At 67.1% G+C, this 42,244-nt stretch carries 38 protein-coding genes and 1 pseudogene; 17 read left to right on the top strand and 22 right to left on the bottom strand.

The window, feature by feature from the left end:
* Positions 1 to 298 precede the first annotated feature (298 nt).
* The 5 genes from ugpC to PV773_RS23275 form a co-directional block, all read right to left on the bottom strand.
* Positions 299 to 1,408, bottom strand: a complete 1,110-nt coding sequence (gene ugpC / locus PV773_RS23295; protein WP_347968649.1) for a sn-glycerol-3-phosphate ABC transporter ATP-binding protein UgpC — start codon at positions 1,406 to 1,408, stop codon at positions 299 to 301.
* A gap of 30 nt (positions 1,409 to 1,438) precedes the next feature.
* Positions 1,439 to 3,103 (bottom strand): alpha-glucosidase, encoded by a 1,665-nt coding sequence (locus PV773_RS23290; RefSeq protein WP_347968648.1) that lies wholly within the window; start codon positions 3,101 to 3,103, stop codon positions 1,439 to 1,441.
* A 5-nt stretch (positions 3,104 to 3,108) separates the two neighbouring features.
* The gene (locus PV773_RS23285) at positions 3,109 to 4,263 is read right to left on the bottom strand and encodes a carbohydrate ABC transporter permease (protein ID WP_347968647.1); all 1,155 of its coding nucleotides are present in this window, start codon (positions 4,261 to 4,263) and stop codon (positions 3,109 to 3,111) included.
* A gap of 1 nt (position 4,264) precedes the next feature.
* Positions 4,265 to 5,281 carry a sugar ABC transporter permease gene (locus PV773_RS23280; protein WP_347968646.1) on the bottom strand — a complete coding sequence of 339 codons (1,017 nt, stop codon included), beginning with the start codon at positions 5,279 to 5,281 and terminating at the stop codon, positions 4,265 to 4,267.
* Positions 5,282 to 5,461: 180 nt separating this feature from the next.
* Positions 5,462 to 6,817, bottom strand: a complete 1,356-nt coding sequence (locus PV773_RS23275; RefSeq protein WP_347968645.1) for an ABC transporter substrate-binding protein — start codon at positions 6,815 to 6,817, stop codon at positions 5,462 to 5,464.
* A gap of 353 nt (positions 6,818 to 7,170) precedes the next feature.
* On the opposite strand from PV773_RS23275, the gene PV773_RS23270 reads away from it, so the two are divergent.
* On the top strand, positions 7,171 to 8,199 hold the full coding sequence (locus tag PV773_RS23270) for a substrate-binding domain-containing protein (protein WP_347968644.1): 1,029 nt from the start codon (positions 7,171 to 7,173) through the stop codon (positions 8,197 to 8,199).
* 273 nt (positions 8,200 to 8,472) lie between these two features.
* Here PV773_RS23270 and PV773_RS23265 read toward each other — a convergent pair whose 3' ends face one another.
* From PV773_RS23265 to PV773_RS23255, 3 genes are read right to left on the bottom strand one after another with little or no spacing between them, the layout of a single operon-like run.
* Positions 8,473 to 9,987, bottom strand: coding sequence for a S8 family serine peptidase (locus PV773_RS23265; RefSeq protein WP_347968643.1), 1,515 nt, complete (start codon positions 9,985 to 9,987; stop codon positions 8,473 to 8,475).
* Positions 9,984 to 10,646, bottom strand: a complete 663-nt coding sequence (locus PV773_RS23260; RefSeq protein ID WP_347968642.1) for an anti-sigma factor — start codon at positions 10,644 to 10,646, stop codon at positions 9,984 to 9,986. The genes PV773_RS23265 and PV773_RS23260 overlap by 4 nt, the downstream gene beginning before the upstream one ends.
* Positions 10,643 to 11,215, bottom strand: a complete 573-nt coding sequence (locus PV773_RS23255) for a sigma-70 family RNA polymerase sigma factor (RefSeq protein WP_347968641.1) — start codon at positions 11,213 to 11,215, stop codon at positions 10,643 to 10,645. The genes PV773_RS23260 and PV773_RS23255 overlap by 4 nt, the downstream gene beginning before the upstream one ends.
* Positions 11,216 to 11,525: 310 nt before the next feature.
* Here PV773_RS23255 and PV773_RS23250 point away from each other — a divergent pair.
* The 3 genes and pseudogenes from PV773_RS23250 to PV773_RS23240 all read left to right on the top strand — a co-directional run.
* Positions 11,526 to 11,870 (top strand): annotated as a pseudogene (locus tag PV773_RS23250) (iron-containing redox enzyme family protein); the annotation flags it as partial.
* Positions 11,871 to 11,947: 77 nt separating this feature from the next.
* The gene (locus tag PV773_RS23245; RefSeq protein ID WP_347968640.1) at positions 11,948 to 12,250 is read left to right on the top strand and encodes a hypothetical protein; all 303 of its coding nucleotides are present in this window, start codon (positions 11,948 to 11,950) and stop codon (positions 12,248 to 12,250) included.
* 139 nt (positions 12,251 to 12,389) lie between these two features.
* Positions 12,390 to 13,031: a GntR family transcriptional regulator gene (locus PV773_RS23240; protein ID WP_347968639.1), complete on the top strand. Its 642-nt coding sequence runs from the start codon at positions 12,390 to 12,392 to the stop codon at positions 13,029 to 13,031.
* A 24-nt stretch (positions 13,032 to 13,055) separates the two neighbouring features.
* Here the strand turns inward: PV773_RS23240 and PV773_RS23235 are convergent, their stop codons facing one another.
* Entirely contained in the window at positions 13,056 to 13,655 is a 600-nt protein-coding gene (locus PV773_RS23235; RefSeq protein WP_347968638.1) for a hypothetical protein, read from the bottom strand.
* A gap of 156 nt (positions 13,656 to 13,811) precedes the next feature.
* Between PV773_RS23235 and PV773_RS23230 the strand changes: the two genes are divergently transcribed.
* Positions 13,812 to 14,372, top strand: a complete 561-nt coding sequence (locus tag PV773_RS23230; RefSeq protein ID WP_347968637.1) for a threonine transporter — start codon at positions 13,812 to 13,814, stop codon at positions 14,370 to 14,372.
* 127 nt (positions 14,373 to 14,499) lie between these two features.
* On the opposite strand, the gene PV773_RS23225 is transcribed toward PV773_RS23230, so the two are convergent.
* Both PV773_RS23225 and PV773_RS23220 read right to left on the bottom strand, forming a co-directional pair.
* Positions 14,500 to 14,838 (bottom strand): hypothetical protein, encoded by a 339-nt coding sequence (locus PV773_RS23225; protein WP_347968652.1) that lies wholly within the window; start codon positions 14,836 to 14,838, stop codon positions 14,500 to 14,502.
* 124 nt (positions 14,839 to 14,962) lie between these two features.
* On the bottom strand, positions 14,963 to 15,598 hold the full coding sequence (locus PV773_RS23220; protein ID WP_347968651.1) for an HAD family phosphatase: 636 nt from the start codon (positions 15,596 to 15,598) through the stop codon (positions 14,963 to 14,965).
* A 195-nt stretch (positions 15,599 to 15,793) separates the two neighbouring features.
* Here PV773_RS23220 and PV773_RS23215 point away from each other — a divergent pair, with 195 nt between their 5' ends.
* Positions 15,794 to 16,753 carry a sugar-binding transcriptional regulator gene (locus tag PV773_RS23215; protein WP_347968636.1) on the top strand — a complete coding sequence of 320 codons (960 nt, stop codon included), beginning with the start codon at positions 15,794 to 15,796 and terminating at the stop codon, positions 16,751 to 16,753.
* Here PV773_RS23215 and PV773_RS23210 read toward each other — a convergent pair.
* Complete coding sequence (locus tag PV773_RS23210; RefSeq protein ID WP_347968635.1) at positions 16,750 to 16,932, bottom strand: hypothetical protein; 183 nt, start codon at positions 16,930 to 16,932, stop codon at positions 16,750 to 16,752. The two genes, PV773_RS23215 and PV773_RS23210, sit on opposite strands and share 4 nt — an antisense overlap.
* A 118-nt stretch (positions 16,933 to 17,050) precedes the next feature.
* On the opposite strand from PV773_RS23210, the gene PV773_RS23205 reads away from it, so the two are divergent.
* The 9 genes from PV773_RS23205 to PV773_RS23165 all read left to right on the top strand — a co-directional run bounded on the left by PV773_RS23205 (position 17,051) and on the right by PV773_RS23165 (position 28,332).
* A complete protein-coding gene (locus tag PV773_RS23205) occupies positions 17,051 to 17,950 on the top strand; it encodes a LysR substrate-binding domain-containing protein (RefSeq protein ID WP_347968634.1) in 900 nt (299 codons plus the stop codon).
* Between the two features lie 168 nt (positions 17,951 to 18,118).
* Positions 18,119 to 19,429 (top strand): sugar ABC transporter substrate-binding protein, encoded by a 1,311-nt coding sequence (locus PV773_RS23200; RefSeq protein ID WP_347968633.1) that lies wholly within the window; start codon positions 18,119 to 18,121, stop codon positions 19,427 to 19,429.
* A gap of 79 nt (positions 19,430 to 19,508) precedes the next feature.
* A complete protein-coding gene (locus PV773_RS23195; protein WP_340041609.1) occupies positions 19,509 to 20,381 on the top strand; it encodes a sugar ABC transporter permease in 873 nt (290 codons plus the stop codon).
* Positions 20,382 to 20,629: 248 nt separating this feature from the next.
* Positions 20,630 to 21,454, top strand: coding sequence for a carbohydrate ABC transporter permease (locus PV773_RS23190; RefSeq protein ID WP_347968632.1), 825 nt, complete (start codon positions 20,630 to 20,632; stop codon positions 21,452 to 21,454).
* Between the two features lie 21 nt (positions 21,455 to 21,475).
* The gene (locus tag PV773_RS23185; RefSeq protein ID WP_340041607.1) at positions 21,476 to 22,474 is read left to right on the top strand and encodes an ABC transporter ATP-binding protein; all 999 of its coding nucleotides are present in this window, start codon (positions 21,476 to 21,478) and stop codon (positions 22,472 to 22,474) included.
* Positions 22,471 to 23,247 carry an L-iditol 2-dehydrogenase gene (locus PV773_RS23180; RefSeq protein ID WP_347968631.1) on the top strand — a complete coding sequence of 259 codons (777 nt, stop codon included), beginning with the start codon at positions 22,471 to 22,473 and terminating at the stop codon, positions 23,245 to 23,247. The genes PV773_RS23185 and PV773_RS23180 overlap by 4 nt, the downstream gene beginning before the upstream one ends.
* Positions 23,248 to 23,553: 306 nt before the next feature.
* Positions 23,554 to 25,032, top strand: a complete 1,479-nt coding sequence (locus PV773_RS23175) for a mannitol dehydrogenase family protein (RefSeq protein ID WP_347968630.1) — start codon at positions 23,554 to 23,556, stop codon at positions 25,030 to 25,032.
* A 159-nt stretch (positions 25,033 to 25,191) separates the two neighbouring features.
* Entirely contained in the window at positions 25,192 to 26,763 is a 1,572-nt protein-coding gene (locus tag PV773_RS23170) for an FGGY-family carbohydrate kinase (RefSeq protein ID WP_347968629.1), read from the top strand.
* Positions 26,764 to 26,928: 165 nt separating this feature from the next.
* On the top strand, positions 26,929 to 28,332 hold the full coding sequence (locus PV773_RS23165; protein ID WP_347968628.1) for an MATE family efflux transporter: 1,404 nt from the start codon (positions 26,929 to 26,931) through the stop codon (positions 28,330 to 28,332).
* Positions 28,333 to 28,365: 33 nt separating this feature from the next.
* Here the strand turns inward: PV773_RS23165 and PV773_RS23160 are convergent, their stop codons facing one another.
* The 8 genes from PV773_RS23160 to speB form a co-directional block, all read right to left on the bottom strand.
* Positions 28,366 to 29,166 (bottom strand): ABC transporter permease, encoded by an 801-nt coding sequence (locus PV773_RS23160; RefSeq protein ID WP_340041601.1) that lies wholly within the window; start codon positions 29,164 to 29,166, stop codon positions 28,366 to 28,368.
* Complete coding sequence (locus PV773_RS23155) at positions 29,163 to 30,017, bottom strand: ABC transporter permease (RefSeq protein WP_347968627.1); 855 nt, start codon at positions 30,015 to 30,017, stop codon at positions 29,163 to 29,165. Before PV773_RS23155 ends, PV773_RS23160 begins: the two co-directional genes overlap by 4 nt.
* The gene (locus tag PV773_RS23150) at positions 30,014 to 31,051 is read right to left on the bottom strand and encodes an ABC transporter ATP-binding protein (protein WP_347968626.1); all 1,038 of its coding nucleotides are present in this window, start codon (positions 31,049 to 31,051) and stop codon (positions 30,014 to 30,016) included. Before PV773_RS23150 ends, PV773_RS23155 begins: the two co-directional genes overlap by 4 nt.
* 197 nt (positions 31,052 to 31,248) lie before the next feature.
* Entirely contained in the window at positions 31,249 to 32,328 is a 1,080-nt protein-coding gene (locus PV773_RS23145) for an ABC transporter substrate-binding protein (protein ID WP_347968650.1), read from the bottom strand.
* A gap of 83 nt (positions 32,329 to 32,411) precedes the next feature.
* A complete protein-coding gene (locus tag PV773_RS23140; protein ID WP_347968625.1) occupies positions 32,412 to 33,059 on the bottom strand; it encodes an amino acid ABC transporter permease in 648 nt (215 codons plus the stop codon).
* A complete protein-coding gene (locus PV773_RS23135; RefSeq protein WP_347968624.1) occupies positions 33,056 to 33,724 on the bottom strand; it encodes an amino acid ABC transporter permease in 669 nt (222 codons plus the stop codon). Before PV773_RS23135 ends, PV773_RS23140 begins: the two co-directional genes overlap by 4 nt.
* Positions 33,725 to 33,727: 3 nt before the next feature.
* Entirely contained in the window at positions 33,728 to 34,531 is an 804-nt protein-coding gene (locus PV773_RS23130) for a transporter substrate-binding domain-containing protein (RefSeq protein WP_347968623.1), read from the bottom strand.
* 97 nt (positions 34,532 to 34,628) lie between these two features.
* Positions 34,629 to 35,690, bottom strand: a complete 1,062-nt coding sequence (speB, locus tag PV773_RS23125; protein WP_347968622.1) for an agmatinase — start codon at positions 35,688 to 35,690, stop codon at positions 34,629 to 34,631.
* A 205-nt stretch (positions 35,691 to 35,895) separates the two neighbouring features.
* Here speB and gcvA point away from each other — a divergent pair, with 205 nt between their 5' ends.
* Positions 35,896 to 36,858, top strand: coding sequence for a transcriptional regulator GcvA (gcvA, locus tag PV773_RS23120; protein ID WP_347968621.1), 963 nt, complete (start codon positions 35,896 to 35,898; stop codon positions 36,856 to 36,858).
* Between the two features lie 7 nt (positions 36,859 to 36,865).
* Here the strand turns inward: gcvA and PV773_RS23115 are convergent, their stop codons facing one another.
* Together PV773_RS23115 and PV773_RS23110 are read right to left on the bottom strand one after the other, a co-directional pair.
* On the bottom strand, positions 36,866 to 38,599 hold the full coding sequence (locus PV773_RS23115; RefSeq protein WP_347968620.1) for a hydantoinase B/oxoprolinase family protein: 1,734 nt from the start codon (positions 38,597 to 38,599) through the stop codon (positions 36,866 to 36,868).
* Between the two features lie 220 nt (positions 38,600 to 38,819).
* Positions 38,820 to 40,892 (bottom strand): hydantoinase/oxoprolinase family protein, encoded by a 2,073-nt coding sequence (locus PV773_RS23110; RefSeq protein WP_347968619.1) that lies wholly within the window; start codon positions 40,890 to 40,892, stop codon positions 38,820 to 38,822.
* A gap of 206 nt (positions 40,893 to 41,098) precedes the next feature.
* On the opposite strand from PV773_RS23110, the gene PV773_RS23105 reads away from it, so the two are divergent.
* Positions 41,099 to 41,926, top strand: a complete 828-nt coding sequence (locus PV773_RS23105; protein WP_347968618.1) for a ferredoxin--NADP reductase — start codon at positions 41,099 to 41,101, stop codon at positions 41,924 to 41,926.
* The last annotated feature ends 318 nt before the right edge of the window (positions 41,927 to 42,244 follow it).

Raw genomic sequence — 42,244 nt, 5'->3', positions numbered from 1 at the left:
CCCCTTGTGGGGAGGGGTCAGGGGTGGGGGTCGCTTCACATGCGATTGGCCGGCCAGGCGTGGTCGCCGAAAGGGCCAAAGGAATGGCGCGCTGGAGAGAAAAAAATCTCCCGGCGTGGAAAAGATGTCCACGCGCGAACAGAGATCACGGCATGGATCCCAGGTCTCCGCGACGGCGCTGGCGCGCCTACTCTGCCCTGGGATGACGAACGCAAGAGGCAGCGCCTCATCCCTTGCCCGTTCTGTCCTGCCGGACATCTCCTCCCTGCGGGGGATCGCCGCTGCCGTCGTTGAAAACCTACGCCGCGACCGCGGTGCGGCGGCGGTCGTAGGAGCGGCCGTCGGCGTCGAAGATGTGCAGGTCGTCAGGGCTGGCGGCAAGCCGGATGACGGTGCCGCGCTTGATCTCGACATTGCCTGGCAGCTTGGCGGTCAACGGCTGGTCGCCGCGGCCGATGTCGACATAGACGAGCTGCACCTCGCCGAGCTGCTCGATGTAGTCGACCATGCCCTCGAACAGGAAGTCGTCCGACGTGGCGACAAAGAGATCCTCGGGGCGGACGCCGAAGCTGACGGCCTTGCCCTGGGCATCCGCCGGCGTCGCGATCGGCACCGGCGTCTTGCGGCCGGCGACGTGGGAAACCAGGCTCGTCTCGCCGGCGCGGTCGATGGTGGCCGGCAGGATGTTCATGGCCGGCGAGCCGATGAACTGGGCGACGAAGAGGTTGCCCGGGTGCTTGTAGAGCTCCATCGGCGTGCCGACCTGCTCGATGCGGCCATCCTTGAGCACGACGATGCGGTCGGCCAGCGTCATCGCCTCGACCTGGTCGTGGGTGACGTAGATCATCGTGGTCTGGGGCATCGATTCCTTGAGCTTGGCGATCTCGATGCGGGTGGCGACGCGAAGGGCGGCGTCGAGGTTGGACAGCGGTTCGTCGAACAGGAAGACCCTGGGATTGCGCACGATGGCGCGGCCGATGGCGACGCGCTGGCGCTGGCCGCCCGACATCGCCTTGGGCAGGCGGTCGAGATATTTGGTCAGCTGCAGGATCTCGGCCGCGGCACGTACCCGCTTGTCGATCTCGGCCTTGCTTTCCTTGGCGATCTTCATGCCGAAGGCCATGTTGTCGTAGACCGTCATGTGCGGATAGAGCGCGTAGGACTGGAACACCATGGCGATGCCGCGCTTGGACGGGGGCACGTCGTTGACCCGCTCGCCGGCAATGTGGAGTTCGCCCGAGGTGATCTCCTCGAGGCCGGCGATGGAGCGCAGCAAAGTCGACTTGCCGCAGCCCGAGGGGCCGACGAAGACGATGAACTCGCCCGACTTGATGTCGAGGTCGATGCCATGAAGGATGTTCAGGTTGCCGTAGGACTTCGTGACGTCCCTGAGCGTTAGATCGGCCATGGTTTCCTCCCAGAATCTATCTTGAGCCGGTCAGGCGAAGCGCCCGAACCAGGCGCCGTAGCCACCGAGCCGGACCGTGCCGGCGTCCGTCTTGCCGTCGAACCCGTGCCCCGGCAGTGCCTGCAGACCGCGGCCGCCGAGATCGACGGTCGCCGGCGCGCTGCCGAGGTTGAAGGCGCAGACGATCTCCTCGTTGCCCTCGCGGCGGCTGAAGGCGACGGCATCGCCCTCGACGTCGAAGAAGCGGATGTCGCCCTTGGCGAGCGCCGGATGCGAACGGCGGAAGGCGAGGAAGCGGCGGTAGTGTTCGAGCAGCGAGGCGGGATCGCCGGCCTGCGTGTCGACGGCCTTGGCGACGTGCTCCTGCGGCACAGGCAGCCAGGGCCTGGCTTTGGAGAAGCCGCCATTGGCGGCATCCTTGTTCCAGACCATCGGTGTGCGGCAGCCATCGCGGCCCTTGAATTCCGGCCAGAAGCGGATGCCGTAGGGATCCTGCAGGTCCTCGAAGGCGAGGTTGGCCTCGGTCAGGCCGAGCTCCTCGCCCTGGTAGATGCAGACCGAGCCGCGCAGCGACATCAGAAGTGCGGAGACGACCTTGAGATATGCGGTGCGGTCGGCCTCGCCCATGCCCCAGCGCGAGGCGTGGCGGACGACGTCGTGATTGGAGAAGGCCCAGCACGACCAGCCGTCGCTGGCGACGCGGCCGAAATCCTCCAGCACGGTGCGGACCTTGGCGGCGCTGATCTTCTCAGGCGCCAGGAAGTCGAAGGCGTAGCACATCTGCACCTTGTCGCCGCCGCCGGTGTAGGAGGCGACGACCTCGAGGCCGCGCTGGGAATCGCCGACCTCGCCGACGGCTGCCGCCGCCGGATACTCGTCGAGCACGGCGCGGAAGCGGGCGAGGAAGTCGAGGTTTTCCGGCCGGCTCTTGTCGTAGATGTGGTCCTGGAAATTGTAGGGATTCACCGCCGGCGCGGTCTGGTCGTTGCGCTGTTCCGGCGGCAGCGGCGGATTGTCCTCCAAGCCGGCGGAGTGGAAGTAGAAGTTGATGGTGTCGAGGCGGAAGCCGTCGACGCCGCGGTCGAGCCAGAAGCGGGTGACGTCGAGCAGCGCGTCCTGGACGTCGCGGTTGTGGAAGTTGAGGTCCGGCTGCTCGGCGAGGAAGTTGTGCAGGTAATACTGCATGCGCCTGGTGTCCCACTGCCAGGCCGAGCCGCCGAAGATCGACAGCCAGTTGTTGGGCGGGCTGCCGTCGGGCCTGGCGTCGGCCCAGACGTACCAGTCGGCCTTGGCGTTGTCGCGGCTCGAGCGGCTTTCCTTGAACCAGGGGTGCAGGTCGGAGGTGTGCGAGATGACGCCGTCGATCATCACCTTGAGGCCGAGGCGGTGCGCCTCGGCGATCATGGCGTCGAAGTCGGCGAGCGTGCCGAACATCGGGTCGATGTCGAGATAGTCCGAGATGTCGTAGCCGAAATCCTTCATCGGCGACTTGAAGAAGGGCGATATCCAGACCGCGTCGGCGCCGAGTGCCGCGATGTGCGGCAGGCGGGAGATGATGCCCTTGAGGTCGCCGATGCCGTCGCCGTTCGAGTCCTGGAAGCTGCGGGGGTAGATCTGGTAGATCACCGCCCCCCGCCACCAGTCGCGATCCACTGCGGGAACGGGATTTTCGATTTTGCGCACGGCGGACTGCATTGGAGCTAGCCTCCCTTGACCGAGCCCGCGAGCAGGCCGCGGACGAAATAGCGTTGGAGCGAGAAGAACACGACCAGCGGCACGATGATGGTGACGAAGGCCGAGGTGGTGAGGATTTCCCAGTCGCCGCCGCGCGAGCCGAGCAAGTTGTTGAGCTTGGCGGTGAGCACGATCTGGTCGGCGTCGGCGCGCAGGAACACCATCGCCACGAGCAGGTCGTTCCAGACCCAGAGGAACTGGAAGATGGCGAAGGAGGCGAGCACCGGGAAGGACAGCGGCAGCACGATCTTGACGAAGATCTCGAAGTCGCTGGCGCCGTCGATGCGGGCCGATTCCATGATCTCGCGCGGCAGGCCGGCGATGTAGGCCCTGAGCAGGTAGATGGCGAAGGGCAGGCCGAAGCCGGTATGCGCCAGCCAGATGCCGAGATAGGTCTTGGCCGGCACGCCGAAGAACAGGCCGACGCCGTTGTAGAGCTTGAGCAGCGGGATCAGCGACATCTGCAGCGGCACGACGAGCAGGCCGATGATGACGGCAATCAAGAGCGCGCGGCCGGGAAAGCGCATCCAGGCGAGCGCATAGGCGGCGAAGGCGGCGATCAGGATCGGGATGATGGTGGACGGGATCGTCACCGTCAGGGAATTGATGAAGGAGCGGCCGATGCCTTCCGAGAACAGCACCGACTGGTAGTTCTCGGTGGTGAAGCGCGGCGGCATCGACGCCGAATAGTAGACGCGCTGGCCGCGGCTGCCCTCGAAGGCCCTGGGCGAGGACATGACGTAAGCGCCGTCCTCGCCGACCTGCAGCGTCACCCCCTCGCCGAGATCGGCCGTCTCGCCGGCCGCGTACTGGGTCGGCTGCTGGGCGCGCGTGCCGAAGGCGGTCAGGGTGCGGGCGTCGCCGGCGCCGAACAGATTGCCCATGATCAGGAACCTGCCGTCCTTCTCGACCTGCTTGTCGGCGGCGTCGGTGCGCCCCGCCTGGGTCTCGGAGGAGGTGGACAGCGCCGTCCACCAGCCGGAGACGACGAGCTGGTCCTTGTCGCGCAAGGAACTCACCAGGATTCCGAGCGTCGGGATGGTCCAGATCGCGACGAAGACGAACACGGCGATGTGGACGCCGAAGCGGCCCAGGAAGGACTTTCCGCTTGGACTGGACATGTCAGTGCCCTCCCCCGCCTTCGCGATTGGCCTGGCGGATGTTCCAGACCATGATCGGCACGACGGCCAGCATGATGATGACGGCGATCGTGGCGCCGCGGCCGAAGTCGCCGCCGCCGCGGAACATCCAGTCGAACATCAGGTTGGCGAGCACCTGGCTGTTCCACTGGCCGTTGGTCATGGTGAGCACGATGTCGAAGACCTTGAGGACGAGGATGGTGATGGTGGTCCAGACAACGGCGATCGTGCCCCAGATCTGCGGCACCATGATCTTCCAGAAGATCTGGAACGGGTTGGCGCCATCGATGACGGCGGCCTCGATGGTCTCTTCGGGGATGCCGCGCAGGGCCGAGGACAGGATGACCATAGCGAAGCCGGTCTGGATCCAGATCAGGATGACCATCAGGAAGAAGTTGTTCCAGAAGGGCGTCGAGATCCACACCTGCGGGGCGCCGCCGAAATATTGCACGACGGCGTTGAGGATACCGATCTGCGTCTGCCCCTCGGCGCGGTATTCGTAGACGAACTTCCAGATGACGCTGGCGCCGACGAACGAGATGGCGAGCGGCATGAACACCAGGCTTTTGGCGATGTTGCCCCACCAGATCTTGTCGGTGAGGACTGCGATGATCAGGCCGAGGAAGGTGCAGGCCGCCGGCACGACGATCAGCCAGAGCAGGTTGTTGAAGATCGAGTTGCGGAACTCGCGGTCGCCGAAGGCCCAGCTGTAGTTGGCGAGGCCGACCACGTTCTGGCCGGTGCGGTCCATGAAAGACAGCCGCAGCGTGTCGATCACCGGATAGATGAGGTAGACGGTGACGATGAGCAGCGCCGGGCCGACGAAGAGCCACGGACGGATCATGCCCTGGCGGCGGAGATTGTCGACCGCCGCCGTGCCGGACACGCCGCGCGAGGGGAAGACGACGTCGAGGAGCTTGTTGGCGCCCCAGAAATAGGCGACGCAGCCGCCGACGCCGACGATGACCGTGAAGATGGCCGAAAGTATCTGTGCCGTCATGGGATCAGTCCCTTTTCAACGGGCTGGTTCGTGCGCGGGATACGTCAGAAGGACCGAGCCCCTCCTCCGGCCGCTACGTGGCCTCCTCTCCCCATCGGGGGAGAGGGTGTCCCTGAGCTTGCCGAAGGGGCGAAAGCGGAGGGCGGATGAGCGGGTACTGCTCCAAGCCCGCCGGCGCCCTTACTTGATCGCGTCCCAGCTCTTCTGGATGTCGGCGGCGACGTCGGCCGGAGCCTTGCCGCCGACGAGATCGATCATGCCGGTCCAGAAGGCGCCGGCGCCGATCTTGCCGGGCATCAGGTCGGAGCCGTCGAAGCGGAAGGTCGAGGCGTTGACCAGGATCTCGCCCTGCTTCTTCAGCGCGTCGTTGGCATAGGCCTCCTTGTTGGCCGTCTTGAGCGGGGTGAGGAAGCCCGACTGCGCCATCCAGACCTCATGGGCGAGCGGCATCTTCAGGAAGTCGATGAAGGCGCGCGCGGCCTTGGAGTCCTTGGCGATGGTGAACAGCGTACCGCCGCCGAGCACCGGATTGCCGAGCTCGGGCTTGGCGGCCATCGGCGGCAGGTAGAAGAAGTCGGCGTCCTCGCCGAGCTTGGTGCCTTCGGGGAAGAAGGACGAGATGAACGACGCCTGGCGGTGCAGGTAGCACTTGGGCGGAACGGCGAAGAGGCCCTTGGGGCTGTCGCGGAAGTCGGTCGCGGCGACCGCCGCCTTGCCGCCGTCGACATATTTGTCGTTGGTGGCGATCTTGGCGAAGATGTCGAGGGCGTTGACCACGGCCGGATCGTTGAACGGGATCTCGTTTCGGGTCCACTTGTCGTAGACGTCCGGCGCCTGCGTGCGCAGCATGATGTCCTCGACCCAGTCGGTGGCCGGCCAGCCGGTGGCGCCGCCGGAGCCGAGGCCGATGCACCACGGCACGCCGCCGTCGGCGACGATCTTGTCGGTCAGGGCCTGCAAGTCCTCCCAGGTCTTGGGAACCTCATAGCCGGCTTCCTCGAAATTCTCCGGCACGTACCAGACCAGCGACTTCAGGTCGGCCTTGAAGGGGAAGCCGTAGAAGCCCGGCTTGCCGTCCTTGTCCTTGTAGGTGCCGAGATCGACCCAGGACTGGCCGGCGCCGTAATTCTCCTTGACGAAATTGGCGGTGCCCTCGTCGAGCGGGGTGAGCAGGCCCTTGGAGGCGAGATCCTGGATCAGGCCGGGCTGCGGCAGGATGGCGATGTTGGGCGGGCTGCCGGCCTGCGTGTCGATGACGATCTGCTGTTCGTAGTTCTCGGACGAGGAATATTTGATCTCGGCGCCCGTGGCCTCGCTGAAGTAGACGAGCACCGAGCGGGCCAGCGCCTCGTCCTCGCCGCGCCACGGCCCGAAGATGGTCAGCGTCTCGCCCTTGAGATCGACCTTCTTGAGTTCGTCGAAATTGGTCCAGGTGAAGCGGGCGTCCTCGCCCGGCTTGAATTTCAGCTCCGCCGACGCGGGCGCCGTGTAGGCAAAGGCCGCCAGCGCCACCCCCAGCATCAGGGTCTTCTTCATGGTCTTCCTCCCAGTGAATAGAAAACTCCGGACGGAACCTCCATTCCGCCCGCCGACACCGCCTCGAACAATGCTCCAGTATCGCGCCGCCTGCAACTCGCTGACGTTAGGGCATCTCAAAGCGCTTTGGCTTCTTTCATCACGCCATCGAAATGACCGCGAGTCAAGAGCTGCGCGCAATTAATCGATTTAAATTCGGCCGGCATGTGCGCCGCAGCACGGTTTTTTGGCATTGCAGCAGCAAATTTTGCTTCAAAGCGGCTTTCGACGCGCCTATCGTGACCGCATGCAGCCAGCATCCGCCCGACAAGGCGAGCGGCACGATTTAAAGCGCTTTGGAATTCGAGGCCACGGTGAACCTCAAACAGCTGTCGAAAATGCTCGAACTTTCGCAGACGACGGTGAGCCGTGCCCTGAACGGCTATCCCGAGGTCAGCGAGGAGACGCGCCGGCGGGTGATGGACGCCGCCAAGCGCCACGGCTACCGGCCGAATCCGAGTGCGCGGCGGCTGGCGACCGGCAAGGCCGGCATGATCGGCTACGTGCTGCCGACGGGCGCCGCCGTCGACATCGATCCGCATTTCGTCGAGTTCCTGTCGGGGCTGGGCGACTATGCGCGCGGCCACGAGCTCGACCTGGTGCTGAGCCCGGCCGACGCCGCCGAGGAGGAGACGACCTACCGGCGGGTGGTGGCGAACAAGCAGGTGGATGCGCTTTACATCTCCGCCCCGCGCCGCGCCGACCGGCGCATCGCGCTCGTCCACCAGCTCGGCATCCCCTTCATCGTGCACGGCCGCAGCGAGGGGCTCGACTTCGACTACCCCTTCATCGACATCGACAACGAGGGCGCCTTCCACGACGCCACCCGGCTCTTCGTCCAGCTCGGCCACAGGCGCGTCGGCCTGATCAACGGCGACGACACCCAGACCTTCGCCATCTTCCGCGAACGCGGGGTGAGCCGTGCCCTCGCCAGCAGCGGGCTCGCGCTCGAGCCGCGGCACGTCCGCTCGGCGGTGATGACCGAGGAGAACGGCTACCGTGCCGCGCGCAGCCTGCTGGAGACCGCCGACGCCCCGACCGCGATCGTCTGCTCGAGCCTGCACATGTCGCTGGGCGTGGTGCGGGCAGTGCGCGACCTCAATCTTTCGATCCCCGGCGACGTGTCGCTGATCAGCCACGACGACGTCTTTCCGTGGCTGAAGCCGGAGAATTTTCCGGTGCCGCTGTCGACCACGCGCTCGTCCATCCGCGCGGCCGGCGCGCGTGTCGCCGAGCGGCTGGCGGCGCGGATCTCGGGTCTGGAGGACGGGGCGCGCGGCGAGGTCTGGCCGGTGGACCTGGTGGTGCGCGGGTCGATCGCGGGGGCGCGGCAGGTCGTTTGAGTTCGAAAGGGAAGTACCCCCACCCCTAACCCCTCCCCACAAGGGGGAGGGGGATTCCGACGACGGCCGCCAGGCTTTACGAAGCGGCATGACACCAGCCCCTACTTGTCGGCAGTTGCGGGCTCAGGCGCTTGCGGTCCCCTCCCCCTTGTGGGGAGGGGTTAGGGGTGGGGGTAGGTCATCGATTGGACCGACGAGTGCCTTCAGGAGCCTCGCGCTGCCCCTCATCCCCCTGCCGGGACCTTCTCCCCGTGAACGGGGAGAAGGAAGCCGTCACTCCTTCGCCGCCTGCGCCGCCTTGGTGTTGATGAGCCCGAAGCCGAAGTCGGTGTCGCGGCCCTTGTCGCCGAGGTCGGTGGCGGTGTCGGCGAGCGCCTTCTCGACCCAGGCGGCCGAGCGTTCGGGCTCGCGATGCAGGAGGTTGGCGATGGCGCCGCTGACGACGGCTGCCGCGAAGGACGTGCCGGTGACGAGATCGGTGCCGCCGCCGACGGGCGCGAGCACATCAACGCCGGGGGCGGAGACATAGACATAGGGACCGCGGTTGGCCTGCTTCATCAGCCCGTCCTTGGCGTCGGTGGCGGTGACGGCGATGACGCCATCGTAGGCGGCCGGATAGCCGTAGGGCGCGCCTGGGCCATTGTTGCCGGCGGCGGCGACCAGGATCAGGCCGCGGGCGCGCGCGGCGAGGCAAGCCTGTTCGAGCAGCGCGTTCTTCGGCCCGACGAAGCTCATGTTGACGATGCGCACGTCCTGCTCGGCCGCCCAGTCCAGCGCGTTGAGGATGGTCTCCATGTTGGACTTGCCGCCCTCGAAGGCGCGCGCGTGGAAGACCTTCGAACCCGGCGCCATGCCCTTGAAGCTGCCCGTGCCGGCAATCAGCCCGGCGACCGAGGTGGCATGGTCGCGGGCGGTGACCTTGACGCCGGGCATGGCATCGAAGCTTGCGGCGATCACCCCCTCGAGCGCTGGATGGGTGTCGTCGATCGCCGTGTCGATGACGGCGACACCGACGTTCTCGCCATTGGCCTCGGCCTCGTCGAGCGAGATGCGCTGGAAGGCAAAGCCCGGGGACGCCGCCGCCTGCTGCAGGTCGTAGATGTGGTTGGGCTCGCGCGAAGTCGTACGGCCGTCGCCGGCGAGCTGGGCGAGCACGACGCCGACGGGGCGGCCGTCGGGAATGCCGAAGCGCACGAGGCTGGTGCCGAGCAGGACCGACTGGCGCTGCGACCGGATCTCGAGGCCGAAATCGGCGGCGACCGCCTGCGCCACCGCCGGGCCGCCGTCGATAGTCGCCAGCACCTCGTCGGGCACGAACGCGCCGGAGACGGCGCGCGGCGGCGCGGCCAGCACGCTGGTCGCCAGGCTGCCGGGCGGGGTGCCGCCGGGCGATGCCTGCGGGGTGGCGGAGGCGACGGCCGGGGCGCCGCCGCCTGAGGGATCGGCAGGCGCGGCGGGGTCGCGCTGCGGATTGGGCGTGGGCAAGGGCACGGCGGACTGGCCGCCCGAGGGCACGCCGGGGAAATCGCCGGGATTCGGGAACAGGTCGACCAGGAGTTCGGGCAGGCTGACGGCGCCGGGCAAGCGGCCGCCCTCCGGCGCGGGGCCGCCCGGGGCCGGCCGGGCGCCGGGCTTCAAACAGTCGCCGCCGGTGGCGGCGGTGGCGCGGCTGAGGCAGTCGAGCTGCTCGGGCGTCAGGTTCGGGTCGTTGGTCTGGGCACGCGCGGGGGCGGCGGCGAGCAGGCTCGCCGCCAGCAGGAACCGCAGAACGTGCGCGCCCGGGCTCATTCGGCCGGCTTCCTCCCGATCGTTACCGTATCGGCAAAGGACGCCGAGGAAATCGCCGCCACGACGCGGTCGAAGTCGGCTGCCTTGTCGGCGGCGATCGCGACGCGGAAGACGCCGCTCGCCGTCGGCCCGCCGATGATCGAGGCGCCGTTGTCGCCGAGAAGGGCGGCGATGTCGGACATCCTGGCATCCGGCTTGAAGGTGACCAGCACGAAGGGCTGCTTCGCGGTCTCCTCGCCGGTACCGGCGACCTCGACGTCGTTGCCCGTGCCCGGCCGCTCGATCGCGCCCTGCACCACGACGAAGGCGAGCAGGGCAGCGGCCGCCGCCCAGGCGACGCCGACCGGCAGGCCCATGAAGCCCTGCCAGGCACGCGACAGCAGCGACTGCGCGCGCGGTTCGCGCACCGGCCCGGCCTCGGCTTCGAGCAGCTTCGAGAAGCGGCTCAGCGCATCGGCCGGCGGCCGGATCGCCTCGTTGGCGGCGAGCGCCCCGGAAAACTCGGCCTCGGCGGCCTCGAGTGCCGCGGGCGCCGCCGGATCGGTGGCGAGCCAGTCCTCGACGGTGGCGAGCTCGGCGCCTTCCAGCGTGCCGTTCAGATAGAAGGGCAGCAGCGTCTCGATCTCGTCGCGGCGGGTCATCTTTTCGGCAGCGCTCATGGCCACCCCCTGTCGTATCCGGCGGCCTTCAAGGCCTCGCCCAGCTTCTTGCGGGCGTAGAACATCCGCGTCTTCACGGTGGCGACGGGAATGTCGAGGATGTCGCCGATCTCGGTCACCGATTTGCCATGGTAATAGGCGAGGTCGACGACGGTGCGATGCTCCTCGGCGAGCGCATCGACGCAGCGGCGCAGCGCCGCCCCCTTGTCCTGTTTCATCGCCGCGACCTCGGGCGTGTCCGCGTCGTCGGGCACGGCCGCCGCATCGTCGTCGTCGAGCCAGTCCTCCTTGCGCTTGCGCAGCTGGGACAGCGCCTTGAAGCGCGCTATGCCGAGCAGCCAGGTCGACACCTCCGACCGGCCCTCGAACTGCGGCGCCTGGCGCCACAGCTCCAGAAACACCTCGTTTGCAACATCATCCGCCACGGCTTCGGACCCCGTCTGGCGCGCCACGAAACGGTAGACCCGTGCGTGGTGACGCGTGAACAGGAGCCGCAAAGCGGCGCGGTCGCCGTTTGCGACCCGGCCGACGAGCTCGCGATCTGACAATGGATCGGATGCGATGTTCATGGCCGGAGCAACCGCCGGGCTCCTGTCTGCATAGTCGCTGGTCGCCGCAAAAAGGTTCACCGGTTTGTTTCGGACACCACCAAGCTAACCGAACTGACGCAACGTTGCCAGTGGATCGGGCAACCCTGGCGCGCATGGACGCGGCGACGGGAGGAGGACTTGCACCTTGGTCAATTTGGTATATAGTATTCCAAAATTACCGTGCCTTAGGAGCATCCGCATGACCGTCGCCATGAACCCCGACGAATTCCGCACCGCGCTCGAAAATGCCATCAGGAGAAAGAGCGCCAACTAGTCGCCCTTCAGCGTCGGCTGGGCCAGCGGCAAGCTGAGCCGCGAGCACCTCGCCCGCTGGGCGGAGAACCATTACCACTATGTCGGACCGTTCGCGGATTACCTCGGCTACATCTACGCGCGCATGCCGGAGGGCTACACCGAGGCCAAGGATTTCCTGCTCGCCAACATGTATGAGGAGGAGATCGGCGGCGACCGCCACACCGATCTTCTGATCCGCTTCGGCGAAGCCTGCGGCACGACGGCCGACAGGATGCGCGACCCCGACAACATGTCGCCGACGACGCGGGCATTGCAGAGCTGGTGCTACGCGGTAGCCATGCGCGAAGACCCGATCGTCGCGGTCGCCGGCCTCGTCGTCGGCCTCGAATCCCAGCTGCCGTCGATCTACCGCAAGCAGACGCCGACGCTACGCGACAGGTCAGCCTCTACTGGGGCATGCGGACGGAGAAGGACCTCTATTTGCACGACGAGATCCGGTCCTGGGGCGACCGTCTCTGCGACTTCCACTATGTGCCGGTGCTGTCGCGTCCCGGGCCGGACTGGACCGGCCGGCAGGGCTACGTGCAGGAGGCGGCGGCCGAGGACATCGGCGACTTCTCCGATCACGCCATCTACATGTGCGGCTCGCCCGCCATGATCGCCAGCGCCAAGAAGCTGTTCGTCGAGCGCGGCGCCAACCCCGGCTTCATCTATGCCGACGCCTTCAACTTCCAGCACATGCTGGCGCCGGCGGAATAGGAGATCGCGGCATGATCGGCCGGGACCGGGCAAAGCGCCGCAGCGGATTGGATATTGTAATCAATCCTTGCCCGGCTGTATCATCCTCCAGTAGGAGCTGCTTCCGCAGGTTGAATCGCACCGCTACCAGGAAGTGCACATGACCGCCATTTTGGGTGAAATCCACGCCCCGCTGACCAAGCTGATCACCAACGCGCTGCGCGAGCGCATCGTCAGCGGCGAGATCGCCGTCGGCGAGAGGCTGGTCGAGGGCCGCCTGTCCGAGGAGATGGGCGTGTCGCGCATGCCCGTGCGCGAGGCGCTGCGCGAGCTCGCCGCCGAAGGCATCGTCACCATCGAGCCGCGCCGCGGCGCCTCGGTCACCGTGTTCAGCGAAGAGCAGAAGCGCGAACTGGTGGAGGTGCGGGCGACGCTCGAGGCGCTGAACGCCAAGCTCGCCGCCAAGCGCCACGATCCACAGCAGATCGCGGCGCTGCAGAAGATCCTCGACGACGGCGCCAAGCTCGCCGACACCGACGACCCGGTGATGATCTCGCGCCGGAACACCGAGTTGCACGAGGCGCTGGCGACGGTCGCCGCCAATTCGGTGCTGCAGGACATGGTGCGCTCGCTGCGCGACCGCACGGTGATGCTGTTCGCCCCGATCAGCAGGCGCCGCGGCCGCCAGACCTGGGAAGAGCACGCCGGCATCCTGCGCGCCGTGATCGCCGGCGACAGCGAACTCGCCGCGCTATTGGCGGCGCGGCACGTGTACAATGCCGCGGAGATGCCGCAGGAGTAGCGAGGGGACATAGTCCGGCCCGAGTCAGGCTGCCGGAAGCGTTCGTTTCAGCATGACTTCATCGAGCAACTGACGAAGGTACGGCGCCACCGTCTCTCCGTCCTCCCTGAGTTGTTGAGCATACGATCGCATTGCCTCAGGCACGACCTCCGCGAGCTTTTGGTCCACAAGGCCCTCCCCAAGGCCCACTCGCACCGTGCGCTGACCCTGCTGCCTGAGAATCAGGCTGGCGATCACTCTGCTATTCTTCCTCCGCTGGTAGCGAAGAGTAGCTGACATCTCGGCCCGATCAAATACTGCCCGGAAAGGCCGAGCCAGCACACAGCCCTGGACTTCGATCTGACTTCCGTTGGCTACAAGGGACGTGTTCGACTGACCAAGTGCCATCGCAAATGCAGGCGCAGCGATAGCCAGGGTTACTAGAGCCAAGATCGAATAGGTGGCGAGTCGATCAACTCCCTGCGGAAATGTCGGAGCGATCTTTTCTTCTGGATCAATCGGCGGCGACCGACGGAACGCGATGATCACGATGAAAGTCAGAAGCAGCGCCATGAGGATGAATGTCCCGATGCTGCGAATGCCGCAGCCATATGTTGAGAAGACTATCTCGACGCTGTTGCTCAATTGTCGACACTACCATTGAACATTCGAAACCGGCTGCCAACATTCTTGGTCTTGCATGCAATGTCCAGACATGGCGAAGTCCTGCTTGACCTGCATCAAGGCCGGCCGCCGCCCATCGGCATAGATGGCAGGCGAGATCCACGGAACCACGCCCCGATGTCCTTCCTGCCCTTCGTCGCCGCGTCGCTTGCCGTCCTGCTGACCCCGGGGCCGACGAACACGATCCTGGCTGCGTCTGGCGCGGCGATGGGATTGCGCAACGCGCTTCACCTGCCGCTCGCCGAGGCGCTCGGCTACGCCGTCGCGGTGAGCCTCTTCCTGGCGCTGCAGGACCAGGTTCGGGACGTGCCGGCAGCGCTCGCCGTGATGAAGGCCGTCGCTGCGGCCTGGCTGCTCGTTTCGGCCGTCAGGCTGTGGTCGCAGCCGGTGGTGCCGGGCATCGACGCCCGTCAGGGCGCATTCTGGCGCGTGCTTGCGACGACGATGCTGAACCCGAAGGCGATGCTGGTCGGCACCATCGTCATCCCGAGCCTGATGGCGGAAAGCCCGGCCGGAGGGGTGGCCGGTTTCGTCCTGCTCTCGACGCTGGCCGGTATCGGCTGGACGGCGCTGGGCGCGGCACTGCCGGTTTCCCTTCGCCAGTATTCCTACAGGGCGGCGGCGCTGATCGTCGGCTCCTTCTCGGTCGCGGCCGCAATCAGTGCGATCCATGCCTGACGCCCGGCGATCGGTCCGCAACGGCTAGAGCGGCGGGCATTCCGACGAATGCAGCTCCGCCGCCCGAGCTGATTTTCCCAGCCGCATTCGTGCGACGCCAGACGATTCCGTCCGGCTGCAAAATGCCCTACCCGCCCACGATCCACCTGTAGGCCAATCCCGCCAGGGCGATGTCCTGGAGGCCTACCCCGACGGACTTGTAGATGGTGATCTCGTCCTCGCCGGTGCGGCCACGCGCCTTGCCGGCGAGGATCTCGCCGAGTTCGACGATCTTGGATCGAGGCAGGGCCGCGGGGTCGGCGAGCACGAGGTCGCCGGCTTCGCGCAGGCTCTGCTCGCACCATTCGACGGCGACGAGCGAGGCACGGGCGATCGCGCGATCGTCGAGCTCGCGCGTGTTGGGCAGGCTGGAGCCGACGGCAGCGATGAAGCAGCCGGGTGTCGCCCACCTTCCCCTGACAGGAATTTGCCGATGCTCAACCCCGTGCCAGCCGCCTCGCCAGCACCGCCGCCGCTGCTCAGCGTGCAGTGCCTCGACGTGACCTACGAAACCGGGGCGCAGGGGTTCTGCACGGAGGGAAAGCCCAGGGTCAGTTCAGCCCGAGGAAGGCGCGCACGTCGCCCGCACTGCGCGCAACCAGGGCGCCGTCGGGGCCGTCGACCGGATCCTGCGGCCAGAAGATGGTACGCATGCCGGCGGCCACGCCGGCGCTCGCCCCGGTGAAGCTGTCTTCCATCACCACCGTGTCGGCAGGATCGATGCCGGTCAGCCAGGCGGCACGCAGATAGGGCTCGGGGTCGGGCTTGCCGCAACGCACGTCGTTGCGGCTGATGGTGCGCATCGCCGGTTCGTGCAGGCCGACGGCCCTGAGATTGGCGTCGACCACCATGCGGTCGGAATTGGACACGATGGCCTGCACGGCCCCGCGCGCCTTGAGGTCGCCGAAGATCTCCATCGCGCCCTCGCGCGGCAAGAGGCCGGGGGCGTGGCTCATGTAGTGGTCGTATTTGCGGGCGATCCATTCGTCGAACTCGAGCGCCAGCCCGAACTGGTCGCGCAGCACCTCGTAGACCGGCCGCGCCGCCTGGCCGACGACGCGGGCATGCAGGTCGACCGGCGGCTCGATGCCGACGCTGCGGAGGGCGGCAATGAGCGACCGCTCGTGCAGCGGCTCGCTGTCGATCAGCGTGCCGTCCATGTCCCAGTACACTGCCTTCGGAATCATCGGACGTGCCCCTTTCGTCTGGTTCATAGAGGCTTCGGAGGTCGACTTGAACCGGCCAATCGTCGAGGGCGGTCAGGCCAGTCGCACCATAACACAGCAAGTGCGCAATGAACAAATGACGCATCAATCGGGCAATTGCGCAATGGCCAAAAGCCTGCGAAACTGGCGAAGCAGGTCGATTGAGAGGCATAAAGCATGAGCGCCCGGCAGGAAAGCGCCAATCCCAGGCTCGACGACGCCGCCCGCGCCGGCTGGCTCTATTACGTCGCCGGCAACACCCAGGACCAGATCGCCACCAAGCTCGGCGTCTCGCGCCAGACGGCGCAGCGGCTGGTGTCGCTGGCCATGTCGGAAGGGCTGATCAAGGTGCGGGTCGACCACCCGATCGCCAGCTGCCTCGACCTCGCCGAACGGCTGCGGTCGCGCTTCGCCCTGGACCTGGTCGAGGTGACGCCGAGCGATCCGGATTCGTCGTCGACGACGATCGGCATCGCCCAGGCGGCGGCGGCCGAGATCGAGAAGTGGCTGCGCTCGGCCGAGCCCATCGTCATGGCGATCGGCACAGGCCGCACGCTGAAGGCGGCGATCGAACAACTGCCGCCGATGGAATGCCCGCAGCACAAGGTGGTTTCGCTGACGGGCAACATCTCGCCGGACGGCTCGGCCGCCTTCTACAACGTCATCTTCACCATGGCCGATACGATCAAGGCGCGCAGCTTCCCGATGCCGCTGCCGGCGATCGCCTCGTCGGCCGAGGAGCGCCGCATGCTGCACGGCCAACCGCTGATCCAGCCGACGCTGGCGCTGGCCGCACAGGCCAACGTCACTTTCGTCGGCGTCGGCGACATGGGCCCGAAGGCGCCGCTCTACGAGGACGGCTTCATCACCGAAACGGAACTGAGGGCGCTGCAGAAGGCAGGCGCCGTGGGCGAGATCGTCGGCTGGGCCTTCGATCGCGACGGCCGGCTGATCGAGGGAATCACCAACGACAGGGTCGCTTCCGCTCCCCTGCCGTCACGCGAAAGGTCGCTGGTGGTGGCGCTGGCGATGGGCGAGCGCAAGCTGCCGGGCATCCTCGCCGCCGTCACGCGCCGGCTGGTCAACGGCCTCATCACCGACGAGCGCACCGCAGCCGGACTGCTCGCGGCGGGCTAGAGGCGCCGGCCGCAGGGGTCGTTGCCGTCGAGCACGCCGATGTCGCGCTTGAGATGATCCGACAGGTCGCGCGGATCGAGGATGCGCCGGGAGCGGGTGCGCCAGCCGAACGCCAGACTAAGCCTTTCGGTCCATGATGCCGGCTGGCAATGGTTGAGCCTTGCCTGTGCTGCGCTCATGATCGTGAACCTCCGTCGATGCTTAAGCCTGCTGATGGGTTTACCAGACATTTGGTTCATGAAAGCCTTGAATTCCAATCGAATATCGACCTGGACCCATTAAGCGAGCTTATGCATCATGGCCCTGCAACTGCCGCCATTGACCGCGATCAGGGTGTTCGAGGCGGCGGCCCGGCATGCGAGCTTCACCAAGGCGGCGGCGGAACTGGGCATGACCCAGGCGGCGGTGAGCTACCAGATCAAGCTGCTCGAGGAGCGGGTCGGCGCGCCGCTCTTCCTGCGCCGCCCGCGCCAGGTCGCCCTGACGGAGGTGGGCCGCCGGCTTGCGCCGGCCGCGAGCGAGGCCTTCGCGATCCTCGGCGAGGCCTATGCGGCGGCGCGGGGCGGTTCGGCGGGAACCCTGTGCGTGTCGACCGTGCTGACCTTCGCCTCGAACTGGCTGGCCCGCCACATCGGCTCGTTCCAGATGCGCCATCCCGGGATCGCGGTGAGGCTCGACACGTCGAGCCGGATGGTCGACTTCGCGCGCGAGGACGTCGACGTCGGCATCCGCTCGGGCGACGGCACGTGGCCTGGGCTGGTGGCGCACCGGCTGTTCCGCGCCCAGTACACGCCGATGCTCAGCCCGAAGCTGGCCGAAAGCATCGGCGGGGTGAAGGAGCCGGCCGACCTTCTCAAGCTGAACATCCTCGATCCGGGCGACATCTGGTGGAAGCGATGGTTCGCGCTCGCCGGCCTGCCGGCCGATAGCCTCGCGGGGCGGCCCGACACCAGCATGGGCTCCCAGGCCTATGAGGCAAGCGCCGCGATGGCCGGCCAGGGCGTCGCCATCCTGACCCGCGCCTTCTTCACCAGCGAACTCGCCGAGGGCCGGCTTATCCAGCCCTTCGACCTGATCGGCGACGACGGCCAGGGCTACTGGCTGGTCTATCCCGAAGCCCGCCGCAACGCACCCAACATCCGAGCCTTCCGCGACTGGATCCTCGCCGAGATCGCGCGGCCCGGCTCGATCGGATAGGCGGCGCGCCCCTCCACCCCTTCCGTTTTCACGTCCTGCCCCACCGTCGCCGGCGGCGCCGCGCGATGCGGCGTGGCCGCGCAGATTCACGCTTGACATAAATCATGCCGAGTGAATAATTGCTCACAACCAAGGCAAATGCTCACCTTGGTCCATGGGAGGATTTCGATGAGACTGACCACGCTCTTTTTGGGCCTGTGCGGTGCGAGCGCGCTTGCGTTCGCCGCGCATGCCGAGACCATCACGATCGCCACGGTGAACAACGGCGACATGATCCGGATGCAGAAGCTGACGGACGACTTCAAGGCCAAGAACCCCGACATCGACCTGCAATGGGTGACGCTGGAAGAGAACGTCCTGCGCGAGCGCGTCACCACCGACATCGCCACCAAGGGCGGGCAGTACGACGTGCTCACCATCGGCACCTACGAGGTTCCGATCTGGGCCAAGCAGCAATGGCTGCTGCCGCTCGACAACCTCGGCGCCGACTACGACGTCGACGACATCATCCCGGCAATCAGGGGCGGCCTGTCGGCCGACGGCAAGCTCTATGCCGCGCCCTTCTACGGCGAAAGCTCCTTCGTCATGTACCGCAAGGACCTGATGGAGAAGGCCGGGCTCACCATGCCCGACGCGCCGACCTGGGAATTCATTGCGGACGCGGCGCGCAAGATGACCGACCGCGCCAACGACATCAACGGCATCTGCCTGCGCGGCAAGGCCGGCTGGGGCGAGAACATGGCCTTCCTGACGGCCACCTCGAACTCGTTCGGCGCGCGATGGTTCGACGAGAAGTGGCAGCCGCAGTTCGACCAGCCGGAATGGAAGTCGACGCTCGACTTCTACGTCAAGCTGATGAACGACGCCGGCCCGCAGGGCGCCTCGTCCAACGGCTTCAACGAGAACCTGGCGCTGTTCCAGCAGGGCAAGTGCGGCATGTGGATCGACGCCACCGTCGCCGCCTCCTTCGTCTCCGACCCGAAGAACTCGACCGTCGCCGACAAGGTCGGCTATGCGCTGGCGCCCGACACCGGCCTGGGCAAGCGCGGCAACTGGCTGTGGGCCTGGTCGCTCGGCATCCCCGCCGGCACGCAGAAGGCGGAAGCGGCGCAGAAGTTCGTCGCCTGGGCGACCAGCAAGGGCTATCTCGACCTCGTCGCAGCGAAGGAGGGCTGGGCCAACGTGCCGCCCGGCACGCGCACCTCGCTCTACGGCAATCCCGAGTACCAGAAGGCGGCGCCCTTCGCCAAGATGACGCTGGATTCGATCAACTCGGCCGACCCGACCAAGCCCACCGTCAAGCCGGTGCCCTATGTCGGCGTGCAGTTCGTGGCCATTCCCGAGTTCCAGGGCCTGGGCACGACGGTCGGCCAGCTGTTCTCGGCAGCACTTGCCGGCCAGATGTCGGTCGACGACGCGCTGGCCCAGGCACAGCAGGTCTCGGTGCGCGAGATGACCCGCGCCGGCTACATAAAATAGAACCTCCCGGAGCCTCGGCCGCCCGTTTCCCAGTCGGGCGGCCGCCTTTTCCGACCGGTTCGACCGAAGGGGTGCTCGCATGGCTACTCGACAAACCCGGACGCTGGCACGCCTGATGATGGCGCCGTCGGTCATCCTGCTGTTCGTGTGGATGATCGTGCCGCTGGTGATGACGCTGTGGTTCTCCTTCCAGAACTACAACCTGCTCAATCCCGCCAATGTCAGCTTCGCCGGCCTGTTCAACTACACGTACTTCTACACCGACCCGGCATTCTTCCAGTCGATCTGGAACACGCTCGTCATCGTCGGCGGCGTGCTCATCATCACCGTCGTCGGCGGCACCGCGCTGGCGATGCTGCTCGACCAGCCGATGTTCGGCCAGGGCATCGTCCGCATCCTGGTGATCTCGCCCTTCTTCGTCATGCCGCCGGTGGCGGCGCTCGTGTGGAAGAACATGATCATGCACCCGGGCTACGGGGTACTGGCCGACATCAACAAGTTCTTCGGGCTGAGGCCGGTCGACTGGTTCGCGCAATATCCGCTGCTGTCGATCGTCATCATCGTCGCCTGGCAATGGCTGCCGTTCGCAACGCTGATCCTGCTCACCGCGCTGCAGTCGCTCGACGAGGAGCAGAAGGAGGCGGCCGAGATGGACGGCGCCAACTTCGCCAACCGGTTCTGGTACCTGACGCTGCCGCACCTGGCCCGCGCCATCACCGTCGTCATCCTGATCCAGACCATCTTCCTGCTTGGCGTCTATGCGGAGATCCTGGTCACCACCAATGGCGGCCCGGGCTACGCCTCGACCAACCTCGCCTTCCTGATCTACCGCACGGCGCTGCTGGGCTACGACGTGGGCGGGGCATCGGCGGGCGGCGTGATCGCCGTCATCCTCGCCAACATCGTCGCCATCTTCCTGATGCGCGCCGTCGGCAAGAATCTCGACAAGTAGGAGGGGGCGATGAGACCCGTTTCGCCGAAGCCCGGCGTCGTCCTTACCCCCACCCCCGACCCCTCCCCACAAGGGGGAGGGGGAATTGGCGGCGCGGCCATCCAGCATCGGTCTTCGATGGTCTTGGTCACAGCCGCGGCGAGTTCGTCTCCCTCCCCCTCGTGGGGAAGGGTCAGGGGTGGGGGTCTCCATCCTCGTCGTGGGCGTATCCATCCTCGCCATTCGTTCCGAGCCAGGGAGGTCTAGTCATGGCACGCGCAATCTCCACCAGGCGCAAGATCGGCTTCACCATCGCGGCGTGGGCGGTCGCCTTCGTGATCTTCTTCCCGATCCTCTACACCGTGCTCACCAGCTTCAAGACCGAGGCCGAGGCCATCGCCGGCATCAGCCTGGTGCCGTCCGGAACCTTCGAGAACTACGTCGAGGTGCAGTCGCAGCGCGACTACTTCAAGCCGTTCATGAATTCGGTGGTGATCTCGGTCGGCTCGACGCTGATCGCGCTGCTCATCGCCATCCCGTCGGCATGGTCGATGGCGTTCTCGCCGACCAAGCGCACCAAGGACGTGCTGATGTGGATGCTGTCGACCAAGATGATGCCGGCGGTCGGCGTGCTGGTGCCGATGTACCTCTTGTTCCGCGACACCGGCCTGCTCGACACGCGGCTCGGCCTGACGATCATCCTGACGCTGATCAACCTGCCGATCGTCATCTGGATGCTCTACACCTATTTCCGCGAGATCCCCGGCGAGATCCTCGAGGCGGCGCGGATGGACGGCGCCACGCTGTTCAACGAGATCGTCTACGTGCTGACGCCGATGGCGGTGCCCGGCATCGCCTCGACCTTGCTGCTCAACATCATCCTGGCCTGGAACGAGGCGTTCTGGTCGATCCGGCTCTCGGCGGCGAACGCAGCACCGCTGACCGCTTTGATCGCGTCGTTCTCGAGCCCGCAGGGGCTGTTCTGGGCGAAGCTTTCGGCGGCCTCGACGCTGGCGATCGCGCCGATCCTCATCATGGGCTGGTTCTCGCAGCGCCAGCTCGTCCGCGGCCTGACCTTCGGCGCCGTCAAATAGAAAAGTCCCCGGGAGGAAACGATGGGCAACATAGTTCTCGACAAGGTGTCGAAGTCGTTCGGAACGACGACGATCATCCCCAAGATCGACCTGGAGATCGAGGACGGCGAGTTCGTCGTCTTCGTCGGCCCCTCCGGCTGCGGCAAGTCCACGCTGCTGCGCCTGATCGCCGGGCTCGAGGATACGTCCGCCGGCAGCATCAGCATCGACGGCCGCGACGTGACCGCCGAGGCGCCGGCCAAGCGCAAGCTCGCCATGGTGTTCCAGTCCTACGCGCTCTACCCTCACATGACCGTGCGCAACAACATCGCCTTCCCGCTCAAGATGGCGGGCGAGGACAAGGCGGCGATCGACCGCAAGGTCAACGACGCGGCGCGCGTGCTCAACCTCACAAACTATCTCGACCGGCGGCCGGGCCAGCTGTCGGGCGGCCAGCGCCAGCGCGTCGCCATCGGCCGCGCCATCGTGCGCCAGCCCTCGGCCTTCCTGTTCGATGAGCCACTGTCCAACCTCGACGCCGCGCTGCGCGGCTCGATGCGGCTCGAGATCAGCGAACTGCACCACCAGCTCAAGACGACGATGATCTACGTCACCCACGACCAGGTCGAGGCGATGACCATGGCCGACAAGATCGTGGTGCTGAACGCCGGCAACATCGAGCAGGTCGGATCGCCGCTGGAACTCTACCGCTCGCCGCGCAACCTCTTCGTCGCCGGCTTCATCGGCTCGCCGAAGATGAACTTCATCGAGGGCGCGACCGCCGCCAGGCAGGGTGCCGCCACCATCGGCGTGCGGCCGGAGCACATCAACATCTCGACCACGGCCGGCGACTGGCAGGGCACTGTCGGCGTCGCCGAACATCTCGGCGCCGACACCTTCCTGCATGTCCACACCAACGGCCTCGGCACCCTCAACGTGCGGGCCAGCGGCGAGGTCGGGGTCAAGCACGGCGACACGGTCTATCTCACGCCCGACCCCACCAAGCTGCACCGCTTCGGGGCCGACGGGAGGGCGCTTTGACCGGCAGGCTCGCGGGCAGGTCGGCGCTGATCACCGGTGCGGCGCGCGGTATCGGCCGCGCCTTCGCCGAGGCCTATGTGCGCGAGGGCGCGACGGTTGCCATCGGCGACATCAACCTGGAAGCGGCCGATCGCACCGCCGGCGAGATCGGCCCCGGCGCCTACGCCGTCAGGCTCGACGTGACCGACCTCGATTCCATCGAGGCCGCGGTGCGGACCGTCGAGGCCAGGACGGAAGGGCTCGACATCCTCGTCAACAACGCGGCGCTGTTCGACCTCGCGCCGATCGTCGAGATCGGCAAGGCGAGCTACGACAGGCTGTTTGCGGTCAATGTCGCCGGCACGCTGTTCACGCTGCAGGCGGCGGCGAAGGCGATGATCGCGCGCGGCCAGGGCGGCAGGATCATCAACATGGCGAGCCAGGCCGGCCGGCGCGGCGAGGCGCTGGTCGCCGTCTACTGCGCCACCAAGGCCGCCGTCATCAGCCTGACCCAGTCGGCCGGGCTCGACCTCATCAAGCACCGCATCAACGTCAACGCCATCGCGCCCGGCGTGGTCGACGGCGAGCACTGGGACCATGTCGACGCGCTTTTCGCCAAATACGAGGACCGGCCGCTCGGCGAGAAGAAGCGCATCGTCGGCGAGGCCGTGCCCTACGGCCGCATGGGGCGCGCCGAGGACCTGACCGGCATGGCCGTCTTCCTCGCCAGCGACGAGGCCGAATACATCGTCGCCCAGACCTACAACGTCGATGGCGGCCAGTGGATGAGCTGAAGATGGGCCGGTACCAAGCTTCTCCGATTCACGCCAACGCACTTGCCTGTCTATGCCGCGAGAGATCCGACCGGATTTGGACCCCCACCCCTAGCCCCTCCCCACAAGGGGGAGGGAGACCCATCCGCCGCCGTTGCGACCAAGATCAACGATGATCGCGATCGGCGGCCGTGGCGCCAATTCCCCTCCCCTTGTGGGGAGGGGCTAGGGATGGGGGTAGCTTCACATGCAACCGCCCTGCCGTTCTCGCAGGGCATCGCCACCGTCAGTGCCAACACGGCGAAGGCAGAAAGGGGTAAGTATCCCATGAGCATCAAACTGTCGGCCCAGGCTCTTGGCCACCTTCCCGCCAGCGTCGCGCGCCCCGCCTACGACCGCGCCGCGCTCAGGGCCGGAATCCTGCATTTCGGCGTCGGCAACTTCCACCGCTCGCACCAGGCGGTCTATCTCGACCAGCTGTTCGACGCCGGGCTCGACCACGACTGGGCGATCGTCGGCGCCGGTGTCTTCCCGGCCGAGGAGGCGGGCCGGCAAAAACTCGCCGGGCAGGACTGGCTGACGACGGTGGTCGAGCAGGACAGCGGCCACATGAGCGCGCGCGTCACCGGTGCGATGATCGACTTCATCAGGCCGGGCGACACGGCGGCCGTGATCGACCGGCTCGCCGATCCCGCGATCCGCATCGTGTCGCTGACCATCACCGAGGGCGGCTATTTCATCGACCCGGCATCGGGCGCGTTCAACCCGACGCACCCGCAGATCGTCGCCGACGCCGCCGACATCGCCGCTCCCCGGACCGTGTTCGGCCTGATCCTCGCCGGCCTGATACGCCGCCGCGACGAGGGCACGGTTCCATTCACCGTCATGTCCTGCGACAACATCCCCCACAATGGCCGCGTCACGGCCGATGCCGTGATCGGCCTGGCGCGGCTGATCGACGAGCGCCTTGCCGACTGGGTCAGGGAACATGTCGCCTTCCCCAACAGCATGGTCGACCGCATCACGCCAGCCACCACCGATCGCGAGCGCACGATCCTGGCGGAGCAGTTCGGCGTCGACGACGCCTGGCCGGTGTTCTGCGAGCCGTTCAAGCAATGGGTGCTGGAAGACCGTTTCCCCGCCGGACGGCCGGCGCTGGAAAAGGTCGGCGCGCAGTTCGTCGGGGACGTCGCGCCCTTCGAGCTGATGAAGATCAGGATCCTCAACGGCGGGCACGCGACGATCGCCTATCCCGGCGGGCTGATGGACATCCACTTCGTTCACGAAGCGATGCAGCACCCGCTGGTGAGCGCCTTCCTGGCCACGCTGGAACGCGACGAGATCATGCCGACCGTGCCGCCGGTGCCGGGCGTGGTGCTTGAGGACTACTGCAAGCTCATCGAACGGCGCTTCGCCAACCCCAAGATCGGCGACACGGTGCGGCGGCTCTGCCTCGACGGCTCGAACCGCCAGCCGAAATTCATCATCCCGACCATCGCCGACCGGCTGAAGGCCGGGGCCGGCATCAACGGCCTGGCGCTCGAATCGGCGCTGTGGTGCCGCTACTGCTTCGGAACCACCGATTCGGGCGCCGTCATCGAGCCGAACGACCCCAACTGGGACCGGATGCAGGCCACCGCCAAGGCCGCGAAGGACGACCCGCAGGCATGGCTCGCCATGGAAGACATCTACGGCGAGGTCGGACGCTCGCCGGTCTTCGCGGCGGCCTTCGCGCATGGCCTGCGCACGCTCTGGAGCCTCGGCACCAGGGAAACGCTGACGCGCTACCTGGACGGCGCGCTCTGAGCGAGGCGGCCAGCGCTGGAATTGCCCAGGGCGCGCATATAGACTGCGCGCCATGGTCTCAATTGCGGCGCTCCGATCGACAGCGAAACTGCAGGCCGCCGAGCGCGGCCCTGCTGCCCTTGCCGGACGCGGCCTCGCCACGGGGGCGAAGTCGTCCTGATGGCTGAGCATCTCTGCGCCGTCGACGTGGGAACGGGAAGCGCGCGCGCCGGCATCTTCGACCGCCAAGGCACGCTGATGGGCCGGGCCGAGCGGCCGATCGCCATGAACCGCTCGGCGGAGAGCCATGCCGAGCACGATTCCGAAGACATCTGGGCCGCCGCATGCGCAGCCGTGCGCGCCGCACGCGACGCGGCCGGCATCGCGCCCGACGACGTCGCCGGCATCTCGTTCGACGCCACCTGCTCGACCGTGTTCAGGGGCAAGGACGGTGAGCAGATTTCGGTGTCGAGCGACGGCGACGACCGCTGGGACACCATCGTCTGGCTCGACCACCGCGCGCTCGCCGAGGCGGACGAATGCACGGCGACCCGGCACGAGGTGCTGAACTATGTCGGCGGGGTGATGTCGCCGGAAATGGCGACGCCGAAGCTGATGTGGGTGAAGCGCAACCTGCCTGGAAGCTGGGCCCGCACCGGCAGGCTGTTCGACCTCGCCGACTTCCTCACCCACAAGGCCAGCGGCTCGCTCGCCCGCTCGCAATGCACGCTGGCGGCCAAATGGACCTATCTCGCGCATGAGCGCGAAGGCTGGCGGCACGACTTCTTCGCAGCCGTCGGCCTCGCCGACATCTTCGACCATGCCGGCCTGCCCACACGCGCCAGCCCGGTCGGCTCGGACCTCGGCCCGCTCTCGAGCGAAGCCGCCGCGGCGCTGGGGCTCACCACCACCTGCCGCGTCGGCGCCGGGCTGATCGACGCCTTCGCCGGCGCGCTCGGCGTGATCGGCGGCCGGCCCGGCATAGAGCGCCACCTGGCGCTGATCGCCGGCACGTCGAGCTGCCTGATGGCGATGTCGGCGGCGCCGCGCGCCTTCGCCGGCGTGTGGGGGCCGTATTACGGCGCTGCCCTGCCCGATCTCTGGCTGAGCGAAGGCGGCCAGTCGGCCACCGGCGCGCTGCTCGACCACGTCATCCGCTGGCACGGCGCCGGCGGGGAGCCCGACGCTGCGATGCATCGCAGGATCACCGACCGCATCATGCAGCTGCGCGCCGCCGAAGGCCTCGACCTGGCCGGACGGCTGCACGTGCTGCCCGACTTCCACGGCAACCGCTCGCCGCTGGCCGACCCGCATGCCGTGGGCGTGATCAGCGGTCTGACGCTGGACGCCTCCTTCGACAGCCTGTGCCGGCTCTACTGGCGCACGGCGGTGGCGATCGCGCTCGGCATCCGTCACGTGCTCGAGGCGCTCAATGCCAACGGCTACGGCATCGACACGCTGCACGTCACCGGCGGCCACACCCGCAACCCGCTGTTGATGGAGCTCTATGCCGATGCCACCGGCTGCACCGTCGTCGAGCCGCTCGGCAGCGACGCGGTGCTTCTCGGCACGGCGATGGCGGCGGCGGCCGCGTCCGGGCTCTACCCCGGCCTCGAGGCGGCCTGCACGGCAATGCGCCAGGAAGGCCGGGCGCGGCGGCCCAACGAGGCGGCACGGCCGCGCTTCGACCGCGACTACCGGGTGTTCCTCGAGATGCACCGCCAGCGGCAGGCGCTCGACGCCATCGGCTGAAGCCTGCGGCCCGGTCTGGTACAATCCTTGGCGGCCGTGACGGCTTGCCTCATCGGGCGCTTTGATTCAAATACCCGGACGGCTGCGAGGCAATCCGCGGAGTTTGCGGCCAGAACCAACGATATCGGCGCTCGGATTCGCGATATCGCACCGAAAGACGGAAAGATGTCTGTGATCGAAACCGGCGCGCAATCACCGGCTAACCCTTGGCGTGGCGAGCTCCGCGCGATGCTGGCGCTTGCCTGGCCGATGGTGCTGACCAACCTGGCGCAGACGGCGATGACGGCCACCGACGTGATGATGATCGGCCGCCTCGGACCGGACTCGCTGGCTGCCGGTGCGCTCGGCTCCAATCTCTATTTCGCGCCGCTGATCTTCGGCCTCGGCCTGATGTATGCGACCTCGCCGATGATGGCGGCCGAGCTCGGGCGCATGCGCCATTCGGTGCGCGACGTGCGCCGCACCGTGCGCCAGGGCCTCTGGCTCGCCGTCATCGTGGTCATCCCGATCTGGATCCTGTTGTGGAACGCCGAGGCCATCCTGCTCGCCATGGGCCAGGAGCCGAAGCTCGCCGAGCAGGCCGGCATCTATGTCCGCCACCTGCAATGGGCGGTGCTGCCCTTCTACGGCTACATCGTGCTGCGCTCCTTCATCTCGGCGCTGGAGCGTCCCGGCTGGGCGCTGGCCATCATGGCCGTGGCGGTGGTGGTCAACGCCGTGGGCAACTGGCTCCTGGTGTTCGGCAAGTGGGGTTTCCCGCAGATGGGCATCGCCGGCTCGGGCCTCGCCACCAGCGTCGCCAGCGCGCTGATGTTCTTCGGCATGGTCGCCGTGGTCACGCTGGAGAAGAAATTCCGCCGCTACCACCTGTTCGGCCGCTTCTGGCGGGCCGACTGGCCGCGCTTCAAGGCTCTGCTCAAGCTCGGCGCGCCGATCTCGGGCATCCTCGCCTTCGAGGTGACGATCTTCAACGCCGCCGCCTTCCTGATGGGGTTGATCAATTCGGCCTCGCTCGCCGCCCATGCCATCGCCATCCAGATCTGCTCGGTGACCTTCATGATCCCGATGGGCCTGGGACAGGCCGTCACCGTGCGCGTCGGGCTGGCCTATGGCGCCAAGGACCGCGAGGGCATCACCCGCGCCGGCTGGACCGCCTATGCGCTCGGCGTCGCCTTCATGGCGCTGATGGCCCTGGTGATGGTGTTCTGGCCGCGCGTGCTGATCGGCGCCTTCATCGACATCGACGACCGGGCCAATGCGGAAGTGATTTCGCTGGCGGTCACCTTCCTGGTCTTCGCGGCGCTGTTCCAGGTCGCCGACGGCGCCCAGGCGGTGGCGTCGGGCATGTTGCGCGGACTGCAGGACACGACCGTGCCGATGATCCTGGCGGCCATCGGCTACTGGGGCATCGGCCTGCCGTTCGGCGTGCTGCTCGCCTTCCGCTTCGGCTTCGAGGGCCGCGGCATCTGGATCGGCCTGTTCTCCGGCCTCGCCGCCGTCGCACTGCTCCTGCTGTGGCGCTGGCTGCGACGCGAGAAGCTTGGCCTCATGGACAAGCCGGTGATCTGAGAAGCGAGGCCGCGGGCCCGCGGCCTCGTCGCTTCAGCTCTCCGACGACATCGCGCCCAACAGCCGCCGGATGTCGCCGAACCTGGCGATCAGGCCGAAGACGAGTGCCGCCACCGCCACGAAGAACACCGACACCGAGGCCATGGTCGGCGTGTAGCCGTAGCGCAGGGCGTTGAAGATCTTGATCGGCAACGTCTCGATGGTGAAGCCGACCGTCATGTAGGCGACGATGTACTCGTTGAGCGACAGCACGAAGGCAAACGCATAGCCCGAGACGAGATAGGGCCGGATCAGCGGCAAGACGACGGTCTTCAGCACCGTGCGGTCGTCGGCGCCCATGGTCGCGGCGGCCTCGACCAGTGATCGGTCGATCGAGGCGAAGCCGAGCGACAGCGTCACCAGCGGCAGGGTGACGAAGAAGATCGCGTGGCTGATGACGGCCGTCCACGGCTGGCCGTAGAAGCCGGTCGTCGCCCAGAAGGTCAGCATGCCGAGCGCGGTGATGACCGGCGGCAGGATGAAGGGGGCGAGGCCGAGCACCTGGAAGACGTTGGCCCAGGGCGCGATGCGCCGCCACAGGAACCAGGCAAGCGGCAGCGCGATGGCGACCGCGAGTGCGGCCGCCGTGACCGCCAGGGTGACGGAGGCGAAAAGGGCCGCCCGCCATTCCGCGTCGAGGAAGATCTGGCCGTACCAGGCGAGCGAGAAGCCCTTCGGCGGGAAGGCGAGATCCTGCTTCTCGTTGACCGAGACGCCGGCCACGACGACCAGCGGTGCAGCGAGGAACAGGGCGACTGCGACGAAATAGAGCCGGCGAAGGAAAGCCTCTTTCACAGCGCGTTCTCCTTGCGTCCGACAAGCAGGGTGAGCCCCACCAGCGCCAGCGACATCAGCACCAGGAACACGGCCATCGCAGCGGCGAAAGGCATGTTGGACTGGTAGATGGCCTGGTCGGTGATGAGCACCGAAAGCGTCCAGTGCGACGGCCGGCCGAGGATCTGCGGCAGCAGATACGAGCCGAGCGCGAAGACGAAGACCATGATCAGGGTTGCGACGATGGTGTTGCGCAGCGCCGGCACGACGACGTTGAAGAAGGCCTTCATCGGCGAGGCGCCGAGGGTGCGGGCGGCTTCCGTCAACGTCGGGTCGAGGCGCACCAGCGCCGGATAGAGCACCAGGATGGTATAGGGCAGCGCCTGGTAGACCATGCCGGTGAGCACCGCCCAGAAGCTCGGCAGCAGCGCCACCGGCTCCTTCATCAGGCCGATGGCGACGAACAGGTTGCTGATGCCGGCGGTGCGCGAGAACAGCGTCGACCAGGCAAAGCCGATGATGACTTCCGAAAGCGACAGCACCGACAGCAGGCACACCAGCCACACGGTCTGGACCTTGCGCGGCCGCTTGGTGAGCAGGAAGGTGAAGGGGAAGGCGATCGCCACGCAGACGATCGCCACCATGACCGCGAGCATCAGCGAGAAGCCGAGCACCTTGCCGAAGAAGGCGGAGAGGAAGCGGGCGTAGTTCGAGAACACGAAGTCGGGCGTGTAGAAGCCCGACGGATCGCGCTGGAAGAAGCTCACCGCGATCATCGTCGAAAACGGGATGACGAAGAAGACGATCAGCATCAGCCCGGGGAAGAACAGCGGGCTGTAGTCGGCCAGCGATTTCGGCGCCTCGCGTTTCATGACTTGAGCACCACGCAGGCTTCGGCCGGAAGCGTCACGCCGACCTGTTGGCCGGCGGCGACATCGGGGCGCTCGCGCGGCGTGGCGACCGCGACGATGCTCTTGCCGCCCGCCTCGACGAAGGTCTCGATGGTGCCGCCCAGGTCGCGCACGAAGGTCACCGTGCCGGTGATGGCATTGCCGCCGGCCGGGCCGAGATGGACGTCCTCGGGACGGATGGACAGCGTGGCCTTGGCCGTGCCGCCCGGCATGGCGAGGCCGGGGATCGCCTGGCCGAGCACCGACACCCGCCCGGCACCGTCCATGGTGGCGTCGAGCAGGTTGGTCATGCCGATGAAGTCGGCGACGAAGGCATCGGCCGGCTTGCGGTAGATCTCGATGGGCGGTGCCGCCTGCAGGATCTTGCCGTTGCCCATGACCACGACGAGGTCGGCCATGGTCATCGCCTCGCGCTGGTCGTGGGTGACGACGAAGGTGGTGATGCCGAGCCGCTGCTGCAGCTGGCGCAGCTCCACCTGCATGGCCTCGCGCAGCTTGGCGTCGAGCGCCGACAGCGGCTCGTCGAGCAGGAACAGCCGCGGCGCGAGCGCCAGCGCGCGGGCGATGGCGACGCGCTGGCGCTGGCCGCCGGAGAGCTTCGACACCGGCCGGTCTTCGTAGCCTGACAGATGGATGAGCCTGAGCAGGTCGCCGGCCCGCTTCTTCTGCTCCTCGCGCGAGGCTCCGCGGATGCGCAGCGGATAGGCGATATTGTCGCCGACCGTGAGATGCGGGAACAGCGCCAGCGACTGGAACACCATGCCGAGGTTGCGCTTGTGGGTCGGCACCGGGGTGATGTCCTCGCCGTCGAGCAGGATCGCGCCGCCGGACGGATCCTCGAGGCCGGCGATCATGCGCAGCAGCGTGGTCTTGCCGCAGCCGGACGGGCCGAGCAGGCAGACGAACTTGCCATGCGGCACCGACAGGTTGGCATTGTCGACCGCGGTGAAGTTGCCGAACGACTTGGTGATGTCCTTGATCTCGAGTCCGGACATGAGGGGCACCTGCTCGTTTGAAGGTTCTACGAATTGCAACAGCTCTGCCAGTCGACAGCGAAGGCGCGGTTACCCTCCCCCTTGTGGGGAGGGTCGGCGCGAAGCGACGGGGTGGGGGTCGGCAGGCATAGAGTTTGGCAAGTACCCCCACCCGGCCCTGCGGGCCACCCTCCCCACAAGGGGGAGGGTAATCCAGATCAGCCGACGATCAGCTCGGTCCACTTCTGGTTAATCCAGTCGGCCTTGGTGGTGTAGAGGTCGTAGCGCGGGATGATCGGCACAATGTCCGACGACACGGCGGCGAACTCCTCCGGCTTGAGATCGAGCAGCTCGCGCTTGACCGTGGGCGAGGTGCCGACCTTGCGCGACATCAGCGCCTGCACGGCGGGCTGGCACATGTGGTCGATGAAGGCATGCGCCTCCTCGGTCTTCTTCGACGCCTTCGACAGCACCCAGGAACCGGAATCCTGGATCCCGCCTTCCTTCGGGAAGGTCGAGCGCACCGGCTGGCCGTCGGCGGCCGCGAGGCCGGTGACGTCGTGATAATACTGGCCCATCGGGATCTCGCCCGACTTCAGCGCCTGTTCGAACTGCGCCTCGTCGCGATACCACAGCCGCACGTTGGGCTTGACTTCGGCGAGCTTGGCGAAGGCCTTCTCGATGCCTTCCTCGGTGTCCAGCGCGTTGGTGCCGCCCATGAAGGTCTTGGCCGTCACCTCGAGCAGGAACGAGTTCGAGGCGAGCGCCAGCAGGCCGAGCTTGTCGGCGTTGGCCGGGTCCCAGAAGGCCGCCCAGGTGTCCGGCGCGGTCGGATAGACATTGGTGTTGGTGACCAGCGTGATGTACCACGCCACCGCCCCGATGCCGGCGACGCGGCCGTCCGGATACTTGTTGACGAAGTGCTCGATCAGGTTGGCGCTGTTCTTGATCTTGGCGAGGTCGAGCGGCGCCCACAGCTCCGTCGACTGGCCCTTGAGCAGCGAGGTCTGCGACATCATCGACAGGTCGGCCGGCGCCTGCCCGGCCTTGGCGGCCTGCTCGAGCTGCACCAGCCAGGCTTCGCCGGTCGGCTCGGCGACGGATTCGACGGCGATGCCGGTCGCCTTGGTGAATTCGGGGAAGATGTGCTCGTCGAAGGACTTCTTGAAGTAGCCGCCATAGACGCCGATCTTGAGCGACTTCTCCTGCGCCCTCAGGATCGAGGGCATGGCGAGCAGGCCGGCCGACGCGACGCCGGCGCCCAGCACGGCGCGGCGGCTCATCCGGCTATCGAGTATCTTGGACATCTTCGTTCTCCTCATTTGTTGCCGGCTTTGTGCCGGTTGTTCCCATTGATTGTTCGAGATGATGGACTGTCGTTTCAGCGAGCTGCGGCACGGGCCTCCAGAAAGCGGGCATACTGTGTCAGCGGGTAGCAGAGCACAAAGAAGATCAGCGCCACCAGCCCGTAGACGGTGAACGGCTCGAAAGTCGCGTTGTTGATGGCGTTGGAGGTCCGGAGCAGTTCCTCGAAGCCGATGATCGAGGTCAGCGCGGTGGCCTTGATCAGCTGGACCAGGAAGCCGACCACCGGCGCCCGGGTGATGGCGAAGGCCTGCGGCAGGATGACGAGGCGCAGCTCCTGCAGGCGGTGCAGGCCGAGGCTGGCGCCGGCATCCCACTGGCCGCGCGGCAGCGCGTCGACCCCACCGCGCCAGATCTCGGCGAGATAGGCGCTGGCAAAGAAGGTCAGGCCGAGCACGGCGGCCGTCCACGGGTCGATGCGGAAGCCGAGCATCGGCAGGCCGAAGAACATCAGGAACAGCTGCATCAGGAGCGGCGTGCCCTGGAACAGCGCGATGTAGCCGCCGGCGAAACGGCGCATCCAGCCAGTCTCGGAAATGCGCAGGAACAGGATGGCGATGCCGACGATGCCGCCGCCGACGAAGGCCGCGACCGACAACAACACGGTCCAGCGCGTGGCGAAGACCAGGTTGCGCAGGATGTCCCAGAAGGTGAACTCGATCATGACACACCCGCCGAGAGCGTGCGGCGGCCGACGCCGACGAGGATGCGGCGAAGTGCGACCGAAAGACCGAGATAGACCATCGTGACGACCAAATAGGTCTCGAAGGCGCGGAAGGTCCGCGCCTGCAGCATGTCGGCCTCGTAGGTGAGTTCACGCACTGCGATCTGCGAGACGACCGAAGACTCGAGCATCATGATCACGATCTGGCTCGTAAGCGCAGGGAAGATGACCTTCATCGCCTGCGGCAGCACGATCTTGACGAAGACCTGGCGCGGCCGCAAGCCCAAAGCAAAGGCCGCCTCGCGCTGCCCCCTCGGCACGGCGTCGAGGCCGGCGCCGACGATTTCGGTGGTGTAGGCGGCCATGTTGAGCGTCATCGCCAGGATTGCCGCGACGATCGGGTCGAGCCGGATGCCGAGGCTCGGCAGGCCGAAGAAGATGAAGAACAGCTGCACCAGGAACGGCGTGTTCCTGATCACCTCGACATAGCCGGTGATTGCTCGCTTCAGCCATTTCGGCCCGCTGCGCCGCCCGGCGGCGGCCAGCACCGAGATCACCGTGCCGGCAATCGTCGTCACCGCGATCAGCAGGATCGTCATGGCGGCACCGCGGGCTATCGCACCCGCGGCACCTTCAAGCCAGCCGAAGTCGAGGCTGTAGCCCACCGATCAATCCTTGAGGTTCTCGGGGTTGAGCGGGGTCTTGAGCCAGGCTTCCGACGAGGTGTTGAGGCGGCCGTCGGCGAGCATCGCCGAAACCGTGTCGTTGATCACCTTCTTCAGGCCTTCCTCGTTCTTGTTGAGGCCGATATGCGAGGGCGAGGTGAGCAGCTGGAACTTCTGCTCCGGCTTCAGCGCCTCCTGGCGGGCCAGCACCTGGGCACCGACGTCGTTGCCCACCACCATCAGCTGGGTCTGGCCGGAGATGAAGGCCTGGATGACGGCGTTGTAGTTGTCGAAGCGGCGGATGTCGGCGGAAGCCGGTGCTGCCTCGGTCAGCGACGTGTCTTCGAGGGTGCCGCGGTTGACGGCGATCGACTTGTCGCCGAGGTCTTCCTTGCCCGCCACCTTGAGCTCGGCAGGGCCGATCACGGCGATGTAGTAGGGCGCGTAGGCGGCGGCGAAATCGATGACCTCCTCGCGCTCCTTGGAGTAGCCGACGCTCATCAGCAGATCGACACGCTTGTCGGTCAGGTAGGGAATGCGGTTCTGGCCGGTCACCGGCACCGGGTTGAGCTTGACCTTGAGCGCATCGGCGATCGCCTGCGCCACGTCCATGTCGTAGCCCTTGAGGCTCATGTCGGCGCTGGCCGAGGAAAAGGGCGGGAAGTCGGCGAAGACGCCGACATTGATCTGGCCGGCCTTGGCGATGTCCTCCAGCGCATCGGCATTGGCGGCCGACAGTCCGAAGGCAACGGTGCCGGCGAAGACGAGGGCGGCAGCCGTCGTTTGCAAAACGCTCTTGATGTTCATTTTTCGGTTCCCTCTGGATTGATTGATTTTTGCAGTCGCGGTCGTTGCCGCCTGGCCGCCGCCTCCAGTCGCGACGGCCAGTCCGTATCGGGTCCGGTCAGTCCTTGTTGCCGGTGACGAAGGGGCTGAACACCATCAGGCTCAGGATCTCGAACAGCACCTGGGCGCCGGCATGCGCGGTGTTGGTGGTCGAATCGTATTGCGGGGCCACCTCGACGACGTCGCCGCCGACGAAGTTGAGCCCCTTCAGCCCGCGGATGATCTCCAGCACCTCGCGCGTGGTGAGGCCGCCGACCTCCGGCGTGCCGGTGCCGGGCGCGAATGCCGGATCGAGGCTGTCGACGTCGAAGGACAGGTAGGTCGGGCCGTCGCCGACGATCTTCTTCGCCTTCTCGATCACCGCCGGGATGCCCATGCCGGTGATCTCCTCGGCATGGATGACGGTCATGCCGGACTCGTAGGAGAACTCCCAGAGATACTCGGCCGAGCCGCGGATGCCGATCTGGATGACGCGGGTGGGGTCGAGCACGCCGTCGAGCACGGCGTTGCGGAACGGCCCGCCGTGGTGGAACTTGGTGAGGTCGTAGGCGCCGCCGGTGTCGCAATGGGCGTCGATGTGGATCATGCCGACGGGGCGCTTCTTGCCGACGGCCTTGAGGATCGGGTGGGTGATCGAGTGGTCGCCGCCGACCGAGAGCGGCACCACGCCGGCGTCGACGACCTGACCCACGCGGCGCTCGATGTCCTCATGGCTGAGCTCGAGGCGATAGCGGCTGCGGAACGGCACGTCGCCGATGTCGGCGACGCGCAGTTCCTGCACCGGGGCGCATTCGAGCACGTGGTTGTAGGGGCCGATGCGCTCGATGGCGCGCAGGGCGCGCGGGCCGAAGCGCGAGCCCGGGCGGTTGGTGACGCCGAGATCCATCGGCACGCCGATCATCGCCACCTGCAGGTCGCCGAAGTCGGGATTGTCGTTGTCGACCGGCAAATAGGGCGCGGTCAGGAAGGTCGGGATGCCGGAATAGGGTGCGAGGCGCGTGCCGCTCTTGGTGAAGATCTTGTCGGCGACGCGGCGGAACTTCGGATCGAACAGATCGCCGCCATGGCCCTCGCCATATTTCTTGCGCAACTCGTCGAGTTTTTTGACGTCGAAACCCATGATCGCCTCCTGCGCTCAGCTGCAGCAATCGGGAAACGGATTCGTCGGCCGCCCCGGTTCGGCGCCCGATCAGCTGAATGTTCCCCGTGTGCTTATGGTTGTTTTGTCGCGAGTTTCCGGCAGGGCCGTTGAAATGGCAATTGATATTGTTAAGCTCTCGGCTGTGAGATTTTCTCACAACAAGACAACCTCGCCGGAGCCCGCGATGTCCAGGCGCCTGCCCCCGCTCAACCCGCTGCGCGCCTTCGAGGCGACCGCCCGCCACGGCTCGCTGACCAAGGCCGCCGGCGAGCTCAACGTCACCCACGGGGCGGTCAGCCACCAGATCCGCGCGCTGGAGGCGACGCTGAAGGTCAAGCTTTTGGAGCGCGCCGGCGCCCGGCTCAAGCTGACGCCGCAGGGCGCGGAACTCTTGCCCGCCGTCTCCGGCGCCTTCGAGAGCATCGCCGCCGCCACCGAGCGGATGACGCGGCCGACGAGCTCGGGCAAGCTCGCCATAAGCTGCGTGCCGGCGCTGCTGTCGCTCTGGCTCATCCCGCGGGTCGGCAGCTTCATGGGGCAGTATCCGGGCATCAGCCTGACCTTCAACGCCTCCAACGATCCGAGCGACATCCACGACGGCGACGTCGACATCTGCCTGCTCTACGGCGACGGCAGCTGGACCGATTGCTGGCTGAAGAAATGGTCGGGCATCGAACTGTTTCCCGTGGTCAGCCCGACGCTCATCAACAACCGGCCGATCCGCAGCGTGCGCGACCTCACCGACCATGTGCTGCTCTATGGCGACGACGGCCATGAGTGGCAGACCTGGCTTTCGGCGGCCGACGCGCTCGACGTCAAGCCGCTTCAGCGGCACCGCATGGCCGACGCGCGGCTGGCCACCGAAGCCGCGATCCACGGCCACGGCGTGGCGCTGGGCGACAGCGTCACCGCCTCGGCGATGCTCGCCAAGGGCCAGCTCGTCACGCCCTTCAACCTGTCGGTGCCGGCGGTCGACGCCTTCTACGCCGTCTGCCGCAACGAGGTGCGCTCGGCGCCGATCGTGCAGGTCTTCATCGACTGGCTGTTCGCCCAGCGCGAGGAGCTGTCGGCGCGGCCCGACCAGGCGGTGACCGGCCAGATCAGCATCCGCAAGCGCCGGGGAACCAGGGCGACGGCGGCCGGATGAGCCGCGCTCAGCCTCGCCGCAGCCGCTCGGTCGCCGCGACGTCCACGCCGCCGTCGCCGATCGCCACCCCGAACAGCTCGGCCGCCTGTTCCCTCGTGTAGTAGCCCAGCGCCACGTCGCGCAGCACGAACTCGGGATCGCGCGCCAGCGGGTCGCCGTAGCCGCCGCCGCCGGGCGTGCCGACCAGCACGCGGTCGCCGGCCTTGAGCGGGATGTCCTGCTCCTTGGAGAGATGCGGCGGCACGTGCGGCTCGCCGCCTCGGAACACGGTGACCGAATTGACCATGCCGTCGGCGCCGCCGAGCGCGCCCTGCGGCCCGAAGCGGCCGTGGTCCATGACGAAGGAGGCGCGGGCCTCGCCGCGCAGGAGCTCGATCTCGTAGGCGAGGCCGAAGCCGCCGCGCTGCTTTCCGGCGCCGCCCGAGCCCTCGCGCAGGGCGTATCGGCGGTAGAGCACCGGATAGGCCTGCTCCATGATCTCGACCGGCGGCGACTTGGAGATGCCGATGGTCGAGCAGCCGTTGGAGAGCCCGTCATGGCCGGCATTGCCGCCATAACCGCCGCCGGAGATCTGGTACATGACATAGTCGCGGCCGCGCGCCGGATCGTTGCCGCCGAGCGCGAAATTGCCGCTCGAGCCGGCGGGAGCCGCCGTCACCTTGTCGGGCGCGGCCTGCACCATTGCCGCGAACACCGCTTCGGCGATGCGCTGCGACACCTCCGCCGCGCAGCCCGAGACGGGCCGCGGATATTTCGCGTCGAGGAAGGTGCCTTCCGGCCGCCTGACCGCCAGCGGCTCGAAGGCGCCGGCGCTGATCGGCACGTCGGGGAAGATGTGGCGCATGGCGAGGTAGACTGCCGACAGCGTCGTCGCCAGCACGCTGTTCATCGGCCCGGCGCAGGGTTTCGACGAGCCGGCGAAGTCGAAGACCAGCGCGTCGCCCTGCTTCTCTACTGTGAGCGCGATGGTCAGCGGCGCGTCGACCACCCCGTCGGAATCGACATAGGCCGTCGACCGCCAGCTGCCCTCGGGCAGCGCGGCGATGTGGGCGCGCATCTGCTCGGCGGCGCGGCGGCGCAGCTCGGCGATCGCCGCGACCACGGTTTGGTCGCCGTAACGATCGAGGATCTGCAGGAGCCTGTCCCGGCCGACATGAAGGGCTGCCGCCTGGGCGCGGATATCGCCGATGCGCTGGTCGGCGACGCGGATGTTGGAGCAGATGATGGCGAAGATCTCGGGGTCCATCACCCCCTTCTTGAACAGCTTGACCGGCGGCAGCCGCAGCCCCTCCTGCTCGACCGCCGTCGCCGAGGCCGAGAAGCCGCCGGGCACCGCGCCGCCGATGTCGGGCCAATGGCCGGTGTTGGACAGCCAGCAGAAGATCTTGCCGCCACGCCACACCGGCATGGCGAAGCGCACGTCCATCAGATGCGTGCCGCCGAGATAGGGGTCGTTGACGATGTAGATGTCGCCTTCCTCCGGCGGCAGCACGCGGCCAGCGGCGATCATCTCGATGATGGTTTTGGTCGAGTGCTGCATGACGCCGACGAACACAGGCAGGCCCTCCGACCCTTGCGCAATCAACGCACCGTCGACGGCGGAATAGATGCCGTCGGAGCGGTCGTTGGCCTCGGCGATCACCGGCGAGAAGGCGGCGCGGGAGAAGGTCAGGTCCATCTCGTCGCAGGTCTGCTGCAGCGCTGCCTGGATGACGGAAAGGGTGATGGCGTCGAGGGTCATGGTGTGGGGCCCGTCCCTTTCGGAGGCATCCCCCTGCCAGGCTTGTCGCGCCTCATACCCCCACCCCTAGCCCCTCCCCACAAGGGGGAGGGGGATGCCGTCGCCGCCGCCTCCCTTGCTCTTCGACGTTGACGTGCAATGACGGTGCCGCAAAGTCCCCCTCCCCCTTGTGGGGAGGGGTCAGGGGTGGGGGTACCTTCGGCCGGTCGCGAAAGAGCGATCATGGCACCCCCACCTTCACAACAATGTTCCCGTCCACGTCCGACCTCGCCTTGTCGCCGGGCTCGAGCACCGTGGTCGCGTCCATCTGCTCGAGGATCGCCGGCCCTTCGAGCACCGCCTCCAGCGGCAGCTTCTCGCGCTCGTAGACCGGCGTGTCGTGCCAGGTGCCGTCGAACCAGACCGGCCTCACTTCACGCAAGGCACCAGCAAGCGTCGCCGCCCGCCCCGCGGGGTCGATCAGCCGGCAGAGGTCGATCGCCGGGCGCACGCCGGTGACGGAGGTGTTGAGGTTGACGAGATTGGCGCGGATCTCGGGCAGCTCGACCTTGAAGCGGGCGAAATAGGCCTTCTCGAACAGGTCCTGCAGCATCGCGCGGCCGATCTCGGCCGAGGGCAGCGGCACGTTGATGAGATGCGTCTGGCCGAGGAACTGCATGTCGGCGGAATGGCCGACGCGGATGCGCTCGGGCCTGATCGCCTCCTTGGCGATCAGCGCCTCGCCCTCGGCCCTATGCCGGGCCAGCACCGCGCGCATGCGTGCCTCGTCGAGCGCCGCGACAGGCTGGTTGACCGTGTTGACGAAGTCGTGGCGCATGTCGGCCACCACGCAGCCGAGCGCATTGGTGATGCCCGGCCGTGCCGGCACCAGCACCCGCGGCAGGCCGAGCTCGCGGGCGAGCGCGGAAGCATGCAGCGGGCCGGCGCCGCCGAAGGCGAACAGGGTGAAGTCGCGCGGGTCGTGGCCGCGCGACACCGACACCATGCGGATCGCGCCCGCCATCTTGATGTTGCCGAGTCTCAGCACCGCACCGGCCGCGGCGACGCCGTCGAGGCCGGTGGCGCGGCCGATCCTCTGCTCGAACACCGCGCGCACGGCTTCGACGGTGACGGGGTCTTCGACCGACAGCAGCTTCGCCGGGTCGAGCCGGCCGAGCACCAGATTGGCGTCGGTGATGGTGGGTTCGGTGCCGCCGCGGCCGTAGCTGATCGGCCCCGGATTGGCGCCGGCACTTTCGGGTCCGACCTGGATCAGCCCCGAGGCATCGACGCGGGCGATCGAGCCGCCGCCGGCGCCGACCGTGTGCACGGCCACCATCGGCAGATGGATCGGCATCGCATATTCGATCTCGATCTCGTTGGAGACGGCGGGCTCGGCGTGGCGGATCAGCGCCACGTCGGTGGAGGTGCCGCCCATGTCGTAGGTGACGAGGTTGTCGTAGCCGGCGCGGCGGCCGGTATAGGCGGCGGCGATGACGCCCGAGGCCGGGCCGGACATCACCGTCTTCGCCGACTCGGCGGTGACGAAGCGGGCCGAGATCATGCCGCCATTGCCGTTCATGACGAGGAAGTCGCGGCCGTAGCCGCGCGCACCGAGTTGCTGCCTGAGCCGCGCCACGTAGCGTTCGAGGATCGGCTGCACGGCGGCGTTGACCGAGGCGGTGACGCCACGCTCGAACTCGCGCGCCTCCGAAAGCAGCGAATGGCCGGTGGTGATGTGGCCGTTCGGCCAGGTCTCGGCGGCGATCTCGGCGGCGCGGCGCTCATGCGCCGGATTGGCGTAGGAATGGAGGAAATGGATGACCAGCGCTTCGCAGCCGGCGTCGAGCAGCCGGCGCACCGCGGTGCGCATCCCCTCCTCGTCGAGCGGCTCGCGGACCCGGCCCGACGCCTCGACCCGTTCCGTCACCTCCAGCCTGAGGTCGCGCGCAATGACCGGCACGAAGCTGCCGGTCATGCCGTAGGCCTGCGGCCGCGTCCGCCGGCCGAGTTCGATCACGTCGCGGAAGCCCCGCGTGGTGATCATGCCGGTGCGGGCGAGCCGGCGCTCCAGGACCGCGTTGGTGGTGGTGGTGGTGCCGTGGACGATGAGGTCTATGCCGGCGATCGGGAAACCGGCCTGGTCGAGCGCCGCAATCACGCCATGCGCCTGGTTCTCGACCGTGGTGGGGGTTTTTGCTATGCGGACCGAGCCGCCGTCGGTGCCGTCGAGAAGCAGCAGGTCGGTGAACGTCCCGCCGACGTCGATGCCCGCCACCACGTCTCCCGCCTTAGCGGGAATTTTCTCGACCATGGACTAAACCCGAAACGTGCGGACTACGTTCATGTGCCAGTTTGGAAAGGCGTTTTAAGCCAAAACCTTGACGTTCATATCATTTGTATACTAATTAATATGCTCGACAAGGCCCCACTAATTGCCTGTTTTTCCGCAGCGCGCCGGATGAAAATCGCCGCCGCGCCGACGAGCATGATTGCCGCCCGCTGGCGAGAGGTTGATCGATGAACACCCAAGCTGCGCTGAACACGGCCGAAGCCAAGCCGCTTCAGTTCCCCATTCCGGCCAACGTCTACGCCGAGACCGTGGTGTCGGTGAAGCACTATACCGACCGCCTGTTCGCCTTCCGCGTCACCCGTCCTCAGTCGCTGCGCTTCCGCTCCGGCGAGTTCGTCATGATCGGCCTGCCGAACGCCGAGAAGCCGGTCTACCGCGCCTATTCGGTCGCCAGCCCCTCCTGGGACGACGAGCTCGAGTTCTTCTCGATCAAGGTGCCGGACGGTCCGCTGACCTCGGAGCTGCAGAAGATCCAGCCGGGCGACACCATCCTGATCCGCCAGAAGGCCACCGGCACGCTGGTGCTCGATGCGCTGACCCCGGGCAAGCGCCTGTTCATGATCTCGACCGGCACCGGCATCGCGCCCTTCGCCAGCCTGCTGCGCGACCCCGACACCTACGAGCGCTACGAGCACGTCGTCCTCACCCACACCTGCCGCGACGTGGCCGAGCTCGACTACGGCCGCGAACTGGTGGCCGATCTCGAAAACGACCCGCTGATCGGCGAACTGACAAAGGGCCGCGTCACGCTCTACAACTCGACCACGCGCGAGGAGTCCGAGCGCATGGGCCGCATCACCGCGCTGATCTCGTCGGGCAAGTTCTATTCGGACCTCGGCATCGACAAGCTCGATCCCGAAACCGACCGCATCATGATCTGCGGCTCGATGCACATGCTCAAGGACGTCAAGGAACTGGCCGAAAGCCTCGGCTTCGTCGAGGGCTCCCTGCACGAGCCGGGCAGCTTCGTCGTCGAGCGCGCCTTCGTCGGGTGACGCCTCCATCGACGCCGGATCGACTGTCGGTCCGGCGTTTTGACCATCCGGTCAAAATAGCGCTGCGCGTTTCCGAATTTTCATCTATCTTCCGCCCCGAGGACTCGTGGAGCTTAGCACCACGAGCTATTCTTTGTCGTGCCGCTGCAGGCGGTGCCTGAGATGTCACGCCGGTCGAACGGCGCCCGGAGGAAAGGCAGTCAGATGAGCGGCAAGCTGCGCGAAGCCGAGACCCAATCTTCAGCCATCGTGACGCCGCTGGCGTCGCGGCAGGCTGCGAATGTCTCGGAGGGCCATGGTGTGGTGCGCAATCCGGGG

It is taken from the genome of Mesorhizobium sp. CC13 (genome assembly GCF_039907765.1).
Taxonomy (GTDB): domain Bacteria; phylum Pseudomonadota; class Alphaproteobacteria; order Rhizobiales; family Rhizobiaceae; genus Aminobacter.
The sequence above is the reverse complement of the archived record's forward strand: the minus strand, read 5'-3'. Positions and strand labels throughout refer to the sequence as shown.

Bases quoted from the DNA above. Each gene is read 5' to 3' on its own strand.
- ugpC (WP_347968649.1), bottom strand. From the start codon at position 1,408: ATGGCCGATCTAACGCTCAGGGACGTCACGAAGTCCTACGGCAACCTG.
- PV773_RS23290 (WP_347968648.1), bottom strand. From the start codon at position 3,103: ATGCAGTCCGCCGTGCGCAAAATCGAAAATCCCGTTCCCGCAGTGGAT.
- PV773_RS23285 (WP_347968647.1), bottom strand. From the start codon at position 4,263: ATGTCCAGTCCAAGCGGAAAGTCCTTCCTGGGCCGCTTCGGCGTCCAC.
- PV773_RS23280 (WP_347968646.1), bottom strand. From the start codon at position 5,281: ATGACGGCACAGATACTTTCGGCCATCTTCACGGTCATCGTCGGCGTC.
- PV773_RS23275 (WP_347968645.1), bottom strand. From the start codon at position 6,817: ATGAAGAAGACCCTGATGCTGGGGGTGGCGCTGGCGGCCTTTGCCTAC.
- PV773_RS23265 (WP_347968643.1), bottom strand. From the start codon at position 9,987: ATGAGCCCGGGCGCGCACGTTCTGCGGTTCCTGCTGGCGGCGAGCCTG.
- PV773_RS23260 (WP_347968642.1), bottom strand. From the start codon at position 10,646: ATGAGCGCTGCCGAAAAGATGACCCGCCGCGACGAGATCGAGACGCTG.
- PV773_RS23255 (WP_347968641.1), bottom strand. From the start codon at position 11,215: ATGAACATCGCATCCGATCCATTGTCAGATCGCGAGCTCGTCGGCCGG.
- PV773_RS23245 (WP_347968640.1), top strand. From the start codon at position 11,948: ATGCGGACGGAGAAGGACCTCTATTTGCACGACGAGATCCGGTCCTGG.
- PV773_RS23240 (WP_347968639.1), top strand. From the start codon at position 12,390: ATGACCGCCATTTTGGGTGAAATCCACGCCCCGCTGACCAAGCTGATC.
- PV773_RS23230 (WP_347968637.1), top strand. From the start codon at position 13,812: ATGTCCTTCCTGCCCTTCGTCGCCGCGTCGCTTGCCGTCCTGCTGACC.
- PV773_RS23220 (WP_347968651.1), bottom strand. From the start codon at position 15,598: ATGATTCCGAAGGCAGTGTACTGGGACATGGACGGCACGCTGATCGAC.
- PV773_RS23215 (WP_347968636.1), top strand. From the start codon at position 15,794: ATGAGCGCCCGGCAGGAAAGCGCCAATCCCAGGCTCGACGACGCCGCC.
- PV773_RS23210 (WP_347968635.1), bottom strand. From the start codon at position 16,932: ATGAGCGCAGCACAGGCAAGGCTCAACCATTGCCAGCCGGCATCATGG.
- PV773_RS23205 (WP_347968634.1), top strand. From the start codon at position 17,051: ATGGCCCTGCAACTGCCGCCATTGACCGCGATCAGGGTGTTCGAGGCG.
- PV773_RS23200 (WP_347968633.1), top strand. From the start codon at position 18,119: ATGAGACTGACCACGCTCTTTTTGGGCCTGTGCGGTGCGAGCGCGCTT.
- PV773_RS23195 (WP_340041609.1), top strand. From the start codon at position 19,509: ATGGCTACTCGACAAACCCGGACGCTGGCACGCCTGATGATGGCGCCG.
- PV773_RS23190 (WP_347968632.1), top strand. From the start codon at position 20,630: ATGGCACGCGCAATCTCCACCAGGCGCAAGATCGGCTTCACCATCGCG.
- PV773_RS23185 (WP_340041607.1), top strand. From the start codon at position 21,476: ATGGGCAACATAGTTCTCGACAAGGTGTCGAAGTCGTTCGGAACGACG.
- PV773_RS23175 (WP_347968630.1), top strand. From the start codon at position 23,554: ATGAGCATCAAACTGTCGGCCCAGGCTCTTGGCCACCTTCCCGCCAGC.
- PV773_RS23170 (WP_347968629.1), top strand. From the start codon at position 25,192: ATGGCTGAGCATCTCTGCGCCGTCGACGTGGGAACGGGAAGCGCGCGC.
- PV773_RS23165 (WP_347968628.1), top strand. From the start codon at position 26,929: ATGTCTGTGATCGAAACCGGCGCGCAATCACCGGCTAACCCTTGGCGT.
- PV773_RS23155 (WP_347968627.1), bottom strand. From the start codon at position 30,017: ATGAAACGCGAGGCGCCGAAATCGCTGGCCGACTACAGCCCGCTGTTC.
- PV773_RS23150 (WP_347968626.1), bottom strand. From the start codon at position 31,051: ATGTCCGGACTCGAGATCAAGGACATCACCAAGTCGTTCGGCAACTTC.
- PV773_RS23140 (WP_347968625.1), bottom strand. From the start codon at position 33,059: ATGATCGAGTTCACCTTCTGGGACATCCTGCGCAACCTGGTCTTCGCC.
- PV773_RS23130 (WP_347968623.1), bottom strand. From the start codon at position 34,531: ATGAACATCAAGAGCGTTTTGCAAACGACGGCTGCCGCCCTCGTCTTC.
- speB (WP_347968622.1), bottom strand. From the start codon at position 35,690: ATGGGTTTCGACGTCAAAAAACTCGACGAGTTGCGCAAGAAATATGGC.
- gcvA (WP_347968621.1), top strand. From the start codon at position 35,896: ATGTCCAGGCGCCTGCCCCCGCTCAACCCGCTGCGCGCCTTCGAGGCG.
- PV773_RS23115 (WP_347968620.1), bottom strand. From the start codon at position 38,599: ATGACCCTCGACGCCATCACCCTTTCCGTCATCCAGGCAGCGCTGCAG.
- PV773_RS23110 (WP_347968619.1), bottom strand. From the start codon at position 40,892: ATGGTCGAGAAAATTCCCGCTAAGGCGGGAGACGTGGTGGCGGGCATC.
- PV773_RS23105 (WP_347968618.1), top strand. From the start codon at position 41,099: ATGAACACCCAAGCTGCGCTGAACACGGCCGAAGCCAAGCCGCTTCAG.